Below are 57,251 nucleotides of genomic sequence, written 5' to 3'. Positions count from 1 at the left end.
ACAGGTACGGCTGGTGCCTTACTGGACGTCACGCACCTGCAGGCAGATTCCCGAACTTGCGCTACCTGGTCGATTAGCGGCCAACGCTTACGAACGACTGGATGGTAGCGGCTACTTCCGGGGCCTCGAAGGCGATGCCTTGCCGCCCGAACAGCGTTTGCTGGCGGCCGCGCTAGTGTGGCAGGCGTTACGTTGCGAACGGCCGTGGCGCCCGGCTTTCAGCGACAGTGATGCGGAGCGCCTGTTGCTCGACGAAGCCGCTCAGGGACGTTTTGACCTTCAAGCCTGCCAGGCGGTCATCGCGGCCGCGCGCGGCGAGAGCGCTGTAGCGCCGAAAGTGAACGGCAGTCTGCTGACTGATCGTGAGACACAAATCCTGAAGCGCATCAGCATGGGCGGGAGCAACAAAGAGGTGGCGCGTCAACTCGGCATCAGTCCGAGCACCGTGCGGACCCACGTCGAGAGCGTGTTCCGCAAACTGCAATGCACCACCCGTGCGGCCGCAACGCTCAAGGCATTGACGCTGGGGCTGATCTGAGTCTCACAGGGGAATTTGCGGCGTCGACAGGACTTGGCGCAGCCCCATGAACGAGCGGATCTGCCTGACGCCCGGCAGGTACAACAATTGGTCGGCATGCAGGCGGTTGAAACTCTGGCTGTCCTTGGTCCGCAACAACATGAAGTAGTCGAATTCGCCTGTCACCACGTGGCATTCCATGCAGCCCGAGACTTTTTGCGCGGCGGCTTCGAAGGCGGCAAACGATTCCGGGGTGGAGCGGTCCAGCACCACACCGATCAATACCACCATTCCCGCATCCAGTGCTTCGGTGTCGAGCAGGGCCACGATGGCCTTGATCAAGCCGGCCTGCTTGAGTCGGTCGACGCGACGCAGACAGGCAGGCGGACTCAATTTCACCTTTTCCGCCAACGCCACGTTGGAGATGGACGCGTCTCGCTGCAGCGCCTTCAGAATGGCACGGTCGGTTCGATCAAGCTGCAACGGCTCTGCAGCTTTTTCGTTTGCTTTAACATGGTTTTTTATTGCGTTCATATTGTTTTTTGCACAATAACGTTAGTGTTTTGTTTTTATGTACGGAATAAAGCATCTATTAATTGCTGTAATTTGCAACACAAATTTTCAGGTTTTTTCTTAAGATTGATTCATCGAAGCCTCCGTAAAAGAGCTTGGATATCACAACAATCAAGGAACAGCGCCATGAACCTGAATCGTTTTGAACGTTATCCGTTGACCTTCGGTCCATCCCCCATCACTCCCTTGAAACGCCTCAGCGAGCACCTGGGCGGCAAGGTGGAACTGTATGCCAAGCGTGAAGACTGCAATAGCGGCCTGGCCTTCGGCGGGAACAAAACGCGCAAGCTCGAATATCTGATTCCCGAGGCCATCGAGCAAGGCTGCGACACCTTGGTGTCCATCGGCGGTATCCAGTCGAACCAGACCCGCCAGGTCGCTGCGGTCGCCGCCCACTTGGGTATGAAGTGTGTGCTTGTGCAGGAAAACTGGGTGAACTACTCCGACGCTGTATATGACCGCGTCGGCAACATCGAGATGTCGCGGATCATGGGAGCGGATGTGCGGCTTGATGCTGCAGGTTTCGACATTGGAATTCGGCCGAGCTGGGAAAAGGCCATGAGCGATGTCGTGGAGCGCGGCGGCAAACCGTTTCCAATTCCGGCGGGCTGTTCCGAGCATCCCTATGGAGGGCTCGGGTTTGTCGGCTTCGCTGAGGAAGTGCGGCAGCAGGAAAAGGAGTTGGGCTTCAAGTTTGACTACATCGTGGTCTGCTCGGTGACCGGCAGTACCCAGGCCGGCATGGTCGTCGGTTTCGCGGCTGACGGTCGCTCGAAAAACGTGATCGGGGTCGATGCTTCGGCGAAACCGGAGCAAACCAAGGCGCAGATCCTGCGTATCGCTCGACATACCGCTGAACTGGTGGAGCTGGGGCGCGAAATCACTGAAGAGGATGTGGTGCTCGATACGCGTTTCGCCTATCCGGAATATGGCTTGCCCAACGAAGGGACGCTGGAAGCGATTCGCCTGTGCGGCAGTCTTGAGGGGGTGTTGACCGATCCGGTCTACGAGGGCAAATCCATGCACGGCATGATTGAAATGGTACGCCGCGGGGAATTCCCTGACGGCTCCAAAGTTCTTTATGCCCACCTGGGCGGCGCACCTGCGTTGAACGCCTACAGCTTCTTGTTTCGCAACGGCTGAGCTTGGCGCCGCCAGGAAAACGCAGGACTGGGTAGGAGCGGGCAAGCCCGCTTCTACAGTAATTGCGTCTTCCAGTCGTTCCCTTTGCCAACTCAAGTCCAACTCACGCGGGAGTACCGCCATGCATGCGATATCGCAGTTCGCCGTCTGGGTCAAAGAGCCTCTGGCGAATGCCGGGGTTGTCATCGTTACCAGTGCCGCGTTACCCAAATACGTGATTGACAAGCTGCATGTGGCGATCGACGACTGGGATCAGGTTGCCTATCTGGTCGTCAAGCAACCCAGGGAGTTGATGCTCGACTGGTTGCGTGTCGGGTTCAATTCAGTGGAGTCACCACAGGTCTCTAGTTGTCACGCCAGTGAACTGCTGCGTTCGGTATCCAAAGGCTGCTTTTTACTCGATGTTGACGTCAGCCCGATACCGGACCTTGCCTGGCTGGGGTCTGTCTGCGGCCATCCATTGCGTGTCGTGAATCCGGGAAATACAGGCCAGTCCACCGCTGCGATGGATAAACAGGTGGAGATGATTTTATCGATGACCCGGACCTTGGCGAAAAGCGTATTGCAAGAACGCTGCGTCATTTGACGAAGACAGCATCAATTCACCTGTTGAATCAACCACTCAAATAAGAAAGACAACGCCTGTGAGCCGAACTTCCGACTATCGCTTTAAATCCAGGAAGTGGGTGCGCGAGCCTTCCAGTTGTACGCGCGTCGTTGTTGTCGCGATAGGGCTCAGTAGTGACCACGTTGATCTGATACATCACGGTTTCAGTTGCTTCGACAACATCGCGCTGATGCATGTCGACGCAGCGGACGCCGGGTTTCTAGTCGGTCTGCAAGCCCCGGAGTGTGACTACTTCCTTGTAATCGCCGGGGAACTGGATAAGCGTTTTTTACATGATTTATCGATGCGCAAAACAAGCATCTACCAGATAGCAGAGGGCGCCCGAGCCGAACGTTCCGTCATTGACGCGGTGGAGCAAGTTAAACGCCTGGCGCGGGTGAGTTCTTCACAGCGCCTTGAAATTGACGCCCCCGGTTTTGCTTCGCTTGCATCGACCTGTTGAGCAGTGCCGCCGTTGATGCTTATTTCAATAACAACAAAGGAGCACCTTCAGATGAATAGCAACATGTGCGAGCGCTCGGCGCTGTGGCTGTGTATGGCATTGCCATTACCGGCGGCGGCACAGGCTGATTTGAGAATAGGGTGACCTGACTCGTTCCGACTATGTGATGTACCAGTGGAACAAGGACGGCAAGTATCAACAACTGCAACAGTGAATCGGGCAGCTGTGAAGACAGCGTTTTCCAAGGTTTTGATGCGTTCAATCAATTTGCTGGAGGTGGCTATGAATCCATCTGATCTTCAGGTCCAAAATCCGGGCCAAGTCGTTGAAGATACTCAAGAGGTCGCCGAATGGCGTGATGCCTTGCTTTCGGTAATTGCCCATGGTGGCAGTGTCCAAGCCAAAAAAATCCTCGACATGCTGGTGGCCGTGGCGGGCGCCTCGGACATTGGCTGGCAGCCCACCCACGGCACTCCCTACATCAATACCATCAGTGTCGAGCGTCAGCCGGTGTTTCCGGGAGACTTGGCCATCGAAGAGCGCCTCGCCTCGATCATGCGCTGGAATGCGTTGGCCATGGTAGCCAGGGCCAACCATGCCTATGGCGAATTGGGCGGGCACATCGCCAGTTACGCCAGCGCCGCTGATCTGTTCGAAGTGGGCTTCAACCACTTCTTCAAGGCGCGAACCGAAAGTAACGGCGGCGATCTGGTGTTCTATCAGCCGCATTCAGCACCGGGTGTCTATGCCCGGGCCTTTCTTGAGGGGCGTCTCGACGAGAAGGATCTGGAGCACTATCGGCAGGAGATTGGCGCTCGAGCCAATGGTGCGCGCGGCTTGTCGAGTTATCCGCATCCGTGGTTAATGCCAGACTTCTGGCAATTCCCGACCGGGTCCATGGGCATCGGTCCAATCAGTTCGATTTACCAGGCGCGATTCATGCGTTATCTGGACCATCGGGGTTTGCAAGATACCAAGGGCAGAACCGTTTGGGGCGTGTTCGGCGATGGGGAAATGGACGAGCCGGAAAGTATGTCGGCGCTGACTCTGGCCGCAAGGGAAGGGCTCGACAACCTGGTCTGGGTGGTCAATTGCAACCTGCAACGTCTGGACGGTCCGGTTCGTGGCAATGGCCGCATCATCGATGAGCTTGAAGCACTGTTCGGTGGGGCCGGCTGGAACGTCGTCAAACTGGTCTGGGGCTCCGATTGGGATGGCCTGTTTGCGCGGGATACCGATGGCGCTTTGGTTAATGCGTTGTCCAACACCGTCGATGGCCAGTTCCAGACCTTCGCGGCAAAAGACGGGCGTTTCAACCGAGATCATTTCTTCGGCCAGAACGAGGCTTTGGCTCATCTGGCCCAGGGTCTGACCGATGAGCAGATTGATCGCCTCAAACGCGGTGGTCACGACATGGTAAAGATCTTTGCCGCCTATCAAAACGCAATGCTCGAAGGCAAGAAGCCCACGGTTATTCTCGCGCAAACCAAGAAAGGCTTCGGCATGGGGGATGCCGGGCAGGGCAAGATGACCGTGCACCAGCAGAAGAAGCTCGACCGGGACGCGCTGATCGCGTTCCGCAATCGCTTCAACTTGCCGTTGACCGATGAGCAGGCTGAATCCCTGAGCTTCTTCAAGCCCGAGGAAGACAGCGCTGAAATGCGTTACCTGCATGAACGTCGTCGAGTGTTGGGCGGGTACATCCCTACGCGGCCTTCGACCTCCGTGTCATTGGCGGTGCCGGACATCCATAGCTATGCCGGGTTTGCGATCACTGCCGAAGACAAGGAAATGTCCACCACCATGGCCTTCGTGCGGATGCTCAGCGGGTTGCTGCGGGACAAGCAACTGGGGCCGCGCATCGTTCCGATCGTGGCCGATGAGGCGCGTACCTTTGGTATGGCCAGCCTGTTCAAGCAGATCGGCATTTACTCCAGCGTCGGCCAGCGTTATGAGCCGGAAGACATTGGTTCAATCCTCAGCTATCGCGAGGCTTTGGACGGTCAGATTCTAGAAGAGGGCATCAGCGAGGCCGGTGCGATCAGTTCCTGGGTGGCCGCCGCGACGAGTTATTCGGTACATGGCCTGCCCATGCTGCCGTTCTACATCTACTACTCGATGTTCGGCTTCCAGCGCATCGGCGACCTGATCTGGGCGGCGGCGGATCAACGCGCTCGCGGCTTCCTGCTCGGCGCCACCGCAGGACGCACGACCCTGGGCGGCGAAGGCCTGCAACACCAGGACGGCAACAGCCACTTGATGGCGTCGATGGTGCCCAACTGCCGCGCCTACGATCCGGCGTTCGCCGGTGAGTTCGCGGTGATTCTGGACCACGGCATGCGCCAGATGCTGGAGCACCAGGTGGACGAGTTCTACTACGTCACGTTGATGAATGAGAGCTACCCACAACCCAACCTTCCGGAAGGTGTCGAAGACGCGATCATCAAGGGTATGTATGCGTTTGAGTGCTATGAGGTGGAGCATGCCCGAGGTAGCGTCCAGTTATTGGGCTCCGGCACGATTCTGCGCGAAGTGATTGCCGCAGCCGAATTACTCGCCAGCGACTGGGACATCGACAGCCAAGTGTGGAGCGTCACCAGTTTCACCGAGCTGGCACGTGATGCCCGTGAAGTGGAACGCTGGAATCGTCTTCACCCCGATCAACCGGCGCGGCAGAGTCACGTGCACGCGTCGCTCAACGCTTCGATGCCGATCATTGCCTGTACCGATTACGTTCGCGCCTTGCCACAGTTGATCGGCAGCTATCTCGACGCCCGTTATACCGTGCTCGGCACCGACGGTTTCGGCCGCAGCGATACCCGCACCAGACTGCGGGCCTTCTTCGAAGTTGACCGCCATCAGATCGTTTTGAGCGCTCTGACTGCCTTGGTTCATGAGGGGCTTCTTGATGCGAGTGTCTGTGCCGAGGCCATCGCCAAGTACACCATCGATGTTGACAGCATGGCGCCTTGGGAAGCCTAGCGGCTGGCGTTGGATCGTATCGAATTTTGGGTCTTACAGGTCATGCCGGCTGGCACCGGCCTGACTACTTTTCAGGAAGTGTTTATGAATAACGTGCATGAAGTTCGTATGCCTGACATTGGCGATGCCAAGGATGTGGGGGTTATCGAAATCCAGGTCAAGGTGGGGGATGCGGTAGTCGAGGGACAAACCCTGATCATTGTCGAGACAGACAAGGCGTCCATGGAAATTCCATCGTCGCACACCGGTGTAGTGCAATCTCTGGTGGTCAAACTGGACGATAAAGTCAGTGAAGGCTCGCCGATTGCTTTGGTCGAGTGTGAACTGCAAGCATCGCAGCCAGCGCAAGTGCTGGTTCAGCCACAGCCAGTCGTTGAATCGACGGCAGAGCCCATTGCAATAGAGGTTGAGCCGATGCCGGTCGCTTCAATCGAGGCACCTGGTCTGCTGACAAACTTGCCTCTGGCATCGCCCTCGGTGCGCAAGTTTTCCCGAGAGCTGGGAATTTCGCTGCAAAGTATTCAAGGGACCGGGCTGCGTCATCGCATCACCAAAGATGACGTATTGGCCCATGTGAAAGGGGCTTTGAGCGCTCAGCCGCTGACGGCCACTTCCTCGGCGGCTCAACCCTTGGGCGGATTGCTGCCGTGGCCGGTGGTCGATTTTGCCAAGTACGGGCCAGTGGAAACCAAGGCATTGTCGCGGATCAAGAAAATCAGCGGCGCCAACCTGCATCGCAATTGGGTGTTGATCCCTCATGTCACTAATCATGATGATGCGGATATCACCCAACTCGAACAATTCCGCCTCCAAGTGAATAGGGAAAACGCAGAGAGAGGGGTGAAGGTCACGTTGCTGGCATTGTTGATGAAAGCCTGTGCGGCGGCGTTGAAAAAATTCCCGGAGTTCAATGCCAGTCTCAACGGTGACGAGTTGGTGATGAAGCGTTATGTTCATATTGGTTTTGCCGCCGATACCCCAGACGGTCTGGTGGTGCCCGTGATCCGGGATGTCGATCAGAAAGGCATTCTGACGATTGCCAAGGAAATGTCGGAGCTGGCTGCCAAGGCGCGTGCGGGCAAGTTGAGCGTGACCGATATGAGTGGCGGCTGTTTTTCGATTTCATCATTGGGCGGCATCGGTGGAACCTATTTCACACCCATCATCAATGCTCCCGAAGTCGCGATACTCGGCGTGGGTAAAAGTGTCGACAGACTTGCCCTTGAGGAGGGGCAGGTGGTGTTGCGCAGCATGCTGCCATTGAGTTTGAGTTGGGATCATCGCGTCATCGATGGTGCCGCGGCCGGGCGTTTCAATGCCTATCTGACGCATGTGCTGGCTGACTACCGTCGATTGGTTTTGTAGCGTGCAAGGTGACGGTTTTGTTGAAGGCTTTCTCGGTTTTTCCTTTGTCATTGTTTTGATTATTTACGCCTACTCCCACTAAGTAATCCCTTGATGGCGGGCGGCATGCTGCTGATTGGGTTTGTGAGTTGTTGTGCGCGGTGCTTTGCGTCGCCCATAAGAAACAGATTCACATTGTTTTAGTTGAAAGATCACTGCCACAACACGGGCACGAGAACCACGGACGATTGCCACCCAGGTGCCGACCATTTCAGGTCGAATAGCTCGCCACACCTCGTCCCGGTATTCATTGACACCAGCACCATGGGTTTCAAGTGATCGGTGAAGGGCACTGCAGCAAACTTTGCATCTGCTCTTTTCCCCGGTCTGCTCGCTACTTGTTCGCTGTCTCGCGCTCGGCCCGCGCTTCGTCCTGGAGCGCGTCCAGCGCTTCACGCAGGCGGTTGCTTTCACCGGTATCTAGATAGCGGCCCAGTCCCATAGAGTCGACCTTGAGCGCCTTGAGCGCCTTGAGCCTCTCCTAAGGGGAAGGTTCGATTCGAACCTGCCCTGGGACACCATATTCTGCAGCTCCCCGCCTGTTTCAACGCTTCCTTTTCACGACTTGTAGATAAAATTCGACAGATTCAGGTGCCCTGGATTTATCGAAGATATCAACCCTGTCTTCGCGACTTTCCCTCCTCCTCTCCCACGTAGTCTGAATCTCCCATTCCGTCTGGGAGTTTCCGCCGATGTGCGGCCTGCAGTGCTTGTTCATAGTTGGACCTATAGATCAGAAAATGGTCCAAGGTCGACCTTCGATGACTGGACCCCCGCTCAGGAGAAAGTCATGGCTATGCGCAAGAAAACCTCATCGCCAACGAATGACTTGGCCAGTAACGCCGGTGACCATCCTTCACCCGTCAACCACGACTGGACTTTTACCTACATACCGACCGTCACCACCAACCTTAAAGACTACGCACCGGGCAGCACTGCCATCATTACAGCCAGCGGTTTCGCTGCCGGCAGCACTGTGACGCTCGAAGTGGACCACGCCGTCGGTGCTGGCGCGGATGGCGTGTGGGGTACGTCCGACGATGTGCTCGATATCAACACCGGCGCGGGTCACGAGCCCTGGTCCGTGACCGATGGCGGTGCCGGCGATCTCGACGGCCAGGTTAACGGCAGCGTCACCACCTCCTGGTACGTGAATCCCGACGACTCGGCAGGCGCGACGTTTCTGCTCACCGCGGCCTCTGCAGGCGTCGATGGAGTCGTCGGCACCGGTGACGACGCCGTGGCGACAACTTCGTTTACGGACAGCGTTTTGGGCGTTGTGGCGACTGGCGAGGACGTGACACTGGACGAAACGGCCGGGTTGCAGAACGCCACTGCCACGCCAACCCCTGCGGGGGACGCTGACGACAACGACATTCTGGTGGCGTCCCTGCCTTCGACCTTCACTACCCGTTTAGCCGCACTTGGGGCGGGTACTGCCACGGGCGCGGCCTTGAGTGGCTATACCGGTGCCGCGGGCAACACGGGCAGCAATGCCTTCACCATCACCGCTGACCCCGGAGCAACCATTACCGATATCAGCTTCGTCGGCAGCTCCGGTGCACCGCTCAATGGCGTGGACAGCGGACTGGATACCCTCGATGGCACCAGCATCCTTCTCTATACGGATACGAACAACAACATCGTCGTGGGCCGAGCCGGAAGCGCAACTGGCGCGATCGTGTTCGCTGCCTATATAGAAGAAACCGGATCGCCGGTCACGGGCGGCAAGATCTGGACCGTGGAGTACCAACCACTCAAACATCCCGTCATGACGAATGCCGATGATTCGCTCAATCTGACGGATAAGGTTTTCATCGGGGCCAGCCAGGATATGGAATTCAGCCTGGCCAATGCGCCCTCCGGTCAGAACCTCTTTCTGATGTTCACCAAGGCGAACCCGAACGTTGTCGATGTCGGTGGTGTGTTGCGGATTACGGATCCCACCATCATCGCCACCGGCAAGAACCCCGCAGACCAGTCAAACGGTTTCAATATAACGACGGGCGACACGATCAATACCAGCCAGGCGGGGGGGCCTACCACCTTCGGTACCAACAATCAGATGATTGTGGAGCAAGAGGGCATCCGCTTTTCGTTCGTCACGGGTGCCAGGCAGAATGTGACCATTCCCAACCTGGACCAGAACGAAGCCGATCTTGAATCCAACGTCGACTTTACCGATGTCTTCAATGCGAAGTCGGCCAGTTTCGACATTGTGCAGTTGCAAAGCGGCAAGAGTGCCGTGGTAAGGGTCAGCGCATTCAGCACTGCTGCTGAGCCTGGCACGAATTTCATCAATGGATATGTGGGTGATACGTCGATTGCCATCACCAATGTTCGCGTCTTCAACAGTACCGGGCAGGTGATCGAGAATTCAAACGGCTCGGTGAATGATCCGGCCATCTCCATCAGCTTTGCAGCAGGGGTAGCAACAATCACCGGCGTTAAAGCCGGCTACCAGATTGAATACACCACGACGTCGGACCACAACCGCGTGCTCGTCGAGAACGGGGCGGCCGTCAATGCCAAGGGCAATGAGCACGCCGATTTTGATATCGGTGCTTTCACGCTGGTCCAGGCCTCTATTTCGAAAGCCGAAATCGGTTCCAAGATCATCTTCGACGACGATGGACCGAGCATCAGCACCACCGGCACTGAGCCAACGCTGACAGTGGACGAGACGCTACTGGCGACTGACGCCACTCAGAGTTTCGCCGCCAACTTCAACTCGGCGTTTGGCGCTGATGGTGCCGGCACCCTGACCTATGCGCTGGGCGTGGTGGCGGGAGCCTCCGGGTTGACGGACACGGCCTCGGGCGAGGCGGTGAACCTGTCACTCAACGGCACCGTAGTGGAAGGCCGCACGGCCACAGGCAACCAGCTGGTGTTCACCGTCAGTGTCGCCGCCAATGGCAGCGTCACGCTCGACCAACTGCGCGCCGTGGTGCATTCCGACCCAAGCAATCCGGATGATTCGACGAGCCTGACCTCGGACAACCTGGTGACGCTGACCGCGACCAAGACCGACGGGGATGGCGACAGCGCCCAGGCGACCCTCAATATCGGGCAGAACCTGGTGTTCAAGGACGACGGGCCGAGCATCAGCACCACCGGCACGGAGCCAACGCTGACAGTGGATGAGACGCTACTGACGACCGACGCCACCCAGAGCTATGCCGCCAACTTCAACTCGGCGTTTGGCGCCGATGGGGCGGGCACTCTGACCTATGCACTGGGCGTGGTGGCGGGAGCCTCCGGGTTGACGGACACGGCCTCGGGCGAGGCGGTGAACCTGTCGCTCAACGGCACCGTAGTGGAAGGTCGCACGGCCACGGGCAACCTGCTGGTGTTCACCGTCAGTGTCGCCGCCAATGGCAGCGTCACGCTTGACCAACTGCGCGCCGTGGTGCATTCCGACCCAAGCAATCCGGATGATTCGACGAGCCTGACTTCGGACAACCTGGTAACGCTGACCGCGACCAAGACCGACGGGGATGGCGACAGCGCCCAGGCGACCCTCAATATCGGGCAGAACCTGGTGTTCAAGGACGACGGGCCGAGCATCAGCACCACCGGCACGGAGCCAACGCTGACAGTGGATGAGACGCTACTGACGACCGACGCCACCCAGAGCTACAGCGCCCAGGCGACCCTCAATATCGGGCAGAACCTGGTGTTCAAGGACGACGGGCCGAGCATCAGCACCACCGGCACGGAGCCAACGCTGACAGTGGATGAGACGCTACTGACGACCGACGCCACCCAGAGCTATGCCGCCAACTTCAACTCGGCGTTTGGCGCCGATGGGGCGGGCACTCTGACCTATGCACTGGGCGTGGTGGCGGGAGCTTCCGGGTTGACGGACACGGCCTCGGGCCAGGCGGTGAACCTGTCGCTCAATGGCACTGTGGTCGAAGGGCGTACGGCCCTCAGCAATCTGCTGGTATTCACGGTCAGTGTCGCCGCCGATGGCAGCGTCACGCTTGACCAACTGCGCGCCGTGGTGCATCCCGACCCAACCAATCCGGATGATTCAACGACGTTGACTTCGGACAATCTGGTAACGCTGACCGCGACCAAGACCGACGGGGATGGCGACAGCGCCCAGGCGACCCTCAATATCGGGCAGAACCTGGTGTTCAAGGACGACGGGCCGAGCATCAGCACCACCGGCGCGGAGCCAACGCTGACGGTGGACGAGACGCTACTGGGGACCGACGCCACCCAAAGCTTTGCCGCCAACTTCAACTCGGCGTTTGGCGCTGATGGTGCCGGGACGCTGACCTATGCACTGGGCGTGGTGGCCGGAGCCTCCGGGCTGACAGACACGGCCTCGGGCCAGGCGGTGAACCTGTCGCTCAATGGCACTGTGGTCGAAGGGCGTACGGCCCTCAGCAACCTGCTGGTGTTCACCGTCAGTGTCGCCGCCGATGGCAGCGTCACGCTTGACCAACTGCGCGCCGTGGTACATCCCGACCCAACCAATCCCGATGATTCAACGACGTTGACTTCGGACAACCTGGTAACGCTGACCGCGACCAAGACCGACGGGGATGGCGACAGCGCCCAGGCGACCCTCAATATCGGGCAGAACCTGGTGTTCAAGGACGACGGGCCGAGCATCAGCACCACCGGCACGGAGCCAACGCTGACAGTGGACGAGACGCTACTGGCGACCGACGCGACCCAGAGCTATGCCGCCAACTTCAACTCGGCGTTTGGCGCCGATGGGGCGGGCACCCTGACCTATGCGCTGGGCGTGGTGGCGGGAGCTTCCGGGCTGACGGACACCGCTTCGGGCCAGGCGGTGAACCTGTCGCTCAATGGCACTGTGGTCGAAGGGCGTACGGCCCTCAGCAATCTGCTGGTATTCACGGTCAGTGTCGCCGCCGATGGCAGCGTCACGCTCGATCAGCTCCGCGCCGTGGTACATCCCGACCCAACCAATCCCGATGATTCAACGAGCCTGATCTCGGACAACCTGGTGACGCTGACCGCGACCAAGACCGACGGGGATGGCGACAGCGCCCAGGCGACCCTCAACATCGGGCAGAACCTGGTGTTCAAGGACGACGGGCCGAGCATCACCACCACCGGCACGGAGCCAACGCTGACAGTGGACGAGACGCTACTGACGACCGACGCCACCCAGAGCTTCGCCGCCAACTTCAACTCGGAATTTGGCGCCGATGGGGCGGGCACCCTGACCTATGCGCTGGGCGTGGTGGCGGGGGCTTCCGGGCTGACGGACACGGCCTCGGGCCAGGCGGTGAACCTGTCGCTCAATGGCACTGTGGTCGAAGGTCGCACGGCCACGAGCAACCTGCTGGTGTTCACGGTCAGTGTCGCCGCCAATGGCAGCGTCACGCTCGACCAACTGCGCGCCGTGGTGCATTCCGACCCAAACAATCCAGATGATTCGAGGACGTTGACCGCGGACAACCTGGTGACGCTGACGGCGATCAAGACCGACGGGGACGGCGACAGCGCCCAGGCGACGCTGAACATCGGGCAGAACCTGGTGTTCAAGGACGACGGGCCGGCACTCAGTTTCGGCAACCTGATCGGGACCGGCAGCGTCCTGGCGCAATCCGGGTTCTGGAATATGGCGACCGGAGCCGACGGGCTGGGTGCGGCCGGTCTGGATATCTCGTTGGTCAATAACCAGTTCACCCTCGTCAGACCAGACAACACGACCACGACCGGGACCGGCACGCTCACCGAGCTGGCGCAGTCACCGGATGTCAATGGCGCGTACCAGTTCGCGGGAACCTTGACCGGTGATTTCGACAACAACGTTGCAACGGCCAATACCACCGTCGACTACACGTTGACCGCCTATGCCGATGGTCGCTATGCACTGGATCTGGTGCAGGGCTTCAGTTCGACGATCGTGCTCAGCAGTGCCGACGGCTCGCTCGATGCCGGCGGCCCGGACTCGGTGCGCACATTGTTGATTCCTGAGACGAGTAACCCGGCTATTCCTTCGACATCCGAGGAGATCGTGTTCTTTTCCGCGAAGGCGCTTGCGTCGACCGCGGACATCCTGACCGGCATCGGGCTCGGAGCACCCGACCCCACCGAAGCCACGCTGCAAACCACCCCCCTGCCGTCCTACATAGACCCGGCGGCGATGAACGTCAGCACGTCCGGCATCGGCGTCGGCAACAACGTTTTCCAGGGAGATAACCTGGCGGCAATCAGCGCTGCCGATGAAAGTTTCGTCATCAATCCAGAGAGCCTTCTGGCGGGAATGAAGGTCTTCATCGACAACTCCGTGGCGGGCTACAACACGGCGACCGAGGACCTGTACTACAGGATCTACTACGCCGATGGCACGAATTCGAGCCTCGTCGAGGTGAACACCCTGACGCCGGAGGCTGGCGGGCAGGTGTCCTTCCTCGTGCAGAAGGAGGGCACGACACTGATCGACGCTGTCCAGCTGACGATGGGCCGGGGCGACGTCAAGATCCCGGTAATCCAGTTCATTCAGCAGAACGAGAGTCTGGCCAGCGATGTCCAGCTGGCGTTCAGCGCGACGCTGACGGACAAGGATGGGGACTCGGCGACGAGTACGTTTGCCGCCAACCTGTTCGCCAACGACCCGGCCAACGCCACCTTCGACTTCTCGCTGGTTGGCACCATCGGTCAGCAGGATGCGTTCAACATCGATCTGTCAGTCAATGAAAACCTGTACCAGGTCAGCGGCTTCGATGTGGGCTCGGGCGTGCAAGACAAACTGGTACTCAACGGTGACCCGAACGCTGTTGTTCAATCGATCAACAACACCGGCGCAGACAGCGTCGTGACGGTTGCCGAGACGGGCGGACAAACAACGACCATCACCTTGGTCGGGGTCGATGTTCAGAGTACCGACATCTTTTTTGGCAGCGCCTGAGGCTTTGCGCGCATGAACGGATGCGAGGGTGGCGCAGGAAACCACCCTCGCATTCTTTTTGCTGTTCTGATGCGAAATCCCCATGATCCCATGCGTTGCGAACTGCCGGGCAGCACAAGGCTTGAAGAGCGTGGAGGGTCGGTGCAGGTGGGCGAGGCAGGATTTACCGAAGTCGACATCAGTCTTGCGAGGGCACTCAGTCCCGGGCCAGCTACAAGGAGGGTGGAACAGTGACGGCCAGGCCCCTGAAAGTTAAGGGCAGACCGCTTTGTATCGACCTGAAATTCAATCCAGTTCCACCCAGGCGGACTCGGTCGGTGCTTCGTTGTTGAGCCCGTGCTTGAGCGCATACATCAGCAAGTCGATGCGGTTGATCAGATCAAGCTTTTGATAAATGTTGCTGAGGTGGTTGTGCACGGTGTGCTCGCTGATCCCCAGGCGCCCGGCGATGCTTACATATTTGGCGGACGGTTCGCCTACGATGGCGCGAATCAGCTCTCTCTCGCGCAGCGTCAACCGCGCCTGTTTTGCCCGCTCCAGATTGCATTTCATGGGGATATGTCCGTTCGCGGCATAGCCGCAAAGGCCACCGGCCCAGGCTCTATCCATTGCGCTGTCGCTATGGTGGACCTTGAGGATGGCCTGGATAATCGATTCCGTCGGGTCTTCCGCCAGCACGATGCCGCGAGCGCCAGCCTCTATCGCCTGGGCAGCGGGGACGACTTCGTACAGGCCCTTGAGCAGCAGCACTTTCATTTCGGCGCTACGGGTGAGTCCGGCGACGACATCCAGAGGATTGAGCGCATCCGGAAAGAAACTGAAAAAAATCACATCGGGCCGCAGCTGATCGGCAAGATCCAGTGCCTGGGTATAGGTGGTGGCCTGTCCTGTCACTTCCATCCGGGGCTTTCTGGCATTGATCAAGTCGTGAAGGCCCATGAGTACGAGGGGGCGACAATCGATCAGCATCACGCCAATCGGCTCTTTTGGGTCGGTCATCATCTTCCTGACCCCTTTGAAAAGCCCATGATGGCTTCCACCGGCAGGCGGCGCGAACGTTTCCAGAAGGCAGCCAAAGCCCGGGAGAACAGATAAATACGAGTAATTATCAGTGGTTTGCGCATGATGATTTGCTCCCTCCCGCCTCTCAACTGATTCTAGGTCAACCCGGAGCGCTACCGGCCCACCCGTCCGTCAGTCCTCGATCCAGGTCCAGTGCGGCCAGGCCTGTCCGATTCTCTCGAGAAGGGGGAGTAACCCTCGAAAATCAAGGTATTAGGCCCGCCATAGATGGCCAATTGCCAAGACCTGATCCACATCATGGTCGTCAATTAATCGACGAGTGGCGATAACTTAGGAGCGCTAATATCGGCCTGGTCAATTTATCGGCGAAATCTGCCTGGCCCGCCACTGGCAATTGCTGGAGTTCATGCATTGCTGGTGTTCATGTTTCAGCACTTTTTTGTGCGCGACGTCTCGTTTTCAGAAACGCCTTCACCTGTTCAGAGTGAGCGTTGGGGGAGGTTCTCAAGGGAATGCCATGGCTGGCCGATAACCCTGGCAGTTACGAGCTTCTTCATCTGTGGCGGTCAGTGCATGTGCTGATTGACGATGAGAAACTGTTTGATGGCTAAGGGCTACCAATTATCATCTGCGCGCCAAATCAAGGGCTGCGAAGCTGAGTCCGTCCGTGTATTTGCCTTTGGGTTCTTCTTCTTAAATTGCCTGGAAATCTTCGATGCTGTCGTATCACCAAAAGCGTTTTCTGATCGTCGATGATTTCTCGGACTTCCGCAGTTCGGTTCGCTCGATGCTGCGCGAGCTGGGTGTCAAGGAAGTGGACACTGCCGATACCGGCGAACAGGCGCTGAAAATGTGTTCGCAGAAGCAGTACGACTTCATCCTGCAGGACTTTCACCTGGGCGACGGCAAGAAGAACGGCCAGCAGGTGCTCGAAGACCTGATGGAAGAAAAGTTGATCAGCCATGAAGCGGTGTTCGTGATGGTCACCGCCGAAACCAGCCAGGCCATGGTGCTCAGTGCGTTGGAGCATGAGCCCGATGCCTACCTGACCAAGCCGTTCAACCGTTCCAGCCTGGCCCAGCGCCTGGAGCGCCTTGAGCAGCGCAAGACTTTGCTCAAGCCGATCCTGCAGGCCCTCGACCGGGGCAAGCCGATGGAGGTGCTCAACGCCTGCATCGCCTTGTGCAAGCAAGACATTCGTTACTCGCCGTTGTGCCTGCGCTATCGCGCCGATGCCTTGCGCGACCTCAATCAGAACGAAGCGCTGGAGCGGCTGTACGACGGCATCATCGCCGACCGTCCGTTGCCATGGGCGTTTGCCGGGCTGGGCAAGTTGCTGTTCAAGCGCGGTCAGGTCGCGCAGGCCAAAGGTATCTACGAAAAAGCCCTGAAAGTGTTCCCGATGATGCCGTCACTGTATGACGGCATGGCTGATGTGCTGGTCGCCGAAGGGGACACCAAGGGTGCGCAGCGCGTTCTCGAAGAAGCGATTCGCCTGTCGCCGCTGGCGGTGCGCCGGCAAGCGTTGCTGGGCAAGCTGGCTATGACCAACGAGGACTTCGATACCGCTTCCAGAGCCTATCGTCAGGCGGTAGCCCAAGGCGCGCAGTCACGTTTCAAGGACCCTGAAAGTAACCTCGGCCTGGCTCACGCCTTGATCAGCAAGGGCCGCGACAGGGGGCTGGATACCCGCACCCGGCTGGAAATCAATACCACGTTGAGCGCAGTGGCCAAGGACAACCCTGGCGACCCTGGCCTGCAAATTCGTGCGCGTTTGATGAAGGCCACCAGTCTGCTGATCAACGATGCGGAAACGGCCGACAAGCTCACCGAGCAGGCCCTGTTGCGCCTCGATGGCATGGAGCAATTCATGAGCGCCGAAGCTGCGTTGCTGGTGGCCAAGCAACTGAAAATGCTCGGGCAGTCCGAGGCCGGCACCGCGATGCTGAAAAACTGCGTGGAAATCTACGGCGACGATCCGGCGGTCATGAAGGACATCGCCAAGCAGACCGACGACCCGAGCATCCTCAATGCCGGCAACGCCGCCGCTGAACTCAACCGTCAGGGCGTGCGCGTCTACAAGACCGGCAATCTGGTGGAGGCCCGACAGGTCTTTCGCAAAGCCCTGGCGATGCAACCGAAGAACATCAGTATCGCCCTGAACCTGGCGCAGTCGCTGTTGCACGGCACCGATACCAGCGTTGCTTCGGCGGAGCTGGAGGAATGCCGGACCTGCCTGAAAATGGTCGGCCTGATGCCCGACTCCGACGCGCGGTTTCCACGTTACCAAAAGCTTAAAAGCAAGGCGTTTGGCCAATGAACGACAATGAACAGGCACTGGACTTCTCCACGGTGATCGCCTCCACCGTGCACGACATGAAGAACTCGCTGGCCATGCTGATGCAGGCCCACAGCCAGTGGCTGGCGCGATTGCCGGAATCGGCGCAGCAGACGCCGGAGCAGGGCGTGATCGACTTCGAGTTCGCCCACCTCAACGGCATGCTGGTGCAGTTGCTGGGGCTGTATAAGCTCGGCGTCAACCAGATGCCGTTGCAACCGGCCTACCATGAGCTGGACGACTTCATCGAAGCGCAACTGGCGTGTCATCAAGAGGTGTTCGCCAGCCGCGGCATCATGGCCACCTATGAAGTGGACCCGCTGAGCCCGCTGGGTTTCTTCGACCGCGAGTTGATTGCGTCGGTATTGGCCAACTGCATCAACAACGCCATTCGTTTTGCACGGCATGCCGTTCTGATCAGTGTCAGTGACGAAGCCGGGCAACTGGTGTTGACCATCAATGACGATGGCGAGGGGTATCCGGCGCAGATGATCGAGCGTCAGGCCGATTATGCCCAGGGCATCAATCAAAGCACCGGCAGCACCGGCCTGGGCCTGTATTTTGCGGGGCGAATTGCTGCACTGCATCAACGCAACGGCGTGGGCGGGCACACCGAAATCAGCAATGGCGGTCCGTTGGGCGGCGGGGTGTTTCGTCTTTGCCTGCCCTGACAGGCAGCATATTTATCGACGCTGCTTGAAATTCCGAACACGCGGAGCCTATTTTGTACGGTCGCCGTTCGCGGCCCGCACGATAACAAGGATAGCGTCATGACGACCGTTGGCCTGAGTTCACTCGCACAGCGATTGACGGGCATTGATGAAGTTGAATGTGTCACGCCGGATTTGAACGGCGTACCACGGGGCAAGGTGATGACCGCCGAGGGTTTTCTCGACGGTCGACGTTTGCAGTTGGCGCGGGGTGTGCTGCTGCAATGCATCATGGGCGGATACCCGCCAGCGCGTTTTTACGGCAGCGATGATGGCGACCTGGCGCTGATTCCGGACCCTGCACAAATCCACCGCTTGCCCTGGAGCAACCCGCCGCGGGCATTCGCCATTTGCGACGCGGACGAACTGGGCACTACCACCAGCTCCAATCTGTCGACCCGTGGCCAGCTCAAGGCAGTAATTGCCCGTTACGCGGCCCGCGGCCTGGCGCCCGTGGTGGCGACCGAGCTTGAGTTCTTCGTTTTTGCGCCTAACACCGACCCGACTCAGCCGTTCCAGCCGCCGGTGGGGCAGGATGGTCGCCGCGAGGACGGTCAGTCGGCGTTCAGCGTCAGTTCCAATAACGGCTTGCGGCCGTTCTTCAATGAAGTCTACGCGTGCATGGCGGCGCTGGGATTGCCCCGCGATACCTTCATGCACGAGATGGGCGTCAGCCAGTTCGAGATCAACCTGCTGCATGGCGATCCATTGCTGCTGGCCGACCAGACGTTCCTGTTCAAGCACCTGCTCAAGGAAGTTGCCCTCAAGCACGGCCTGAGCGTGGTTTGCATGGCCAAGCCGTTGGCGCATACGCCGGGCAGTTCGATGCATATTCACCAGAGCGTGGTCGAGATCGATTCGGGGCGTAACGTGTTCAGTGACGAGGCGGGGCAGGAGACGGCCACCTTCCGCCATTTCATTGCCGGTCAGCAAGTGTGCATGGCCGACTTCACCGCGTTGTTTGCGCCGAACGTGAACTCCTATCAGCGCTTGTGCCACCCTTACGCCTCGCCGAACAATGCCTGCTGGTCCCACGATAACCGGGCGGCCGGCCTGCGTATCCCGGCCAGTTTGCCGGTGGCCCGTCGGGTCGAGAACCGTTTGCCCGGGGCCGATGCCAACCCGTATCTGGCCATTGCCGCAAGCCTGGCGGCAGGGTTGCATGGCATCGAGAACGCATTGGAGCCGAGCGCACCGATCCAGGGTGAATTCGAAGTACCAGACAATCTTTCATTGCCGTGTACCTTGCATGCGGCACTTGAGCGTCTGAAACGTAGCCAGTTGGCCAAGGAACTGTTCGGCACGGAATTCATCGAAGGCTACATCGCTTCGAAGACCCTGGAGCTGAGCAGCTTCCATGATGAAATTACTCCCTGGGAACGACGTGTTTTAGCCGCCCAGGCCTGACGATCTGTCGACATCCGGCTATCGTTTAGCGATAGCCGATTCTCACTGCAAGGAGCCGCTCGGAACGCCGATGCGCCAAATCTGGAAATCCTTTCGAGCACTGTATTTCGCCTCGCTGATGATGTTGATCGGCTCGGGCCTGTTGAGTACTTACCTGGGCCTGCGCCTGGCGGCCGACAATGTCGACAGCCTGTGGGTCGGTGCGTTGATGGCCGCCAACTATTTCGGCCTGGTGCTGGGGGGCAAGATCGGTCACCGCTTGATTGCCCGGGTCGGGCATATCCGGGCCTACTCGGCCTGTGCCGGGATCGTCGGCGCGGCGGTGCTGGGCCATGGCCTGGTCGATTGGCTGCCGGCCTGGCTGTTCCTGCGGGTCATAGTGGGTCTGGGCATGATGTGCCAGTACATGGTGATCGAGAGCTGGCTCAATGAGCAGGCCGATGCCAATCAGCGCGGCATGGTGTTCAGCGGTTACATGATCGCTTCGTACCTGGGCCTGGTGCTGGGGCAGTTGATTCTGGTCATGCACCCGGCGCTGGGGCTGGAGCTGCTGATGCTGGTCGCCCTGTGTTTTGCCCTGTGTCTGGTGCCTGTGGCCCTGACCCGGCGGATTCACCCTGCACCCTTGCATCCTGCACCGATGGAGCCACGATTCTTTATCAAGCGTGTCCCGCAATCATTGAGTACGGTGCTCGGGGCGGGCCTGATTGTCGGTTCGTTCTACGGTCTGGCGCCGCTGTATGCCTCACAGCAAGGGTTGTCCACGGAGCAGGTCGGTCTGTTCATGGGTAGCTGCATTTTTGCCGGTCTGCTGGTGCAGTGGCCGTTGGGCTGGTTGTCCGACCGCTACGATCGGGCCGTGCTGATCCGCAGTTTCGCGTTCAGCCTGGCACTGGCTGCCCTGCCGCTGGCGATCATGCCGCAGGTGCCGCTGGAGGTATTGTTCATCGCCGGGTTCCTTTGCTCGCTGGTGCAGTTCTGCCTGTATCCGTTGGCGGTGGCGTTCTCCAATGACCATGTCGAAGGTGATCGCCGGGTGTCCCTGACGGCGATGTTGCTGGTCACCTATGGCGTGGGTGCGAGTATCGGACCACTGGTGGCAGGTGTGCTGATGAAGCTGTTTGGCAGCCAGATGCTCTATGCATTCTTCAGTTTCTTTTCGTTGGTGCTGGTGTGGCGGATTCGCCCGAAAGCGGTGACCAACCTGCATCAGGTCGACGACGCACCGCTGCATCACGTGGCCATGCCGGACAATATGACGAGTTCGCCACTGGTGGCTTGCCTCGACCCGCGTGTTGATGAGCAGGTGGTGCAGGATCAGATGCACACTCCTGTGAGTACCGGGCCAGAACCTGAAGCCGTCACCGAAACTGAAACCGATCAACCGCCGCAAGACCCTGATACAGGGCGGGACCCTAACTTCAGCGAGGCCAGGCCTTAAAGCCGGGGCACAAAAAACGGGCAGTCACCGCAAGGGACTGCCCGTTTTTTGTGGAGGTGTCTATCAGATGTCGTCTTTGTCGAAGCGGCGCGCTTCACGTTGCAGCTGGTAGACGAAGCGTTCGACCTGGCGCTGCACCAGTCCGCTCATGTTGTGGAAGCGAACGCCGGCGAAGGTGGTGGAGATCTTTTCTTCGAAGTGCAGATAACGCAACTCGACCGGAGCCGTCATCTTGCCAAAGGGCAGGTCGGCGTTGAAGCGGTCGTACACCTGACCCAGTTGCAGGCTGCCCGTGATGTCGCCGTCGAAACGCAGTTTGCAGCCGGTAGCGGAAATATCCAGCAGCTTGCCGCTGATGGGAGCCTTGAGCTTTTCGCCGTCGAGATTGACGTTGACCAGTTGCGCCAGCTTCAGTGCCGCGCGGAACGCATTGCGGCGCTGGTGGTACACCACTTCATCGGGCAGGGTGCCGCGATAGCAGCGGCTGCCACCGGATTCGTCGATCTTCAATTGGCCGTTGCTTTCCCAGGCAATGCGCACACCTTCGTGGAAGCCTTCGATCCTGAAAGGTTCGCCCGCCATCAGGTAGCGCTCGCCATCGCGAGGAATCATTTCGTCCAGGGCAATCATGTTGCTTTCACGGTCCAGGTCCACCAGATAGCTCTGGAAGCGCTGGCTGCGCTCGTGGAACGTGATGATCAGCGGGTCATGGCTTTCGAGCAGCTGGCGCAGATTGCTGGAGATTTCCAAGGGCGTGGAGAGCACCTTGGGTGGCTGCGGAGCATCATCCACGGATAAGGCATTGGACACGGTTAATCAATCTCCAGGCAAAATTTGACTACGGCTAGCCAGCATTTTGCCAGCATCTTTCGCGTCTTGGATAGAGCGGACACATCAAGCGGCCTAAGCCTGACTGAGCGGGCGCGGCTTAGCAAGCTTGGAGAATGTTCCGCTGGCATCGTAAAGCGCCGGAGTTTCACCACCGGTGAGGATTTTCAGCTGGGTGGCCGTAGCGGCCTGCTGAGTGAGGATCGACTGGCCGTTGTTGGCGTTGATGGCCTGGCACTGGGCCAGGAGATCGGTCAGCACGTCACTTTGCGCCAGCAACTGGTCGCCAATGCTTGACTGGCTGGCCAGTTGCTCCAGCCCGCCGCGGTTGGTCGGCAGGTTGAGGCTGGCGAGAATTTCACTGCGCTTGCGGCCATGCTGTTCGAGCAGGACGACCAATGCCTGTTTCTGCGCCAGGATGTCCTCGAGCAATGGCATGTCACGGCCATGCAAGGCGAGGGATTCGGTCTGCAATAATTCCAGCAGTTGTTGCGCTGGAGCAAAGTCGTCGGTGATCAGTTGCAGTAAATTGGTGTCGTGCATGGCTGGCCTTGGGTTTTAAGCGTCCAAAAGCCTGGCGCCGGCGTTGGCCTAGCGCTGGGCTTCGAAGTTGAGCAGTTTGCTGGCTACACGGTTGCTGTCGACTTTATAGCTGCCATCGGCAATCGCTGCTTTCAACTCGGCCACCCGGGCTTTGTCGACGGCAGGCTGATCGCGCAGCTTGTCATTGACCTTCTGCAACTGTTGAGCCTCATTGCTGAGATGTACCGATTCCCCGCTGTTGACGGTACCGGCCTGTTCGGCCGCGGATTCCAGCGGCGCGGTTTTGCCGGTTTCGGCGCTTTCCTTGCTGGCGCCGGTACGTGTACTGCCCGTAAGGGACGAGGAGCTGTTCAAACGGCTGAAATCGATGACCATGATAAAAAACCTCTGGGAATTTGGACGCTTGCCATGGTTTCGGCCATTCCCTGGAAAACTTTAGGCTCATTTATCAATGAGCCTCGCGCGCGTCAGCGCTTGCCCTGCATGGAACACAGTCTAGGGAACCGCCGCGGCAAGCGCCACATTCCGATGAGCAGAGCGCCTTACATGGACACCTCCACCTGCCCCGGCGCCATGACCTGCGCCTTGATGACCCGCTGGGAGTTGAGGTTCTTCACCCGGATCTGTTCGCTGAGGCTGCCGTTGGACAGGGCTTCGCCGGGCATGCGCACGCTGAGCGTACCGCTGCGGGCGGTAATCACCACCTGATCACCCTTGCGGATCACCTCGGCCTGTTCGATATGCACCAGGGTAATCACCTGGTCGGTGACCATTGGTCGGGTCAGTCGCTGCCCGATCGCCTGGTCGAGGGAGGTCAGGTAGCCCTGGCTTATCAGGCTGATATCGCGCTCGCGCAGCACCACATCCCCTGGCTCGACAATGGCGGCACGGCGCAGTGGTCGGGCGGTGGTCACGACATCGCGAAACAGGCGGATTTGAGCGGGTACGAAGACAGTCCAGGGGGAGGCGCCCTCGCAGCGGACCTTGACCGTGACCCGTCCCAGCGGCCTGGGACTCTCCAGCGTGGCTGTCAATTCCTTGTCGCACATGGGCATGTGCATGCGCGGGTCGAGCGGGTTGACCTGGATCTCGTAGCGACCTTCCGTTTGACTGGTCGCCAGATAGTCCTCTACGGTGAATTCAAGAAAGCCCTGAGTGACGCCGATAAGCATGTCAGGCAAGGTAACCGCGTCAGCAAGGGCAGGGCTGCCAGTGTTGAACAGGCAAACAGCCGCCAGCACGCCGAGCAATTTGCGGTAGGGTGTGATCAGGCGTCGAAATAATGTCGGTTCTGTGTTCATAACGATTAAAAAAGCAAGCGCCGTGCCGTTTAGTGATGAAGGCGCGTCGCAACAACACTTGGCGTTGGTGTAGGAGTCTGGGCATGGCTGGTGTAATGGATTCGGTAAACCAGCGCACGCAACTGGTGGGGCAGAATCGCCTTGAGCTGTTGTTGTTCCGTCTCGACGGCCAGCAGCTGTACGGGATCAACGTGTTCAAGGTTCGGGAGGTGCTGCAATGCCCCCAACTGACGTTGATGCCCAAGTCCAGTCCTGTCGTGTGCGGTGTGGCGAACATCCGGGGGGCGACCATTCCGATCCTTGATCTGGCGATGGCGACCGGCTCCGGTGCGTTGAAGGACAAGAACAATCCGTTCGTGATCATCACGGAGTACAACACCAAGACCCAGGGTTTCCTGGTGCGCTCGGTGGAGCGCATCGTCAACATGAACTGGGAGGAGATCCATCCGCCACCCAAGGGCACCGGGCGCGATCACTACCTGACGGCGGTGACGCGGGTCGACAATCAGTTGGTCGAAATCATCGATGTCGAGAAGGTGCTCGCGGAAGTGGCACCGACGCCGGAAGCGATTTCCGTCGGCGTGGTGGATGTTGAAACCCAGCACAAGGCGCTCTCGTTGCGCGTGCTGACGGTCGACGATTCCTCGGTGGCGCGCAAGCAGGTCACGCGTTGCCTGCAAACGGTCGGCGTCGAAGTGGTGGCGTTGAACGACGGTCGGCAAGCGCTGGACTACCTGCGCAAACTGGTCGATGAGGGCAAGAAGCCGGAAGAAGAGTTCCTGATGATGATCTCCGACATCGAGATGCCGGAGATGGACGGGTACACCCTGACGGCGGAAATCCGCAACGACCCGCGCATGCAAAAGCTTCATATCATCCTGCATACTTCGTTGTCGGGGGTATTCAATCAGGCGATGGTCAAGAAGGTCGGTGCCGATGACTTCCTGGCCAAATTCCGTCCTGATGACCTGGCATCCCGGGTAGTCGACCGGATCAAAGCAGCAGATATCAGCTAGGGGCCTGCGCCCCTGGCAGTCAACACGATTTAAGAGGCGGCATCATTGTCTACGGGTAATTTGGATTTCGAACAGTTCCGGGTATTCCTGGAAAAAGCCTGTGGCATTTTGCTCGGTGAAAACAAGCAGTACCTGGTCTCCAGCCGTCTCAACAAACTGATGGAACAGCAAGGCATCAAGTCTTTGGGGGAGTTGGTTCAGCGCATGCAGACCCAGCCGCGCAGCGGTTTGCGCGAACAGGTGGTGGATGCCATGACCACCAACGAAACCCTGTGGTTTCGTGACACCTACCCGTTTGAAGTCTTGAAGAACAAGGTCCTTCCCGAAGCGATCAAGGCCAGCCCTGGCCAGCGTCTGCGTATCTGGTCGGCGGCTTGCTCGTCGGGCCAGGAACCGTATTCGCTGTCGATGTCCATCGACGAGTTCGAACGGGTCAACATGGGCCAGTTGAGGATGGGCGTACAGATCGTTGCCACCGACCTGTCCGGCACCATGCTGAACAACTGCAAGACCGGCGAGTACGACAGCCTGGCCATCGGCCGCGGTCTGTCGCCCGAGCGCCTGCAGCGTTATTTCGACCCGAAAGGGCCGGGACGCTGGGCGATCAAGGCGCCGATCAAGAGCCGGGTGGAATTCCGTTCGTTCAACCTGCTGGACAGTTACGCGAGCCTCGGCAAGTTCGACATCGTGTTCTGCCGCAACGTGCTGATCTACTTCTCCGCCGAGGTGAAGAAGGACATCCTGTTGCGCATCCACAGCACGTTGAAGCCCGGTGGTTACCTCTTCCTCGGCGCTTCCGAAGCGTTGAACGGTTTGCCGGATCATTACCAGATGGTCCAGTGCAGTCCGGGGATCATTTACCAGGCGAAGTGAACGGTTGGCGGGAGTCCTCAAGGGCTCCCTTTTTTTGTCCGCAATATCTCTCCAACACACCACAAATCCCTTGTGGGAGCGGGCTTGCTCGCGAAAGCGTCTGGTCAGTCAGTATTTGTTTTTCTGACACACCGCTTTCGCGAGCAAGCCCGCTCCCACAGTTGTTAGGTGGTGCTCTCGAAAGTGGATCAAGCGGCAGAAAAGCGGCAGGCGGCGGAAAACCGTTGCCGCTTTTCTGGCATTGCCGCGTTGCCATGTCCGGCAAAGCCCCGGTTTCCGGGCTTTATTGAATTGGCATGGGGCTTGCTAAGTTGATCCTACGAAAAATCAGGTCACCCGAAGGTTTCCCGACATGAGCATCAGCTTCGATAAAGCGCTCGGTATCCACGAACAAGCCCTGGGCTTCCGCGCCCAGCGTGCCGAAGTCCTGGCCAATAACATCGCCAACGCCGATACCCCGAACTACAAGGCTCGGGACCTGGACTTCTCGAAAGTGCTCGCCGAGCAGAACGAGAAAGCCAAAAGCGGCACCTTCGCCTTGAACATGACCAACAACCGTCATATCGAAGCTGAAGGTCTGGGCAATGGCGACGAGTCGTTGCTGTATCGCACGCCGATGCAACCGTCGATCGACCAGAACACCGTGGACGCTCAGCTGGAACAGTCGAACTACGCGCAAAACGCGGTCAATTTCCAGGCCAGCTTCACCCTGCTCAATAGCAAATTCAAAGGGCTGGTATCAGCCCTGCGCGGAGAGTAAGTCATGTCTCTATCCAGTGTTTTCAACATTGCCGGTAGCGGCATGAGTGCGCAGACCACGCGTTTGAACACCGTCGCTTCGAACATCGCCAACGCCGAGACCGTCTCGTCGAGCATCGACCAGACCTACCGCGCGCGTCACCCGGTGTTCGCCACCATGTTCCAGGGCGGCCAGAGCGGCGGCAGCGACTCGCTGTTCCAGAGCCAGGACGCCGCCGGCCAAGGCGTGCAGGTGCTGGGTGTGGTTGAAGACCAGAGCAATCTCGAGGCGCGCTACGAGCCGAACCATCCGGCCGCCGATGCCAAGGGCTACGTCTACTACCCGAACGTCAACGTGGTTGAAGAAATGGCCGACATGATTTCCGCGAGCCGTTCGTTCCAGACCAACGCCGAAATGATGAACACCGCCAAAACCATGATGCAGAAAGTCCTGACTCTCGGTCAGTGATAAGGGGCGACTCAGATGAGTGTTACCGATTCCACCAGTGGTTTGAGCCTCAACGACATCCTGGCCAACTCTTCGATCAAGACCAACACCACGGCTGACGGCCTCGCCTCGGCAGCCGGCAGCGCCTCGGGCAACCAGGCCCTGGGCAAGGATGCGTTCCTGCAGTTGCTGGTGACCCAGTTGAAAAACCAGAACCCGCTGGAGCCTCAGGACAACGGTGCGTTCGTGGCCCAGTTGGCGCAGTTCAGCAGCCTGGAAGGCATCACCACGCTCAACGATACCGTGAGCGGCCTGGCCAGCAACTACAACTCGTCCCAGGCCTTGCAGGCGTCGTCGCTGGTCGGCCGTTCGGTCATTGCCCCGGGTGACAAGGCTGTGGTCGATACCACCAAGAGCCTCAGCGGCACGGTGGTGGTGCCGTCTTCGGTGGCGTCCGCCACCCTGAAGATCACCGATTCAACGGGCAAGACCGTGCGCACCATCGACCTCGGCTCGCAGAAGGCCGGCAACGCCAGCTTCATCTGGGACGGCAAGAACGATGCGGGTGAGACGGTACCTGCGGGCACCTACACCTTCGGCGCCACGACTACGATCGATGGCCAGTCCGTCGCGTTGATCACCAACCTGCCCGCGACCGTCAACAGCGTGACCATCAGCCAGACCGGCGGTGAGTTGATGCTCAATCTGGCCGGGCTGGGCAGCGTTGCCCTGTCCAAAGTACAAACCATTGGTATGTAAAGCCGACTAACCCGGCATAAAGGAGTGGATGATGTCTTTCAATATCGGCCTTAGCGGTCTCTTTGCAGCCAACAAACAACTGGACGTGACCGGCAACAACATCGCCAACGTCGCGACCACCGGTTTCAAATCGTCCCGTGCAGAATTCGAAGACGTGTACTCGGCGACTCGCCTGGGCACCGGCAGCAAGACCGTCGGCAACGGCGTGCGCCTGGCCAACGTTTCCCAGCAGTTCACCCAGGGTGACGTGAGCAACACCGGCAACGTGCTCGACATGGGTATCCAGGGCAACGGTTTCTTTGTCCTGAACAACAACGGTTCGCTGACCTACACCCGTGCCGGTACGTTCAAGACCGACAAGGATGGCTACGTCACCAACAGCGACGGTACTGCCCGCCTGCAAGGCTACGGTGTGGACTCCAGCGGCAAGATCGTCAATGGCGTGCTGACCGACTTGCGGATCGACACCTCCAACCTGGCGCCGAAGTCCACCAGCAACGTGTCGTCGACGATCAACCTGAATTCGACGTCGCCGGTGATCGACCAGACGGTTGCGGCCAACAAGTTCGATCCGTCCAAGACCGAGACCTTTACCAAGTCGTTCAGTACCCCGATCTTCGATACTCAGGGTAATCAGCACACCATGGATCAATACATGGTCAAGACTGGCGCGAACACCTGGGACACCTACACCCTGATCGATGGTCGCAACCCCGATGGCAGTGATCCCAAGGTTACCGCTCCGATTGCTTCGACCATGTCGTTCGATTCCACCGGCAAACTGACTTCGGTCAGCACACCCGTGACGCCGCCAACCACGCCACCGACTTCGGTGATCAGCAGTGACCTGAAGATCACCAACTGGACTCCGGGCAGTGTCACCAATGGCGTCTGGACAGCCAACGGCGCCGCAGCCGATCCGGCTGGTTTGACCATCGCCATGGCCAACACCACCCAGTTCAACGCCGACACTGCGCGCTCGATTCCATCGCAGAACGGTTATGCCACTGGCCAGATCACCAACCTGACCATCGACGGCAGCGGCGTGCTGCTGGCCAACTTCAGCAACAACCAGACCAAGCCGATCGGCCAGATTTCCCTGGCCAGCTTCACCAACGAGCAAGGCCTGCAGCCGGTAGGCGGCTCCAGCTGGAAAGAAACCTACACCTCGGGCATCCCGGGCTACGATGCGCCGCAGACTGGCACCCTGGGTTCGATCGTTTCCAATTCCCTGGAAGAGTCCAACGTCAACCTGACCAACGAACTGGTCGACCTGATCAAGGGACAGAGCAACTACCAGGCGAACGCCAAGACCATTTCTACCGAGAGCACCATCATGCAGACCATCATTCAGATGGCTTGATGCTGGGCCGCGCTGCATAAAAAGCCCCTCGAGAGAGGGGCTTTTTTGTGGCCTGAGGTTTTGTGTTGGAGGTGATGGCCTCTTCGCGGGCAAGCCCGCTCCCACAGTTGATCGTGTTTATCTGGAAAGACTCGGTCCCCTGTGGGAGCGGGCTTGCCCGCGAAAGCGTCAGATCAGTCACCGCTTTCCTTGAGGCAAAAGAAAACCCCCGACCCGCCAGAGGCAGATCGGGGGTTTCGAGTAAGCGCCTTGCGGCGCTTGTTGGCTCAGCTTATTGGCAAGCTTCGCAATCCGGCTCGTCGATGGCGCAAGCCTTCGGCACTGGAGCAGGGCCGGCAGGCGCTGCCAGGACCGAATCTTCACCGTGGTTGCCGCCGCTGGAAACAGCGTTCAGCTTGCCGGTGTTGATGGTCGACTTCTCGGTGCTGGTCGCGGCCAGGGCACGGAGGTAGTAAGTGGTTTTCAGGCCACGGTACCAGGCCATGCGGTAGGTCACGTCCAGCTTCTTGCCCGAGGCGCCGGCGATGTACAGGTTCAGCGACTGAGCCTGGTCGATCCACTTCTGACGACGGCTGGCAGCGTCGACGATCCACTTGGTGTCCACTTCGAAGGCGGTCGCGTAGAGCTCTTTGAGTTCTTGCGGGATGCGCTCGATCTGCTGCACCGAACCGTCGTAGTACTTCAGGTCGTTGATCATGACCGAGTCCCACAGACCGCGAGCCTTGAGGTCGCGAACCAGGTACGGGTTGATCACGGTGAATTCGCCCGACAGGTTCGATTTCACATACAGGTTCTGGTAGGTCGGTTCGATCGACTGCGATACGCCGGTGATGTTGGCGATGGTCGCGGTCGGTGCGATGGCCATGATATTGGAGTTACGAATGCCTTTCTGTACACGGGCGCGAACCGGTGCCCAGTCCAGGGTTTCGTTCAGGTCGACATCGATGTACTTCTGGCCACGGGCCTCGATCAGGATCTGTTGCGAATCCAGCGGCAGGATGCCTTTGGACCACAGCGAACCCTGGAACGTCTCGTACGAGCCGCGCTCGTCGGCCAGGTCGCAGGAAGCCTGGATCGCGTAGTAGCTGACCGCTTCCATCGACTTGTCGGCGAAATCGACGGCAGCGTCGGAGCCGTAAGGGATGTGCTGCAAGTACAAGGCGTCCTGGAAGCCCATGATGCCCAGGCCGACCGGACGGTGCTTGAAGTTGGAGTTCTTCGCTTGCGGCACCGAGTAGTAGTTGATGTCGATCACGTTATCGAGCATGCGCACGGCGGTGTTCACGGTGCGTTGCAGCTTGGCGGTGTCCAGCTTGCCGTCGACGATGTGGTTCGGCAGGTTGATCGAGCCCAGGTTGCAAACGGCGATCTCGTCCTTGTTGGTGTTCAAGGTGATCTCGGTGCACAGGTTCGAGCTGTGGACCACGCCGACGTGCTGCTGCGGGCTGCGCAGGTTGCACGGGTCCTTGAAGGTCAGCCACGGGTGGCCGGTTTCGAACAGCATGGACAGCATTTTGCGCCACAGGTCTTTGGCCTGGATGGTCTTGAACAGCTTGACCTTGCCCGGGTACTCGGTCAGGGCTTCGTAGTACTCGTAGCGCTCTTCGAAGGCCTTGCCGGTCAGGTCGTGCAGGTCCGGCACTTCGGATGGCGAGAACAGGGTCCACTTGCCGTCATCGAAGACACGCTTCATGAACAGGTCAGGGATCCAGTTGGCGGTGTTCATGTCGTGGGTACGACGGCGGTCATCACCGGTGTTCTTGCGCAGCTCGATGAACTCTTCGATGTCCATGTGCCAGGTTTCCAGGTAGGCACACACAGCGCCTTTGCGCTTGCCACCCTGGTTAACGGCAACGGCGGTGTCGTTCACTACTTTGAGGAATGGAACAACGCCCTGGGATTTGCCGTTGGTGCCCTTGATGTACGAACCGAGCGCACGAACCGGCGTCCAGTCGTTGCCCAGGCCGCCCGCGAATTTCGACAGCATGGCGTTGTCGTGGATCGCGTGGTAGATGCCCGACAGGTCATCCGGCACGGTGGTCAGGTAGCAGCTCGACAGCTGTGGACGCAGGGTACCGGCGTTGAACAGGGTCGGGGTCGAAGCCATGTAGTCGAAGGACGACAACAGGTTGTAGAACTCGATGGCACGGGCTTCGCGGTCTTTTTCTTCGATCGCCAGGCCCATGGCCACGCGCATGAAGAAGATCTGCGGCAGTTCGAAACGCACGCCATCCTTGTGGATGAAGTAACGGTCGTACAGGGTCTGCAGGCCCAGGTAGGTGAATTGCTGGTCGCGCTCGTGGTTGATCGCCTTGCCCAGTTTTTCCAGGTCGAAGGAGGCCAGCTCAGGGTTCAGCAGCTCGTACTCGATACCCTTGGCGATGTAGGCCGGCAGCGCCTTGGCGTACAGGTCGACCATCTCGTGGTGGGTGGCGCTTTCGGCGACGCCGAGGAAGCCCAGGCCTTCGGCACGCAGGGTGTCCATCAGCAGGCGGGCGGTCACGAACGAGTAGTTCGGCTCGCGTTCAACCAGGGTACGGGCAGTCATCACCAGGGCGGTGTTGACGTCGGTCAGGGCCACGCCGTCGTACAGGTTCTTCAGGGTTTCGCGCTGGATCAGGTCGCCGTCGACTTCTTCCAGGCCTTCGCACGCTTCGGTGACGATGGTGTTCAGGCGGCCCATGTCCAGCGGCGCCAGGCTGCCGTCGGCACGGGTGATGCGGATCGAGGGGTGCGCTTGTACCGGCTCTTCGGTGGTACGAACGGCACGTTCCTTGGAACGGGCATCACGGTAGATCACGTAGTCGCGAGCGACTTTCTGCTCGCCGGCACGCATCAGGGCCAGTTCGACCTGGTCCTGGATTTCTTCGATATGGATGGTGCCGCCCGATGGCATGCGACGCTTGAAGGTCGCGGTGACCTGTTCGGTCAGGCGGGCAACGGTGTCGTGGATTCGCGACGAGGCAGCAGCGGTGCCGCCTTCAACTGCGAGAAACGCTTTGGTGATGGCGACGGTGATTTTGTCATCGGTGTAGGGAACGACAGTGCCGTTACGCTTGATCACGCGCAGTTGGCCAGGCGCGGTGGCGGACAGATCCGAATTCGAATCAGCGGCCTGCGGCAAGGTGCCCTGCGGGTTCTCGCGAGTTGTGTCGGTTTGCATGGGGGAGTGTCTCCACATTCTCTATGTTTGTTTGGGCACCATCACGGTGCCCACCGTTCCGTCCTGAAGCACTACAACCGGCGAGCGCCGGGCATAACAACTTCGGGACAGTAGGAAGGGGGCTTTATGGGGCGCCGCTTCCATGCCGAAGTCTTTGGTCTCACGCCTTGGGCCTGAAACCTTGGTCCTTTGCAGGTGACAGTTGGGACTGCAACACCCGTACCGTTTTCACCACTCGGGGCCGAAACACAGTAGCCATCCGCATGCGCGGTTTGGTCTTTCGAAAATACGCTTGGTTCAACCGGACAGAGGCAATAAAAGCGCTTGAAATTGGTGTCTGGTTTGTGTTTGGTTTTTTGCGCAAAACCCTATATCTAGGGTTTTTTTAGCGCCGGGCTACAAGATAATGCGTTTTAGGGGGGGATTGCAACGTACTACCTGTGGATAAACCTGTGCGTAAATTGTGTGTGAAAGAGGGAACCAGCGTGTAGGCCGCGACGCTGCTGGACCGGACCTTTTTTCAGCGATTTTCTGCGATCGAAAACGGTCGGTCGGATTTTTAAGGGCGCGAACCCTATCACAAAAAACCGCGTTGTCCGAACGCATTTACCCGCTTGTGTTCTCGACGGGCGGCGTTTATACATTCGGCTCAGCGTGTATACATATTTGTCCCCCCGAATCATTACAAGAAAACGGGCGGATCCTTCCTTATTAGTGGTTTTGGCAAGCAGAGGTCATCCGTGGAGCAAGAAGCCTGGCAGGTATTGATTGTGGAGGACGACCAGCGACTGGCCGAACTGACCCGCGATTACCTGGAAGCCAATGGCCTGCGTGTGTCGATCGAAGGGGATGGCGCCCTCGCTGCGAACCGCATTATCAAGGAGCAACCGGACCTGGTGATCCTCGACCTGATGCTCCCCGGCGAAGATGGCCTGAGCATCTGCCGCAAGGTTCGCGCCCGTTATGACGGCCCGATCCTGATGCTCACCGCCCGCACCGATGATACCGACCAGATCCTCGGCCTGGACCTGGGGGCTGACGACTACGTCTGCAAACCGGTACGCCCGCGCCTGCTGCTGGCGCGCATCCAGGCCCTGCTGCGCCGTAGCGAAACGCCTGAAGTCGCCCCGGAAAAACAGCGGCGTCTGCAGTTCGGCCCGCTGATCGTCGACAACGCCTTGCGCGAAGCCTGGTTGCAGGGCAACGGCATCGAGCTGACCAGCGCCGAATTCGACTTGCTCTGGCTGTTGGTGGCCAATGCCGGGCGCATTCTCTCCCGGGAAGAGATCTTCACTGCGCTGCGAGGTATCGGTTATGACGGTCAGGACCGTTCCATCGATGTGCGCATCTCGCGCATCCGCCCCAAGATCGGCGATGACCCGGAGCATCCACGGCTGATCAAGACCGTGCGCAGCAAAGGCTATCTGTTCGTTCCCGAGGCTTGCGTAGATCAGACCCTGTGAACTCGATCTTCCTGCGTATCTATGGCGGCATGTGTGCCGCGCTGATTCTGGTGGCGGTGCTGGGTGTGCTGGCCTTGCACCTGCTCAATCAGGTGCGCAGCGAGCAATACCGCGAGCGCCTGGCGCATGGCACGTTTTCGCTGATGGCCGACAACCTGCAACCGATGAACCAGACCGAGCGCCATCGGGCCTTGCTGGTGTGGGAACGGTTGCTGGGCATTCCGCTGGCGTTGAAAACCTTTGCCGAGACTGACCTGGACCTTACCCAGCGCACTCGTGTGTTGCGCGGCCAGGCTTTGGTGGAGCAGACCGGCCCGCACGCGGCGAAGGTCTACAAGCTGGTCAGCGACAAGGAACAGTTGATGCTGACCGGCGAAGTGCAGCAGATCAGCGAGCAACTGGCCCGGGCGACCATCTACCTGTTGACCGATGAACTGGTGCGCACCCCCGTTGCCGATCAGCCCCTGCGTCTGGCGCAATTGAAGCAGGACAAGGGCTTTGGCTTCGACCTGCGCCTGGTCACGGTTGACGAGGCGGACATGGACGAAGACCAGAGCCGCCGGGTGTCCGAGGGCGACACCGTGATGGCGTTGGGCAAGGGAGGCGATTCGATCCGGGTGTTTGCCGGCATGGTCGGAACACCGTGGGTCCTGGAAATCGGCCCGTTGTATCAGATGAATCCTTATCCCCCGCAATGGCTGGTGCTGATCGCCGCGTTGGGCCTGACGCTGATCGGTTTGATCGTTTATCTGTTGGTGCGCCAGCTCGAGCGGCGTTTGCGTGGCCTGGAGGCCGCCGCTACGCGTATTGCCCAGGGCAGCCTGGAAACCCGCGTGCCAGCGCGCGGCGCGGACTCGGTGGGACGGCTGGCCTCGGCGTTCAACGGCATGGCCGAGCACTTGCAACAGTTGTTGGCGATCCAGCGCGAACTGGTGCGCGCGGTGTCCCACGAATTGCGCACGCCGGTGGCGCGCCTGCGCTTTGGCCTGGAGATGATCGGCTCGGCCACCACGCCGCAAGCCCTGGAAAAATACTGCCAGGGCATGGACAACGACATCGAGGATCTCGACCGGTTGGTGGACGAGATGCTGACTTACGCTCGCCTTGAACAGGGTTCTCCGGCACTGAACTTCCAGCGGATCGATCTGGATGCCTTGGTCAACCAGGTGATTGAGGAACTGGCGCCGTTGCGTGCCGACGTCACGGTACAGCGGGGTTTGTGCCTGTCGGCCGCTGATAACGACGATGCCTGGGTCGAGGCCGAACCACGTTATCTGCACCGGGCGATCCAGAACCTGGTGAGCAATGCCATGCGCCATGCCCAATCACGGGTGACCATCAGCTATCAGGTGGGGCAGCAACGCTGCCGGGTGGATATCGAGGATGACGGACCGGGGGTGCCGGAGTCGGCGTGGGAGAAGATCTTTACGCCGTTCCTGCGTCTGGACGACAGCCGCACCCGTGCGTCGGGCGGGCATGGGCTGGGGTTGTCGATCGTGCGGCGCATCATCCATTGGCATGACGGGCGTGCGTTGATCGGCAAGAGCAAGAGTCTGGGTGGGGCGTGTTTCAGCCTGAGCTGGCCGCGCAATCAGGAGAAGCGTTGAGATTTCCGTTGAATGTTCAACCGCTTTCGCGAGCAAGCCCGCTCCCACAGTTGACTTGTGTACGACACAAAACCTGTGGGAGCGGGCTTGCTCGCGAAGGGGCCCTGCCAAGCTCCGAAAACCCTCAGGCCTTGATACTGACCAGACTCAACAACTGCCCATCCTTGACCCCGAACTGCGCATCCAGCTCGGTGCCGTTGCGCCATTCGCGGGACAAGTCCGTGAGCAGTCGCAACCGCACCTCACCCGACTCACGCCACTCCAGCACTTCGGCGTGCTCGAAATAAAACCGTTGCTGAACGATCGGATAGAGTGCCTTGAACAGGCTTTCCTTGACCGAGAACGTCAGGGTCACCAGCAACGCCCGTTGCTCGCGAGGACCGAGCGCCATGCGCTGTAGCTCCGGCGGGTTGAGGATTTCCCCGGCCAGGCGTTCGGCGCGTTCGACATTGAGCAGGTTTTCCAGGTCCATGCCCAGGCCGCGCCAATGGCTTTTGTTCGCGACAATCGCCGCGGCCCGGCCCGTGCTGTGGGTGATCGAACCCGTGATATGAGCAGGCCAGACCGGTGCCCGGTCTTCACCAATGGCCGGAATGACGCTCAGACCTTCCAGGCGTTGTAACGCGGCCCGGGCACACACCCGCCCGGCGAGAAATTCCGCCTGCCGTTTGGCGACAGAGCGCTGAATGCTCGCCGGCACCTCCACTGCGCTGCGCTGAAAGTCATCGCTGGCCAGTCGGGCGCTATCGAAGTGAGTGCTCAACAGGACCGTATCGGGCAGCACGAACGGCAGCGGCCAGTGGTCATCGAGGGGGGTGCAGCAGACGGGCAGGGCGGGGGTTGAATTCATGTCAGGCATTTTGCCGGGTTGGCTTGGGACTGGGTAGTAGCCGATGGCGGCGATTTTAAGTGGATCGGTCTGCGGTTGTTTTTTCAGTAGTTCGAGCCCGGCCTGGAACCTTGCACTGGGATGGCAGCCTGGCTGAGCCCGCTCAAGGCCAGCAGAAGGGCAACGAAGAACATGCGCAGGGTCGGGTCTCCTGTTGAAACGTGTCGAAACATTCGGGAAAGGGCGGTTCAGCTCAGGTTCAGAGTGCGTTCAGGGGGAGTTCAGGGCGCGGTGCGTAACCTTGCCTCGTACCCCAAAAACAAACGGCACATGAGGAAACTCCCCAATGACTGCATTCAAAAAACTGCTTCTGGCATTCACGGTTCTGGGCGCAAGCACCGCAGCCTTCGCCTCCGACGACAACTTCGCCAGCCTTACTCTTGGACAGACCAGCGACAAGATCAAAAAATCCCACGCCCTGAACGACAGCCTCAATCACCCGAACGCCGATGGTGTGATCGGCAAGGACACCACCTGGGGTGTTCGTTTGGGCCAGCAGAATAGCCAGGGCCGTTACTACGCCACTTACGACAACGTGTCGGGCTCGCACAGCGGCATTAAACTGCGTCAGGAAAACCTCCTGGGCAGCTACGATCTGTTCTACCCGGTGGGCGGCAGCACCAAATTGTTCGGCGGCGCCACGGCGGGCCTGACCAAAATGACCCAGGAGTCGCCAGGCTTCAGCCGCGACAGCAATATTGGCTATGCCATCGGTGGCCAGGTGGGTGTGCTGCAACAGGTTTCGCAGAACACCTCGGTTGAACTGGGTTACCGTTACCTGCGCAGCAACGCCAGCACCGAGATGAGTGAGCGCGGTGGCAGCAAGCAGGGTTCGCTGGACCTGACCAGCAGCGCCCAGACTTACCTGTCCGCCAACTACGCTTTCTGACAAGCGTTTCGTGAACGGCCTGCGCCGGATCAGCCCGAGTGACTGATCCGGCGTTGCCCTGTTAGCCATTGAGGTGCGACGTTGTGCCTCTGGAGATGTTGATTTGCCCGGGAGAGCGTTATGAAACTGCTGGTCGTCGAAGATGAAGCGTTGCTGCGTCATCACCTGCAAACCCGCCTGACGGAGAGCGGCCATGTGGTCGAGTCCGTGGCCAACGCCGAGGAGGCGCTGTACCAGACCGCGCAGTTCAACTTTGACCTGGCGGTGATCGACCTCGGTCTGCCGGGCATGAGCGGGCTTGACCTGATCCGCCAGTTGCGTTCAGGTGGCAAGGTCTTCCCGATCCTGATCCTCACCGCGCGTGGCAACTGGCAGGACAAGGTTGAAGGCCTGGCCGCCGGCGCCGACGATTACGTGGTCAAGCCGTTTCAGTTCGAAGAGCTGGAAGCTCGTCTGAATGCCTTGCTGCGCCGCTCCAGCGGTTTCACCCAGTCGACCATCGTCGCCGGTCCCTTGCTGCTGGATCTCAACCGCAAGCAGGCGTCCCTCGACGAACAGCCGCTGGCACTGACCGCGTATGAGTACCGCATTCTCGAATACCTGATGCGCCACCATCAGCAAGTGGTGCCCAAGGACCGCTTGATGGAACAGCTCTACCCGGATGACGACGAGCGTGATCCGAATGTGATCGAGGTGCTGGTCGGCCGTCTGCGCCGAAAACTGGAGGGGCCGGGCGGATTCAAGCCGATCGACACCGTGCGCGGCCTGGGTTACCTGTTCAATGAGCGTTGCACTTGATCCGTTCGCTGCGCATTCGCTTGATGCTCGCCGCCACGCTGTTGGCGGTGTTGTTCATGCTGGCGTTGCTGCCGGCGATGCAGGGTGCCTTCAGCCTGGCGTTGCAGGACTCCATCGAGCAGCGTCTGGCATCGGACGTGACTACGTTGATCTCCGCCGCCCGGGTGGAGAACAACAGCCTGCAGATGCCGGCGCAATTGCCCGACGAACGCTTCAACCTCACCGATAGCCGGCTGCTCGGCTATATCTATGACCGTGAAGGGCGTCTGGTCTGGCGCTCAAAGGCGACCCGGGAAGAGCGCATCAATTACAAGCCACGCTATGACGGACGTGGTAACGAGTTTGCGCGCATCCGCGAAGCCAACGGCCAGGAGTTCTTCGTCTACGACGTCGAGGTCAAGTTGCTCGGCGGCAAAAGTGCAGCCTTCAGCATCGTGGCGTTGCAGCCGGTTCGCGAGTACGAACTAACCCTCGAGGGCCTGCGGGAAAATCTCTATCTGGGTTTTGGCGCGGCTCTGCTGGTGCTGTTGGCGTTGCTGTGGATCGGCCTGACCTGGGGCTTGCAGGCATTGCGGCGCTTGAGCCAGGAGCTGGACCAGATCGAAGGTGGCACCCGCGAAAGCCTCAGCGAGGAACATCCCCGGGAATTGCTGCGCCTGACCGGTTCCCTCAACCGCTTGCTGCATAGTGAACGTGAGCAGCGCAGTCGCTACCGTGATTCCCTCGACGACTTGGCCCATAGCCTGAAAACGCCCCTGGCGGTGTTGCAGGGCGTCAGTGAAGACATGGCCCAGCGTCCCGAGGATCGCGATCAGGCCTGGGTGCTGCAAACCCAGATCGAGCGCATGAGCCAGCAGATCAGCTACCAGTTGCAGCGCGCCAGTCTGCGCAAGAGCGGTCTGGTACGTCATCAGGTGCACTTGCACCCGGTGCTGAAAAGTCTGTGCGACACGCTGGACAAGGTCTATCGCGACAAGCGCGTGCACGTTGCGTTCGACCTGCCCGACCCGTGCCATGTACCGATCGAGCAGGGTGCTTTACTGGAAATGATGGGTAACTTGCTGGAAAACGCCTATCGCCTGTGCCTCGGCGAAATACGCATCAGCGTGCGTGAAACCCTCAGCGGCACCGAGTTGTGTGTCGAGGACGACGGCCCCGGCGTACCACAGGATCAGCGCGCACGGATTCTCGAGCGCGGCGAGCGGCTGGACCGTCAGCATCCGGGGCAGGGCATCGGCCTGGCGGTGGTCAAGGACATCATCGAGAGCTACAGCGCCCAGCTGACCCTGGGGGATTCACCGATGGGCGGGGCGGCGTTCCGGATTCATTTCCCGGTGGTTTGACCTGGCGTTTGATAGTGTTCTTTCGGGCCTCTTCGCGGGCAAGCCCGCTCCCACAGGGTTTTGAGTGAGTCAGATGATTTGTGAACAACTGCGGCCATTGTGGGGGCGGGCTTGCTCGCGAAGAGGCCAGTGAAGACAGCAAAAAAATCGGCCTTGAATTTCAGTGTTCCTGCGCCCGATAGGCCCCCGGTGTCAGCCCGGTCCACTTCTTGAACGCCCGGTGAAACGCCGACGGTTCGGAAAACCCCAGTTGCTCGGCGATCTGTTGCAACGACAGGTCAGCGCGGCTCAGGTGGTAAATCGCGATGTCCCGGCGCAACTGGTCCTTCAGTTCCTGAAAGCTCGAACCCTCTTCCCTCAAATGCCGGCGCAAGGTTTGCGGGCTGATGTGCAAGTGCGCGGCCACGGCTTCCAGGTCGGGCCAGCGTGAACTGTCGCGGCTGAGCAAGCGCCGCAAGCGGCTGCTCAAACTGTCGCCATCATCCGGGCGCGAGAGCAGGTCGGCGGGGGAGCGCTCGAGGAAATGCTTGAGGGTGCGCTCATCCTGCAACAGCGGCATGGCCAGGTAGCGGCTGTGAAACAACAGGCTGCTCTGGGGGCTGGAAAACTCAAGCGGGCAGGAAAACAGCAGGTCGTACTCGGCGCCGTGTTCCGGTCGGGAGTAGCTGAACGTGGCCTGTTCCAGGCGAATGCGCTGGCCGATCAGCCAGCTGCCGAAACGGTGCCAGATCACCAGCAGAGCCTCGGTCAGAAAGTGGTCCGGGTCCCAAAGCTGCGAGTCGTCCAGGCTCAGGCGGACCCATTCGTCCTCGTGAGTCAGGGTCAAGCGTGGAGCCCCGGGGAACAGGCTGTAAAACAATAAGCCGCGATTGAGTGCCTTATCCAGGCTGCGGCAGTGGATCACGGCATGGCACATCATCGCGAAGCTGCCCGGTCTGCTCGGGGCTTGCCCGAACCCCAGGTACTCGTCGTCCAGTGCCAGCCATAAGGCCTGAATCAGTTGGGTGAATTGCTCTGGAGCGATGCGCGCCCGGGGTTCATCAAGCAACTCGGGGCTGATCCCCAGTTGTTGTAGCAGGCCCGAATAATCGTAGCCGTGCCGACGCGCACCACCCAGGGCGGCGAGGGCGAAATGACTGGCGATGGTGCGTTCGCGCATGGCAGCAGGCCTGACCGTTGAACGACGGATGGTAGCTGTGCACTGCGGGCATGAACAGGGCGGATATCCGCCAAATTGCAGGACGACTTTTAGTGGAAGGGCGGAAATCCGCCACATGCATGTAACCGTTCGGTGGCAGGGACTTTGCTGCGACCCTGATATCAAAAGGCATGCAGGGATTTTACGGAAGGTGGCACGGGCCTTGCGATACAACGTCCAGAGGCCTGCCGTTGCGCAGCTCGAAAAAACAAATCCCTCCAGTGCAGGAGGGTTCGCAATTGCGGTGTTGCGGGCAACAGATGGATGTTGTCACCGGGCACCCTTGAGGAACTTTGCAATGACGACTCGTCAGCCACTGTACAAATCCCTGTATTTCCAGGTGATCGTTGCAATTGTCATCGGTATTGCCCTCGGTCACTACTATCCACAGCTCGGTGTGGCCGTTAAGCCACTGGGCGACGGGTTCATCAAGCTGATCAAAATGATCATCGCCCCGATCATCTTCTGTACCGTTGTCAGCGGCATCGCCGGCATGCAGAACATGAAGTCCGTCGGCAAGACCGGTGGTTATGCTCTGCTGTACTTCGAAATCGTGTCGACCATTGCCTTGCTGGTCGGTCTGGTCGTGGTCAACATTGTGCAGCCAGGTAATGGCATGCATATCGACGTCGCCACCCTCGATGCCTCCAAGGTTGCCGCTTATGTGGCGGCCGGTGCCGACCAAAGCGTCGTCGGCTTCCTGCTGAACGTGATCCCTAGCACCATCGTCGGCGCCTTCGCCACCGGCGACATCCTGCAAGTGTTGATGTTCTCGGTGATCTTCGGTTTCGCCCTGCATCGCCTTGGAGCCTACGGCAAGCCGCTGCTGGACCTCATCGATCGCTTCGCCCACGTGATGTTCAACATCATCAACATGATCATGAAGCTCGCGCCCATCGGTGCCTTTGGTGCCATGGCGTTCACTATCGGTGCCTACGGTGTCGGCTCGCTGGTGCAACTGGGTCAACTGATGGCGTGCTTCTACATCACTTGCCTGCTGTTCATCCTGATCGTGTTGGGCTCCATCGCCCGCATGCACGGCTTCAGCGTGTTGAAAATGATCCGCTACATCCGTGAGGAGCTGCTGATCGTGCTCGGTACTTCTTCTTCGGAATCGGTGCTGCCACGCATGCTGATCAAGATGGAGCGTCTGGGCGCACAGAAATCCGTAGTAGGCCTGGTGATCCCGACCGGTTACTCGTTCAACCTCGACGGTACTGCGATCTACCTGACCATGGCCGCGGTGTTCATTGCCCAGGCAACCGATACGCCCATGGACATCACGCACCAGATCACCCTGCTGGTGGTGTTGCTGCTGTCTTCCAAAGGCGCTGCGGGTGTGACCGGTAGCGGTTTCATCGTACTGGCTGCAACGCTGTCCGCCGTCGGCCACCTGCCGGTTGCCGGCCTGGCGCTGATCCTCGGTATCGACCGTTTCATGTCCGAAGCACGTGCCCTGACCAACCTGATCGGTAACGCCGTGGCGACCATCGTTGTGGCCAAGTGGGTCAAGGAACTGGACACTGACGTGCTGCAAGCCGAACTGGCTTCGGGTGGGCGCGGCATTGCCGACGAGCCTAAAGACGATGTTTTGGGGCACGACGAAGAGTTAGCCCCGGCTAACGCCAAGTAAGTCTTGTTGTAATGAAAAACCCGCTTCGGCGGGTTTTTTCATGCCTGGCGTTTGAGCGTAACGGTCATTGCAAGTGGCGCATAAGGTGATTGCTGCAATGTCGTTGGCTGCCTAGGCTGGAGGCTTCGTTGAAGGAGAACGTTCATGCTCGGTCCATTGGCATCACTCAAGGTTCTGGATTTCTCGACACTGCTGCCGGGGCCGTTCGCCTCGTTGCTGCTGGCGGACATGGGCGCCGAAGTGCTGCGCATCGAATCACCGACCCGCATGGATCTGCTGCGGGTGTTGCCGCCCCACGATCAAGGGGTGTCGGCCAGTCATGCCTATCTCAACCGCAACAAGCGCAGCCTTGCCCTGGACCTCAAACAGCCTGAGGCGCTGGATGTCATCAAGCAGCTGTTGCAGGACTACGACATCGTGCTGGAGCAATTCCGCCCCGGTGTCATGGAGCGACTGGGGCTGGGGTATGAGGCCCTGAAGGCGATCAACCCAAAACTGATTTATGTGTCGATCACCGGCTACGGCCAGACCGGCCCCTATAAGGACCGCGCCGGCCACGATATCAACTATCTGGCCTTGTCCGGGCTGGCGAGTTACACCGGCCGAACCGACAGTGGGCCACTGCCGTTGGGCATGCAGGTGGCGGATGTCGCCGGTGGTTCGCTGCACGGGGTGATTGGCTTGCTGGCGGCGGTCATCGCCCGGCAGCAAACCGGTCAGGGCCAGCACCTGGATGTCAGCATGACCGACTGCGCGTTCAGCCTGAATGCGCTGGCGGGTGCCGGATATCTGGCCTGTGGCGTCGAGCCGGGGCCGGAAAACCAGGTGCTCAATGGTGGCAGCTTTTACGATTACTACCGCTCCCGGGATGGGCGCTGGCTGTCGGTGGGCAGTCTGGAGCCGGTGTTCATGAAGCAGTTGTGCACGGCGTTGGGGCTGGAGGAACTGGCTGGCCTGGGCCTGTCACCGCAACCGGCGCATCAGAAAAAGCTAAAAGACGCGCTGAAGGTCGAATTCGAAAAGCATGACTTTGCCGAGTTGCGTGCGCTGTTCGCGGAACTGGATGCGTGCGTCGAACCGGTGTTGAGCCTGGGAGAAGCGCTGTGTCATCCACAGTTGCAGGCGCGGGAGTTGGTTGCCGAAGTGCCGCGGGGCGATGGCTCAACCCAGGCGCAGATGGCGTGCCCGTTGAAATTTTCGCAAGGCTTGCCTGAGCCGAAGCATATCGGCGCGGCGCTGGGGCAGCATACGGATCAGGTGTTGGGGGAGTTGGGGTTTGGTGTCGAGCGGATTGATCAATTGCGGCGAGCCAAGGTGATTCTCTAGGGCCTGTCAGGCCGCCTTCGCGAGCAGGCTCGCTCCCACACTGGGTTTGTGTCACGCCGCAGATCCCCTGTGGGAGCGAGCCTGCTCGCGATGGCGGCCGCACAAACACCGAAAATCCAACTACTCGACCCGCATCTCCCCACTGAACACCAAGGTGTTGCGACACCGCCGGCACAGATACCGCCGCCCTTGCCGCACCAGGCTGTGGCGTTGGGCCGAGAACGGGAAGTCGCTGTCGGCGCACGGGCATTTGTAGATGTAACGGGTCACGCTGCGGCGTTTGACGTCATAGGTGTGGCAGCGGTTGGGCGGCAGTTCGTATACGCCGCGCATGATCAATTGCCACTCTTCGCCATGGGGCTGGATGCGGTCGCCGAACAGCTGGTGGGCGATCAAGTGCGCGACTTCATGGGCCACGGTCTGCTTGAGGAAATCCTCGGTATTCTCCCGGTACAGCTGCGGGTTGAAGCGCAGCAGGTTCTCGTGCAAATGCGCGACACCGGCTTTTTGTCCGCGCAGTTTGAGGCTCACCACGGGGCGCTTGAAAGGTCGTTTGAAAAAGGATTCGGCTAGTTGGAAACAGTCTTCGACGCGGGAATTGAGTTGCTCGGGCATGCTTGATGGATCTCCAGAGCGCTCGAGTATGCCGCAACCCTCGGGCCGTGCGAATCACCAGGTTGCCGAATGGTCGTGGACTTTCTCCTTGCTGAAGAATGAAAAGGCCACCTCGCGGCGGCCTTTATCGGCATTTCCGATTTTCGGTGATGAGCGGCTAATTGGTGTAGACCGGCCCCACGCCGAGTCCCCAGACAATCACAGTGAACGCCATGATGGCGACCAGCACCACCAGGCCTACGGCGAGCACTGAACTTGAAAACAGGAAGCCCTCGTCAGATGGAATATTCATGAACGTCGGTAAGCCCACATACAGCAAGTACACCGTGTAGCAGATGGCTGCAGTGCCGACGATCATCCCCAGCCACAAGTGCGGGTACAAGGCCGCGAGGCCGCCGATGAACAAGGGTGTCGCGGTGTAGGTTGCAAATGCAATGCAGCGGGCCAGGCTTGGGTTGGCGTCATAGGTGCGGGCCATCCAGTGAATGAATGCGCCCATGACCGCGACACCGCCGAGCATCGCCAGGTACGACATGACCGTCATCCATATCGCGCTTTCTACGGTCAACATCACGGGAGGCCGATTGCCAATGACCCAGCCGACCTGCGTGGTGCCAATGAAGGCAGACACGGCGGGGATGGCCGCCAGGATCAGCGTATGGGTCAGGTACATGTGGCTGATGCTTTCCTCCTGGTCGCCACGGATTTCTTTCCATTCTTGGTCAGGGTGGGTGAAGAGCCCCACTACGTGATGGATCATGCCAGTCACTCCTCTTGTCTTTACCGTCGCCCCCCAGTGGAGCGCCTACGGGCCAATGCGGCCAAGCAAGTCACAGGTCTGAAATATGTAAGCGACCTTATGTCGCAGTATAGGGAGGAGTTTCCCCAGAGGGTGTAGGGGCTTTAGAGCAAATTGCGCTGTAAACCCGGTTGTTAATCGCTGCAGGGTCTGTAGTGAGCTAGAGATGTTGCCCCCTCGCCACAAGTGCAAAGAATTTGCGTAAAATGCCCGCCTTTCGTCACACCTCACGGATTTCGCGTCATGGGCACTCTCACGGTCAACCAGAACAAACTGCAAAAGCGCCTTCGCCGACAGGCCGGTGAGGCGGTTGCCGATTTCAACATGATTGAAGACGGCGACAAGGTCATGGTCTGCCTGTCCGGTGGCAAGGACAGCTACACCATGCTCGATGTGCTGATGCACTTGCAGAAGGTCGCGCCGATCAAGTTCGAGATCGTGGCCGTGAACATGGACCAGAAGCAGCCGGGCTTCCCGGAGCACGTGCTGCCGGCCTACCTGAAAGAACTGGGTATCGAGTACCACATCGTCGAGAAAGACACCTATTCGGTGGTCAAGGAGCTGATTCCGGAAGGCAAGACCACGTGCTCGCTGTGCTCGCGCCTGCGTCGCGGCACGCTCTACACCTTCGCCGATGAAATTGGCGCGACCAAGATGGCCCTGGGTCACCACCGCGACGACATCGTCGAAACGTTCTTCCTGAACATGTTCTTCAACGGTTCGCTCAAGGCCATGCCGCCGAAACTGCGCGCCGACGATGGTCGTAACGTGGTGATCCGCCCGCTGGCCTACTGCAACGAAAAAGACATCCAGGCCTACTCGGACTTCAAGCAATTCCCGATCATTCCGTGCAACCTCTGTGGTTCCCAGGAAAACCTGCAGCGCCAGGTGGTCAAGGAAATGCTGCAGGACTGGGAACGCAAGACCCCGGGCCGTACCGAGAGCATTTTCCGCAGCCTGCAGAACGTGATCCCGTCGCAACTGGCGGACCGCAACCTGTTTGACTTCACCAGCCTCAAGATCGACGAAAGCGCCGCATCGCGCTTCGTCAACGTGGTCAACCTCTGATTAAAACTGTGGGAGCGGGCTTGCTCGCGAATGCGTAGTGTCAGTCGACATCAATGTTGAATGACGCACCGCCTTCGCGAGCAAGCCCGCTCCCACATTTGTTTTTCGTTTCAATCCTCAGGAGAGGGCATGCGCGATTACAAGTGGCTCAATGAATACTGTCTGAACCGCTTCGGTTCGGCGGCTGAACTGGAAGCCCATCTGCCCGTTCCCAAGACTCCCGCGCAACTGCGCAAGATCAGCGACGATCGCTACCTCTCGATGATGGCGCTACGGGTATTTCGCGCCGGACTCAAGCACAGCCTGGTGGATGCCAAGTGGCCAGCCTTCGAAGAGGTGTTCTTCAGGTTCGACCCGGAAAAAGTCGTGCTGATGAGCGCTGAGCACCTTGAGCGGCTGATGCAGGACACACGGATCATCCGTCACCTGGGCAAGCTCAAGAGTGTGCCGCGCAATGCGCAATTCATACTGGACGTGACCCATGAAAAGGGCAGCTTCGGCGAACTGATCGCCGACTGGCCGGTGACCGATATCGTCGGGCTCTGGACCTTCCTGAAAAAACGCGGACATCAGTTGGGTGGCCTGTCAGCCCCGCGCTTCCTGCGGATGATCGGCAAGGACACCTTTGTGCCGAGCTACGACGTGGTCGCGGCGCTGAATGCGCAAGACATCATCGACAAGGTGCCGAACAGTCTGCGCGACCTGGCGTTGGTGCAGGACGTGTTCAACCAGTGGCATGAGGAAAGTGGCGGGCGGCCGATGAGCCAGATTTCGATGATGCTGGCGTACACCGTCAATCATTGATGGGTGGGGTGGCCAAAAAGATCGCAGCCTTCGGCAGCTCTTACAGGTTTACACATTCCCCTGTAGGAGCTGCCGAAGGCTGCGATCTTTTCTGTCAGGCGACGGACGTCTCGCCCTCGCCAGCCAGCTTGCGGTTCAACTGATAACGCCAGCGCACATACAGCAGTGCCGAGCAAAACACCGCCAGGCTTGCGCCCATCTCCAGCAAGCCGAAGATTTGCCGATTCGGGTCATAAGCGGCCAATGCGCCCTTGATGAAATACAGGTTCACCACAAAGCACATCCATGAATGCCCGCGAGGACTGCCGATGATCATGCCCGGCGCCAGTATCAGCAGTGGCACCAGTTCGATCAGCAGAATCACCCATGGCCGGGCGCCATGCAGGTCGGCGATCAGCAGGTAGTAGACGCACAGCAGGCCCACCAGCCCCGAAAAGCACAGCAGGCTGATGACACGCATCGCCCGCACCCGAGGCTCGAGCCAGTCAATGGCGGGGAGAATCTTCGGCTTCCTGGCCATTTCAGCTCTCCAGTTTCTGTGCAGTCTTGGCCAGGCGCATGCCCAGCGCGCGGCACAGCGCCACTTCATGGCTATCCAGGCCGCTTTTGCCATCGGCACCGGCGTGGTGGCTGGCGCCGTAGGGTGTGCCGCCGCCCTGGGTTTCCAGCAGTGCCGATTCGCTGTAAGGCAGGCCGGTGATCAGCATGCCGTGGTGCAACAACGGCAACATCATCGACAGCAGGGTCGTCTCCTGGCCGCCGTGCAGGCTCGCGGTGGAGGTGAATACGCCGGCCGGTTTACCCACCAGGGCGCCGGTCAGCCACAGGTTGCTGGTGCCGTCGAGGAAGTATTTGAGCGGTGCGGCCATATTGCCGAAGCGGGTCGGGCTGCCGAGTGCCAGGCCGGCGCAGTTCTTCAGGTCGTCGAGGCTGGCATACAGCGCGCCTTCGTCGGGAATCTGCGGCGCAACGGCTTCGCACTCGGTGGAAATCGCCGGCACCGTGCGCAGGCGGGCCTCAAGCCCGGCCTGTTCGACGCCACGGGCTATCTGCCGGGCCATTTCGTTGGTCGAGCCGCTGCGGCTGTAGTACAGAACCAGAATGTACGGTGCACTCATGGCAACAGTTCCAGGATCTGCTCCGGTGGGCGACCGATGACGGCTTTGTCACCGACTTCGAGAATCGGTCGCTCCATCAGTTTCGGGTGGGCGGCGATGGCGCTAATCAATTGTGCTTCGCTCAGGCTGCTGTCGGCCAGATTGAGAGTTTTGTACTCGTCCTCGCCGGTGCGCAGCAGTTGCCGAGCGCTGATCCCCAGCTTGCCCAGCAGGCGCTGGATTTGCGTGGCGTCCAGCGGAGTGTCCAGGTAACGCACCACGGTCGGGGTCAGGCCACGGGCTTCTAGCAGTTCCAGCGCACCGCGGGATTTCGAGCAGCGCGGGTTGTGATAAAGCGTCAGATCGGTCATGAGCGGGTCGCATCTTGCGTAAGGTGGCGGCTATTCTAACTGTGCAGCACGCAATCCAGAACCGTGAGAGGCGATGGGTCGCAGGCGCATTCAATTTTTGACAAGGAACACGACATGACAAGGCGACTGGCAGCAGCATTGGCGATCATCGGAGCGTTGATGCTGGGGGGCTGCGGGAATGACTATGGCATCGACCAGGACGGCCACAAGATCGCCGCCGACCGACTGGACGGCAAATGGCTGGTACTCAACTACTGGGCAGAATGGTGCGGACCCTGCCGTACCGAAATCCCGGAGTTGAACACCCTGGCCGAGCAACTCAAGGACAAGAAAATCGGTGTGTTCGGGGTTAACTTCGACAACGTCCAGGGTCAGGAACTGAAGGACGCGAGCGAGAAACTGGGGATCAAGTTCACGGTGTTGGCCCAGGACCCTGCCGAATTGTTCGAATTGCCGCGCAGCGAGGCATTGCCGGTGACGTACATCATCGATAACAAGGGCAAGGTGCGTGAGCAGTTGATGGGTGAACAGACGGCGGCGGGGGTGATGGCGAAGCTTGAGGCGTTGCAGGCGAAGAATTGATCAGAGGATTGTATTTACTTCTGGCGAGCTGGCTTTTTGTGGCGAGGGGGCTTTTCGGAACGCCGCACCGCCCCGTTGGGCTGCGAAGCAGCCCTAAACCCGGTCACTTCATTTCGTCAGGCTCACCGTGCGTGTCGGTTTTACGACTGCTACGCAGCCGAACGGGGGCAAGCCCCCTCGCCACAAAGCCCCCTCACCACAGGTGTCACCAGGATGCAGAAGAGGAGGCGATCAACCTTCCTCAAGCCACCAACGCAGCGGCTTGCCTTCGGCTGGCCAGAAGCGGATCTGCTCGATCGGGGAGACGTCCCAGCGCTGGACGTTTTCCAGGGCCTGCAGGAAGCGTTTTTCTTGCTCCATCAGCGCCGGCGCGCACAGTTTGCGGGTGCTGCCGATTTTGCCGAAGGTCAGTTTGTCGCCATCCAGGGTGTACGGCGCGAACCAGTGGTTGCAGCCGCCATTGCCGTAGGCCCGGCCATCTTCACCGAGCGTGATGGTCAGGTGGCTGTAGTCCATCAGCGGCCGCTCGCCGATCCACTCCAGGATGTAGCTGCGATTGTGTTCAAGCTGCACCGGCTCGGCGGCGCAGCCCAGCAGGCTGGCACCGGCCATCGCGCTCAGAGCGAGGCGTTTCATCACGCAGGCTCCTGGCATTTCGGGCACAGGTGTTTCTCGCCGACGGTAGTCCAGCCCAGCTCGGCAATTCTCGCGGTGGCGGCAGGTTTTTCAGCCTTGTTGCCCAGCTTGGCGTCGACGGCGAACTCGAAGCTCAGCGCTTTGGCGCAGCTGTCGCAGTTCACTTGCCAGGTATGGATCGCCAGTTCGCCGAACACCGGACCGCTGGCCACCGCGACCCATTGGCCGGGCGGATTGATCAGGTGGCGAACCGTTTCGACGGTCAGGCGCATGGACAAGTCCTTGGCGCCCTTGAGGGTCACGACCAGCACGTCGTTGTTGCGAATCGAGCCACCGTTGCCGGTGACCTGATAACGCCCCGGCACCAGGGCGCGGCATTCGGTGAGGGTGTGTTGCGGGTTCATCAGGCTGTAGCGGAAATCGTGTTCGACCATGGGTCCTCCAAATATGCGCGATATGCTAGCACGGGCTTGCATGCCGCATCGCGCAGGCCGATGACCTTCGATCCGTTTCAGTCGCCCGTGACCAGGTTTTCCGGCGTGCCCGCCACCCAGGCGGCGATGTTGCGCAACGTGGTGGCGGCAATCGCGTCCAGCGCTTCGTGGGTCAGAAAGGCCTGGTGCGCGGTGACGATCACGTTAGGAAAGGTCAGCAGCCTGGCCAGCACATCGTCTTGCAACGGCAGGTCGGAACGGTCCTCGAAGAACAATTGCGCCTCCTCCTCATACACGTCCAGCCCCAGATAGCCGAGGCGACCGTCTTTCAACGCGTCGATCAGCGCCGGGGTGTCCACCAGGCCGCCTCGTCCGGTATTGATCAGCATCGCGCCCGGTTGCATGTGCGCCAGTGATTCGCGGTTGATCAAGTGCTTGCTCTGCTCGTTGAGCGGGCAGTGCAGGCTGATGATCTGCGATTCGGCCAGCAGTCGCGGCAGGCTCAGGTAGCGCGCGCCCAAGGCTTCGACCTGCGGGTTGGGGTAGGGGTCATAGGCCAGTAACCGGCAGCCAAAACCGTTCATGATTTTGGCGAAGGTGGCGCCGATCTGCCCAGTGCCGACCACGCCGACCGTCTTGCCCACCAGGTCGAAACCGGTCAGCCCTTGCAGCCTGAAATCCCCATCGCGGGTGCGGTTGCAGGCGCGGGGCAAGCGGCGGTTGAGTGCGAGGATCAATGCCACTGCGTGTTCGGCCACGGCGTGGGGCGAATAGGCCGGGACGCGCACGATGGCCAGTCCCAGACGTTTTGCCGTTGGCAAGTCGACGTGGTTGTAACCCGCCGAGCGCAGGGCGATCAGGCGAGTGCCTCCAGCGGCCAGGCGCTCGAGCACTGCCGCGCCGAGGTCATCATTGATGAACGCGCAGACCGCTTCATACCCTTGGGCGAGCGCTACCGTGTCGAGGCTCAGGCGCGCAGGCTGAAATTGCAGCTCGATGCCGGCCGGTTGCCCGGCCGCGCGAAAGCTGTCGATGTCGTAGTTCTGGCTGCTGAAAAGAATCGTACGCATGATTTCCTCTTTGCCTCGTTCCTGTAGGCGCTGGCTTGCCGGCGATGAGGGGATCAAACTCTACGTTGCCCTTGAGGCCGCCATCGCTGGCAAGCCAGCTCCCACAGAGCTTACGCTGATACTTGATTCCCACGATTGCGCTGCATCAAGCGTTCATTCGCGCGTGGGCTGCCAGGCGATTGATCGCCCGGTCGAGTTCATCGAGTGCCACGCTGGCTTTCGGGTCCTGTTGCTTGAGCAGGGTTTCGCTGCGTTGGCAGGCCGCACGCAATTGCGGTACGCCGCAATAACGCGTCGCACCATGCAGCCGATGGACCCGTTCGATCAGGGCGTTGTGATCATCGCTCTGCTGAGCCAGACGGATGGCTTCGCGGTCAGCCTCCAGAGAGGCGAGCAGCATCGCCAGCATGTCTGCGGCCAGATCAGCCTTGCCCGCGGCCAGGCGCAATCCTTCCTCGTGGTCGAGCACCAACAGGTCATGGGCGCCGCCGTGCCCGTCGCCGGAGCGCTCCGGGCTGTGATTGCGCAATGCCAGGCCACTCCACTTCAGTACCACCTGGGCCAGTTGTCGTTCGCTGATCGGTTTGGTCAGGTAGTCGTCCATGCCACTTTGCAACAGTGCGCGTTTTTCGTTGGCCATGGCGTGGGCGGTTAGGGCCACGATCGGCAACGGCGTGCAATGCCGTTCGCTTTCCCACTGGCGAATCGCCTCGGTGCTCTGGCGACCGTCCATGCCGGGCATCTGCACGTCCATCAATACCAGATCGAATGTCTCGTTCTGTACCGCCTTGACGGCGGCATAACCGCTTTCCACCGCAAGCACCTTGGCGCCCATGTCTTCGAGCAGGGTCTGCACCAGCATCAGGTTGGCCGGATTGTCATCGACGCACAGCACCTTCGGTGCACGGCTGGACACCGGTTCGCCCGGCTCGCTGCGCATCGGGCGCGGGCTGACCAGGTCAGACAGGGAGCGTCGCAGCTTGCGGGTACAGGCCGGTTTCGCCTGGAGCTGGCTGTGGGGGTTGGGCACGGAAAGGTGGAACAGCGTCTGTTCCGTGGTCGGGCACAGCACCAGCACTTTGCAGCCAAGATGCTCGAGGTCCCAGATGTGCTGGTTGAGGCGTTCCGGCGGCATGTCGTTGCTGGTGATGCCGAGCACGGCGAGGTCGATCGCCTGATCGGTCTGGTGGGCGGCGGTGACGCCATTGGTCAGGCTTTCCAGGGTATTGAACGGCGTGGTGCTCAGGCCACAGTCTTCCAGTTGATGCTGCAACGCCTGCCGGGCCAGTTCGTGGTTTTCCAGCACCGCCACCCGGCGCCCGAGCAAGGGCGCGGCGGGCAGGTCTTCGGCATCGTCGCGGGCTTTCGGCAGGCTCAGGCTGATCCAGAATTCCGATCCTTCCCCGGGCGTGCTGTCGACGCCGATCTCGCCGCCCATCTGTTCGATCAGGCGCTTGGAAATCACCAGGCCCAGGCCCGTACCGCCGGGTTGCCGCGACAGCGAATTGTCGGCCTGGCTGAAGGCCTGGAACAGGGCGCGCACGTCCTGGTTGGACAGACCGATGCCGGTGTCCTGGATGCTGATGCGCAGTTGCACGCTGTCTTCGTGCTCTTCTTCGAGCATGGCGCGGGCGACGATGGTGCCTTCGCGGGTGAACTTGATTGCGTTGCTCACCAGGTTCGTCAGGATCTGCTTGAGCCGCAGCGGGTCGCCGACCAGGGACAGCGGCGTGTCCCGGTACACCAGGCTCACCAGTTCCAGCTGCTTGGCGTGGGCGGCGGGGGCGAGGATGGTCAGGGTGTCTTGCAGCAGGTCGCGCAGGTTGAACGGAATATGGTCGAGCACCAGCTTGCCGGCCTCGATTTTCGAGAAGTCGAGAATCTCGTTGATGATGCCCAGCAGGCTGTCGGCGGATTTTTCGATGGTCCCCAGGTAGTCGAGCTGGCGTGGGGTGAGCTCGCTTTTTTGCAACAGGTGGGTGAAGCCGAGAATTCCGTTGAGCGGCGTGCGGATTTCATGACTCATGTTGGCCAGGAATTCGGACTTGATCCGGCTCGCTTCCAGGGCTTCCTTGCGCGCCAGGTCCAGTTCGATGTTCTGGATCTCGATGGTTTCCAGATTCTGGCGCACGTCTTCGGTGGCTTGGTCGATGCTGTGCTGCAATTCTTCCTGGGCGTTTTGCAGGGTGCCGGCCATGCGATTGATGCCGGAGGCCAGTTCGTCCAGCTCCTGGCTGCCGAGGGGCGGCAAGCGGGTTTCCAGATGGCCGTCCTTGAGTTGGGCTACGGCCTGCTTGATCTGGCTCAGCGGCCGGTTGATCGTGCGACCCATGCGCAGGGCCAGCAGTGCCGCACCTGTCAGTCCGGCTGCGATGAGCATCAGGCTGGCGAACAGGCTGCGATAACCGCGCAACAGCATGCTGTTATGGGACAGCTCCAGTTCGACCCAGCCCAGCAGGCGGTCGGCTTCTTCGGATATCACGTCTCCGGCCAGGTTGCGGTGTTTGCCGAACACCGGCAGCAGATAGCGGGTCGCATCGTTGCCACTGCGGCGCAGCATCTGCATGCCACTGCCGGAAGGCACCTGGTTGAGCATGGTCGGGCCGGCGTGGGCCAGCAACGTGCGGTCGGGAGCCAGGAAGGTCACGGCCCGTACGTCGGTTTGTTCCAGGGCCTGGGTGGCGATGCGTTCAAGCAGTTCGTTGTCCTGATGGCCCATGGCTGGCGCCGCCAGGGGAGCCAACTGCTCGGCGATCATCTCGCCGCGCTGCATGAGTTGGGTTTGCAGGTCAGCCTGTTGCATCCAGGTAAAATATCCCCCCAGCACCAACGCCATCAGGCTGGTTGGCAACAGGGTCAGCAACAGCACGCGGCCTTTGATTCCCAGTTTCTTGAGCACGCATCTCTCCTGCATCCCGCTATTCATAGACCTGCACATATATCCGTCATGCAGCACTTGCGCAGTGTAGCGATTTGCTCGCGGGCAATCTTCGTAAAAAATGCTGCTGCCATTCGTCGGCCCGCGCAGGTCATTGGCGATACAGCCAAGCGGCGGGTTGCCCCTGGCGAGGCAATCTTGAATAATCACTCAACTGAGAATTATTTGCAGATAGTCATGACTCCCATCACTGCCGGCCTCCCCCGAATCCTGTCCATCGAAGACGACCTTGTGCTCGGTGCCTACGTTCATGAGCATCTGGACCGCAGCGGCTTCCAGGTGACCTGGTGCCAGAACGGCCAGGAAGGCCTGGACATGGCCCGGCGGCAACCTTTCGACGTGGTGCTGATGGATATTCTTCTGCCGGGCTTGGACGGTCTGGCGGTGCTGACCCAATTGCGCCAGAGCCATACCACCCCGGTGTTGCTGATGTCGGCCCTCGGTGCCGAGGCCGACCGCATCAGCGGCTTTCGCCTGGGGGCCGACGATTACCTGCCAAAGCCCTTCAGCATGGTGGAGTTGCGGGTGCGCATCGAAGCCATTCTGCGGCGGGTGGCCCTCGACCGCCGCCCGGTCCCCGCAGTGCCATCCCCTTCGATGGACAGCCTGCGTTTCGACGATGAAAGCTTCGAGGTGTTTTATGGCGAACAGGCCGGCGGGCTGACCCGCAGCGAGTACCGATTGCTGGAGACACTGCACCGCAACGCCGACGAAGTCTTGAGCAAAGCCTTCCTTTATCAGCAGGTGCTGCAGCGCGGTTACGCGGCCCATGACCGCAGCCTGGACATGCACATCAGCCAGATCCGCCGCAAGCTCAAGGCCATTGGCTACACCGAGCGCGAAGTGCGCACCGTCTGGGGCAAGGGTTACATCCTGAGCGCCACCGATGAAATGTAACTTGCCGGGCAGGCATTCGCTGTTCTGGAAACTGGCCTGTCTATTGGTGGCGTTCTGTCTGCTGATGATCTGGTTGAGTTGGTCCTGGGGCCGTTACATGGAACAGCGCAACCAGTTCCTCTCCGATGAGGCCCGCGGCACCCTGACGCGCTACGCTGCCGAGGCCGAGCAGGCATGGCAGCAGCGCCAGAGCGCCGGTGTCGATGACTGGCTGCAGAGCATGCATCAGCGGGAAAAAGGCTGGGTCGGTGTCATCGACGGTGATTTGCAGTCCTTGAGCAATCAGTCGTTGACGGACAAGGAAGTCGAACGCCTGACTTTTTTACGCGGCCTCGATTGGCCCATCCACAAGAAAGGCCGGCCGTGGATGCGCATACCGTTTCCCGGTGACTCGTCCGCCGGCAGCCTGGTGATCGAGTTGCCCGAACGCTTTCTGCCTGGGCAATACCGGGTGTTCTGGCGGGTGATCACCAACGGCGTGATTCCGGGGCTGTTCACTTTGCTGCTGTGCGTCGGGCTCTACCGTTTGCTGGTGGTGCCACTCAACCACTTGCGTGAGCAGGCCAATGCCTGGCGTGCCGATCAACTGAACGTACGGCTCTCGAGCCGGACCACCAAACGTTCGGATGAACTGGGTGAGCTGGGCAGGGCGTTCGATCACATGTCTGAACGCCTGCAAAGTACCGTGGCCTTGCAGCAGCAACTGCTGCGCGACCTGTCCCACGAATTGCGCACGCCCCTGAGCCGCTTGCGGGTGGCCAGTGAAAGTGAGCAGGGGCTGGAGCTATTGCGCGAACGCATCGGCCGGGAGGTCGATGGCATGCAGCGCCTGGTGGAAGACACGCTGCAGCTGGCCTGGCTGGACACCGAGCGCACCCGCTTGCCCGACGAAGCGATCCAGATCCAGGCGCTGTGGGAGATGCTCACGGAGAATGCCTGCTATGAAAGCGGTTGGCCTGATACCCGGCTGCAATGCACGGTGGATGAATCCTGCTGGGTGCGCGGTCATCTCAACACCCTGGCTCAAGCGCTGGAAAATATGCTGCGCAATGCCATTCGCCATTCACCCACTGACGGCATTGTCCGGCTGGCCGGGCGGCGCGATGGTGACTATTGGCATCTGTGGTTGGAGGATCAGGGTGGTGGCGTGGCTGAAGCCGATCTAGAGCGGATCTTCCTGCCATTTACCCGCCTCGATGGGGCGCGGCCGGGGGATGGCGGGTTTGGGTTGGGATTGAGTATTGCAAGGAATGCGGTGCGGCGTCAGGGCGGGAAACTTTGGGCGCAGAACACCGAGTGCGGATTACAGATGAATATACGGTTGTTGGCTAATAAATCGCCAGTTTAATGTGGTGAAAGCCGGATTGGGCTGCATTCATACAACTAGTTCGGATACGTCCTACGCAGCAAGTAATGCTTGGTGTATGAAAGTTCTGAAATGAGAAAAAGGGGCTCAAGCCTTCAATTTGACGGGCGATATCTACCTTGCAGATAAACATCAAGGAGGAGCGTCAATGAATGTCTCAATAAGAACACCCGTCCTGTCAATGCAAGCCGATGCCTATGCCATAAAAAACCCTTACGAAACAAAAAATGCTTACACAATAACCAATGCAATCGATGCTGCTGATGTATTGAGTTTGAAAAGCGAGTCTGCAATAGGCGCGCTGAAAGATATGATAAGGGGTTGCGATTTTACGTCGATCAGTACCAATGAGTTGGCAAGGGTTGGGTCAAAGCTTAGTGAGCTTGATCTGATAGATGAGCATGTGGCGTGTGCTTTTATATCGGGAGGTATGGCGTTTGATAAAAATGGTCACTCGACTGAAAGAGATGTTAAATATAACGCAATTGCCATGTTCAATCAGATGCTGGGTGATAACAAGGCCTATGCTCGCGCATGGCCTATGTATGCTCATCAGGACTCATTCAAGATCGTGACGAGGATGCTGCTGGGCGCAAACCAGGTGATAAACGCGCTCTCCTATTTTGCGAATTCAGATAGAAATGATCTGTCGCTCAGTATTCATACTTGACTAAGCCGGTGCCCGAAAAATTGCTGAAGGACACCGGCAGTCTATTGCTCGTCGAGCGTAGCGTGTGGTTCCAGAATATTGTCTTTCTACGTTAAGTTTGTTGGCGTGGCGCACTCTGTAAGTACCCAGGGGGCCAAGTACTGAAGCAGTATTGCCGGTGCCGCCGGCGACTTGGGTCCAAGTCGACCCAATTAATCGGTCAATGTATAGGTTGGGA

Annotated in this window: 49 protein-coding genes and 1 pseudogene (1 of these 50 running past the window's edge); 30 read left to right on the top strand and 20 right to left on the bottom strand. The window is 59.6% G+C overall.

The features are described 5' to 3' along the window. Positions 1-538, top strand: the 3' portion of a protein-coding gene (locus tag PPUTUW4_RS21090) for an HD domain-containing phosphohydrolase (RefSeq protein ID WP_015096489.1). It extends 899 nt beyond the left edge of the window; the window shows 538 of its 1,437 coding nt (coding positions 900-1,437); its start codon lies off the left edge, out of view; the stop codon is at positions 536-538. 3 nt (positions 539-541) lie between these two features. On the opposite strand, the gene PPUTUW4_RS21085 is transcribed toward PPUTUW4_RS21090, so the two are convergent. Further along, complete coding sequence (locus tag PPUTUW4_RS21085; RefSeq protein ID WP_015096488.1) at positions 542-1,051, bottom strand: Lrp/AsnC family transcriptional regulator; 510 nt, start codon at positions 1,049-1,051, stop codon at positions 542-544. Positions 1,052-1,216: 165 nt separating this feature from the next. Here PPUTUW4_RS21085 and PPUTUW4_RS21080 point away from each other — a divergent pair, with 165 nt between their 5' ends. From PPUTUW4_RS21080 to PPUTUW4_RS27645, 6 genes are all read left to right on the top strand, one after another. Then, complete coding sequence (locus PPUTUW4_RS21080) at positions 1,217-2,233, top strand: 1-aminocyclopropane-1-carboxylate deaminase (protein ID WP_015096487.1); 1,017 nt, start codon at positions 1,217-1,219, stop codon at positions 2,231-2,233. A gap of 121 nt (positions 2,234-2,354) precedes the next feature. Further along, a complete protein-coding gene (locus PPUTUW4_RS21075; protein WP_015096486.1) occupies positions 2,355-2,819 on the top strand; it encodes a hypothetical protein in 465 nt (154 codons plus the stop codon). 58 nt (positions 2,820-2,877) lie between these two features. Beyond that, positions 2,878-3,303: a hypothetical protein gene (locus PPUTUW4_RS21070; RefSeq protein WP_177325103.1), complete on the top strand. Its 426-nt coding sequence runs from the start codon at positions 2,878-2,880 to the stop codon at positions 3,301-3,303. 282 nt (positions 3,304-3,585) lie between these two features. Further along, positions 3,586-6,285, top strand: a complete 2,700-nt coding sequence (gene mdeB / locus PPUTUW4_RS21065; RefSeq protein ID WP_015096484.1) for an alpha-ketoglutarate dehydrogenase — start codon at positions 3,586-3,588, stop codon at positions 6,283-6,285. 84 nt (positions 6,286-6,369) lie between these two features. Beyond that, a complete protein-coding gene (locus PPUTUW4_RS21060; RefSeq protein WP_015096483.1) occupies positions 6,370-7,650 on the top strand; it encodes a dihydrolipoyllysine-residue acetyltransferase in 1,281 nt (426 codons plus the stop codon). 829 nt (positions 7,651-8,479) lie between these two features. After that, positions 8,480-14,590, top strand: coding sequence for a DUF5801 repeats-in-toxin domain-containing protein (locus tag PPUTUW4_RS27645; protein ID WP_015096482.1), 6,111 nt, complete (start codon positions 8,480-8,482; stop codon positions 14,588-14,590). 285 nt (positions 14,591-14,875) lie between these two features. Here the strand turns inward: PPUTUW4_RS27645 and PPUTUW4_RS21045 are convergent, their stop codons facing one another. Both PPUTUW4_RS21045 and PPUTUW4_RS30525 read right to left on the bottom strand, forming a co-directional pair. After that, positions 14,876-15,589, bottom strand: a complete 714-nt coding sequence (locus PPUTUW4_RS21045) for a response regulator transcription factor (protein ID WP_041474940.1) — start codon at positions 15,587-15,589, stop codon at positions 14,876-14,878. Further along, positions 15,589-15,714, bottom strand: a complete 126-nt coding sequence (locus PPUTUW4_RS30525) for a hypothetical protein (RefSeq protein WP_265102313.1) — start codon at positions 15,712-15,714, stop codon at positions 15,589-15,591. Before PPUTUW4_RS30525 ends, PPUTUW4_RS21045 begins: the two co-directional genes overlap by 1 nt. Positions 15,715-16,328: 614 nt before the next feature. Here PPUTUW4_RS30525 and PPUTUW4_RS21040 point away from each other — a divergent pair. From PPUTUW4_RS21040 to PPUTUW4_RS21025, 4 genes are all read left to right on the top strand, one after another. Beyond that, positions 16,329-17,933 (top strand): tetratricopeptide repeat-containing response regulator, encoded by a 1,605-nt coding sequence (locus PPUTUW4_RS21040; RefSeq protein WP_015096480.1) that lies wholly within the window; start codon positions 16,329-16,331, stop codon positions 17,931-17,933. After that, positions 17,930-18,622 (top strand): HAMP domain-containing sensor histidine kinase, encoded by a 693-nt coding sequence (locus PPUTUW4_RS21035; RefSeq protein ID WP_015096479.1) that lies wholly within the window; start codon positions 17,930-17,932, stop codon positions 18,620-18,622. Before PPUTUW4_RS21040 ends, PPUTUW4_RS21035 begins: the two co-directional genes overlap by 4 nt. Before the next feature lie 201 nt (positions 18,623-18,823). Further along, complete coding sequence (locus PPUTUW4_RS21030) at positions 18,824-20,068, top strand: glutamine synthetase family protein (protein ID WP_177325120.1); 1,245 nt, start codon at positions 18,824-18,826, stop codon at positions 20,066-20,068. Between the two features lie 70 nt (positions 20,069-20,138). Next, positions 20,139-21,509 carry an MFS transporter gene (locus tag PPUTUW4_RS21025; RefSeq protein ID WP_015096477.1) on the top strand — a complete coding sequence of 457 codons (1,371 nt, stop codon included), beginning with the start codon at positions 20,139-20,141 and terminating at the stop codon, positions 21,507-21,509. Between the two features lie 63 nt (positions 21,510-21,572). On the opposite strand, the gene PPUTUW4_RS21020 is transcribed toward PPUTUW4_RS21025, so the two are convergent. From PPUTUW4_RS21020 to flgA, 4 genes are all read right to left on the bottom strand, one after another. After that, positions 21,573-22,319: a flagellar brake protein gene (locus tag PPUTUW4_RS21020; RefSeq protein WP_015096476.1), complete on the bottom strand. Its 747-nt coding sequence runs from the start codon at positions 22,317-22,319 to the stop codon at positions 21,573-21,575. 93 nt (positions 22,320-22,412) lie between these two features. After that, positions 22,413-22,880, bottom strand: coding sequence for a flagellar protein FlgN (locus PPUTUW4_RS21015; protein WP_015096475.1), 468 nt, complete (start codon positions 22,878-22,880; stop codon positions 22,413-22,415). Positions 22,881-22,928: 48 nt separating this feature from the next. After that, the gene (gene flgM / locus PPUTUW4_RS21010; RefSeq protein WP_015096474.1) at positions 22,929-23,255 is read right to left on the bottom strand and encodes a flagellar biosynthesis anti-sigma factor FlgM; all 327 of its coding nucleotides are present in this window, start codon (positions 23,253-23,255) and stop codon (positions 22,929-22,931) included. 167 nt (positions 23,256-23,422) lie between these two features. Continuing rightward, a complete protein-coding gene (gene flgA, locus PPUTUW4_RS21005; protein ID WP_015096473.1) occupies positions 23,423-24,181 on the bottom strand; it encodes a flagellar basal body P-ring formation chaperone FlgA in 759 nt (252 codons plus the stop codon). Between the two features lie 83 nt (positions 24,182-24,264). On the opposite strand from flgA, the gene PPUTUW4_RS21000 reads away from it, so the two are divergent. The 6 genes from PPUTUW4_RS21000 (at position 24,265) to flgE (ending at position 29,378) form a co-directional block, all read left to right on the top strand. Beyond that, complete coding sequence (locus PPUTUW4_RS21000) at positions 24,265-25,197, top strand: chemotaxis protein CheV (RefSeq protein ID WP_015096472.1); 933 nt, start codon at positions 24,265-24,267, stop codon at positions 25,195-25,197. 45 nt (positions 25,198-25,242) lie between these two features. After that, positions 25,243-26,070: a protein-glutamate O-methyltransferase CheR gene (gene cheR / locus PPUTUW4_RS20995; protein ID WP_007980127.1), complete on the top strand. Its 828-nt coding sequence runs from the start codon at positions 25,243-25,245 to the stop codon at positions 26,068-26,070. A 352-nt stretch (positions 26,071-26,422) separates the two neighbouring features. Next, positions 26,423-26,830 carry a flagellar basal body rod protein FlgB gene (flgB, locus tag PPUTUW4_RS20990; RefSeq protein ID WP_015096471.1) on the top strand — a complete coding sequence of 136 codons (408 nt, stop codon included), beginning with the start codon at positions 26,423-26,425 and terminating at the stop codon, positions 26,828-26,830. 3 nt (positions 26,831-26,833) lie between these two features. Then, positions 26,834-27,277, top strand: a complete 444-nt coding sequence (flgC, locus tag PPUTUW4_RS20985; RefSeq protein ID WP_007980123.1) for a flagellar basal body rod protein FlgC — start codon at positions 26,834-26,836, stop codon at positions 27,275-27,277. A 15-nt stretch (positions 27,278-27,292) separates the two neighbouring features. Continuing rightward, complete coding sequence (gene flgD / locus PPUTUW4_RS20980; RefSeq protein ID WP_015096470.1) at positions 27,293-28,015, top strand: flagellar hook assembly protein FlgD; 723 nt, start codon at positions 27,293-27,295, stop codon at positions 28,013-28,015. 31 nt (positions 28,016-28,046) lie between these two features. Then, positions 28,047-29,378, top strand: a complete 1,332-nt coding sequence (flgE, locus tag PPUTUW4_RS20975) for a flagellar hook protein FlgE (RefSeq protein ID WP_015096469.1) — start codon at positions 28,047-28,049, stop codon at positions 29,376-29,378. A gap of 271 nt (positions 29,379-29,649) precedes the next feature. Here flgE and PPUTUW4_RS20970 read toward each other — a convergent pair whose 3' ends face one another. Then, positions 29,650-32,541, bottom strand: coding sequence for a ribonucleoside-diphosphate reductase subunit alpha (locus tag PPUTUW4_RS20970; protein ID WP_015096468.1), 2,892 nt, complete (start codon positions 32,539-32,541; stop codon positions 29,650-29,652). 740 nt (positions 32,542-33,281) lie between these two features. On the opposite strand from PPUTUW4_RS20970, the gene PPUTUW4_RS20965 reads away from it, so the two are divergent. Continuing rightward, positions 33,282-34,004 (top strand): winged helix-turn-helix domain-containing protein, encoded by a 723-nt coding sequence (locus tag PPUTUW4_RS20965; protein ID WP_007980115.1) that lies wholly within the window; start codon positions 33,282-33,284, stop codon positions 34,002-34,004. Further along, a complete protein-coding gene (locus PPUTUW4_RS20960) occupies positions 34,001-35,611 on the top strand; it encodes an ATP-binding protein (protein WP_015096467.1) in 1,611 nt (536 codons plus the stop codon). Before PPUTUW4_RS20965 ends, PPUTUW4_RS20960 begins: the two co-directional genes overlap by 4 nt. Before the next feature lie 124 nt (positions 35,612-35,735). On the opposite strand, the gene PPUTUW4_RS20955 is transcribed toward PPUTUW4_RS20960, so the two are convergent. Further along, positions 35,736-36,461, bottom strand: coding sequence for a 4'-phosphopantetheinyl transferase superfamily protein (locus tag PPUTUW4_RS20955; protein WP_227698103.1), 726 nt, complete (start codon positions 36,459-36,461; stop codon positions 35,736-35,738). A gap of 36 nt (positions 36,462-36,497) precedes the next feature. Next, a pseudogene (locus PPUTUW4_RS30395) lies at positions 36,498-36,575 on the bottom strand (hypothetical protein); the annotation flags it as partial. 211 nt (positions 36,576-36,786) lie between these two features. Between PPUTUW4_RS30395 and PPUTUW4_RS20950 the strand changes: the two are divergent. The 3 genes from PPUTUW4_RS20950 to PPUTUW4_RS20940 all read left to right on the top strand — a co-directional run bounded on the left by PPUTUW4_RS20950 (position 36,787) and on the right by PPUTUW4_RS20940 (position 39,530). After that, complete coding sequence (locus PPUTUW4_RS20950) at positions 36,787-37,389, top strand: outer membrane protein H1 (RefSeq protein ID WP_015096465.1); 603 nt, start codon at positions 36,787-36,789, stop codon at positions 37,387-37,389. 120 nt (positions 37,390-37,509) lie between these two features. Beyond that, positions 37,510-38,187 (top strand): response regulator transcription factor, encoded by a 678-nt coding sequence (locus tag PPUTUW4_RS20945; protein ID WP_015096464.1) that lies wholly within the window; start codon positions 37,510-37,512, stop codon positions 38,185-38,187. Beyond that, the gene (locus PPUTUW4_RS20940; protein ID WP_015096463.1) at positions 38,184-39,530 is read left to right on the top strand and encodes an ATP-binding protein; all 1,347 of its coding nucleotides are present in this window, start codon (positions 38,184-38,186) and stop codon (positions 39,528-39,530) included. The genes PPUTUW4_RS20945 and PPUTUW4_RS20940 overlap by 4 nt, the downstream gene beginning before the upstream one ends. Before the next feature lie 160 nt (positions 39,531-39,690). Here PPUTUW4_RS20940 and PPUTUW4_RS20935 read toward each other — a convergent pair whose 3' ends face one another. Continuing rightward, positions 39,691-40,689, bottom strand: coding sequence for an AraC family transcriptional regulator (locus tag PPUTUW4_RS20935; protein WP_015096462.1), 999 nt, complete (start codon positions 40,687-40,689; stop codon positions 39,691-39,693). Between the two features lie 337 nt (positions 40,690-41,026). Between PPUTUW4_RS20935 and PPUTUW4_RS20930 the strand changes: the two genes are divergently transcribed. Next, positions 41,027-42,361, top strand: a complete 1,335-nt coding sequence (locus tag PPUTUW4_RS20930; protein WP_015096461.1) for a dicarboxylate/amino acid:cation symporter — start codon at positions 41,027-41,029, stop codon at positions 42,359-42,361. A 144-nt stretch (positions 42,362-42,505) separates the two neighbouring features. Then, positions 42,506-43,687, top strand: a complete 1,182-nt coding sequence (locus tag PPUTUW4_RS20925) for a CaiB/BaiF CoA-transferase family protein (protein WP_015096460.1) — start codon at positions 42,506-42,508, stop codon at positions 43,685-43,687. Positions 43,688-43,807: 120 nt separating this feature from the next. Here the strand turns inward: PPUTUW4_RS20925 and PPUTUW4_RS20920 are convergent, their stop codons facing one another. Both PPUTUW4_RS20920 and PPUTUW4_RS20915 read right to left on the bottom strand, forming a co-directional pair. Next, positions 43,808-44,302 (bottom strand): SprT family zinc-dependent metalloprotease, encoded by a 495-nt coding sequence (locus PPUTUW4_RS20920; protein ID WP_007980095.1) that lies wholly within the window; start codon positions 44,300-44,302, stop codon positions 43,808-43,810. Between the two features lie 157 nt (positions 44,303-44,459). Next, positions 44,460-45,062 carry a Yip1 family protein gene (locus PPUTUW4_RS20915; RefSeq protein WP_015096459.1) on the bottom strand — a complete coding sequence of 201 codons (603 nt, stop codon included), beginning with the start codon at positions 45,060-45,062 and terminating at the stop codon, positions 44,460-44,462. Positions 45,063-45,344: 282 nt separating this feature from the next. On the opposite strand from PPUTUW4_RS20915, the gene ttcA reads away from it, so the two are divergent. After that, complete coding sequence (gene ttcA / locus PPUTUW4_RS20910) at positions 45,345-46,169, top strand: tRNA 2-thiocytidine(32) synthetase TtcA (RefSeq protein WP_015096458.1); 825 nt, start codon at positions 45,345-45,347, stop codon at positions 46,167-46,169. Between the two features lie 129 nt (positions 46,170-46,298). Further along, complete coding sequence (locus PPUTUW4_RS20905; RefSeq protein ID WP_015096457.1) at positions 46,299-46,973, top strand: DNA-3-methyladenine glycosylase I; 675 nt, start codon at positions 46,299-46,301, stop codon at positions 46,971-46,973. Positions 46,974-47,067: 94 nt separating this feature from the next. Here the strand turns inward: PPUTUW4_RS20905 and PPUTUW4_RS20900 are convergent, their stop codons facing one another. The 3 genes from PPUTUW4_RS20900 to arsC are packed head-to-tail and all read right to left on the bottom strand — an operon-like array spanning position 47,068 to position 48,441. After that, a complete protein-coding gene (locus PPUTUW4_RS20900) occupies positions 47,068-47,493 on the bottom strand; it encodes a DUF2069 domain-containing protein (RefSeq protein WP_015096456.1) in 426 nt (141 codons plus the stop codon). A 1-nt stretch (position 47,494) separates the two neighbouring features. Then, complete coding sequence (gene wrbA, locus PPUTUW4_RS20895; protein ID WP_015096455.1) at positions 47,495-48,091, bottom strand: NAD(P)H:quinone oxidoreductase; 597 nt, start codon at positions 48,089-48,091, stop codon at positions 47,495-47,497. Continuing rightward, on the bottom strand, positions 48,088-48,441 hold the full coding sequence (arsC, locus tag PPUTUW4_RS20890) for an arsenate reductase (glutaredoxin) (RefSeq protein WP_015096454.1): 354 nt from the start codon (positions 48,439-48,441) through the stop codon (positions 48,088-48,090). Before arsC ends, wrbA begins: the two co-directional genes overlap by 4 nt. A gap of 114 nt (positions 48,442-48,555) precedes the next feature. On the opposite strand from arsC, the gene PPUTUW4_RS20885 reads away from it, so the two are divergent. Beyond that, entirely contained in the window at positions 48,556-49,023 is a 468-nt protein-coding gene (locus PPUTUW4_RS20885; RefSeq protein WP_015096453.1) for a TlpA disulfide reductase family protein, read from the top strand. Positions 49,024-49,254: 231 nt separating this feature from the next. On the opposite strand, the gene PPUTUW4_RS20880 is transcribed toward PPUTUW4_RS20885, so the two are convergent. From PPUTUW4_RS20880 to PPUTUW4_RS20865, 4 genes are all read right to left on the bottom strand, one after another. Then, entirely contained in the window at positions 49,255-49,659 is a 405-nt protein-coding gene (locus tag PPUTUW4_RS20880; RefSeq protein ID WP_015096452.1) for an META domain-containing protein, read from the bottom strand. After that, the gene (locus PPUTUW4_RS20875; RefSeq protein WP_015096451.1) at positions 49,659-50,093 is read right to left on the bottom strand and encodes a hypothetical protein; all 435 of its coding nucleotides are present in this window, start codon (positions 50,091-50,093) and stop codon (positions 49,659-49,661) included. The genes PPUTUW4_RS20880 and PPUTUW4_RS20875 overlap by 1 nt, the downstream gene beginning before the upstream one ends. A 77-nt stretch (positions 50,094-50,170) precedes the next feature. After that, positions 50,171-51,163: a 2-hydroxyacid dehydrogenase gene (locus PPUTUW4_RS20870; RefSeq protein WP_015096450.1), complete on the bottom strand. Its 993-nt coding sequence runs from the start codon at positions 51,161-51,163 to the stop codon at positions 50,171-50,173. 145 nt (positions 51,164-51,308) lie between these two features. Beyond that, on the bottom strand, positions 51,309-54,062 hold the full coding sequence (locus PPUTUW4_RS20865; RefSeq protein ID WP_015096449.1) for a response regulator: 2,754 nt from the start codon (positions 54,060-54,062) through the stop codon (positions 51,309-51,311). 216 nt (positions 54,063-54,278) lie between these two features. Between PPUTUW4_RS20865 and PPUTUW4_RS20860 the strand changes: the two genes are divergently transcribed. From PPUTUW4_RS20860 to PPUTUW4_RS20850, 3 genes are all read left to right on the top strand, one after another. Then, on the top strand, positions 54,279-54,998 hold the full coding sequence (locus PPUTUW4_RS20860) for a response regulator transcription factor (RefSeq protein WP_015096448.1): 720 nt from the start codon (positions 54,279-54,281) through the stop codon (positions 54,996-54,998). After that, positions 54,988-56,346, top strand: a complete 1,359-nt coding sequence (locus tag PPUTUW4_RS20855) for a sensor histidine kinase (RefSeq protein WP_041474939.1) — start codon at positions 54,988-54,990, stop codon at positions 56,344-56,346. The genes PPUTUW4_RS20860 and PPUTUW4_RS20855 overlap by 11 nt, the downstream gene beginning before the upstream one ends. Before the next feature lie 166 nt (positions 56,347-56,512). Further along, positions 56,513-57,034, top strand: a complete 522-nt coding sequence (locus PPUTUW4_RS20850; RefSeq protein WP_015096446.1) for a hypothetical protein — start codon at positions 56,513-56,515, stop codon at positions 57,032-57,034. Positions 57,035-57,251 lie beyond the last annotated feature (217 nt).

It is taken from the genome of Pseudomonas sp. UW4 (assembly GCF_000316175.1).
Classification (GTDB): Bacteria; Pseudomonadota; Gammaproteobacteria; order Pseudomonadales; family Pseudomonadaceae; genus Aquipseudomonas; species Aquipseudomonas laurylsulfatiphila.
The sequence above is the reverse complement of the archived record's forward strand: the minus strand, read 5'-3'. Positions and strand labels throughout refer to the sequence as shown.

What these genes read in the sequence shown, in the direction of transcription:
- PPUTUW4_RS30525 (WP_265102313.1), bottom strand. Translation starts at nt 15,714, where the DNA reads ATGCGCAAACCACTGATAATTACTCGTATTTATCTGTTCTCCCGGGCT.
- flgC (WP_007980123.1), top strand. Translation starts at nt 26,834, where the DNA reads ATGTCTCTATCCAGTGTTTTCAACATTGCCGGTAGCGGCATGAGTGCG.
- flgA (WP_015096473.1), bottom strand. Translation starts at nt 24,181, where the DNA reads ATGAACACAGAACCGACATTATTTCGACGCCTGATCACACCCTACCGC.
- PPUTUW4_RS20870 (WP_015096450.1), bottom strand. Translation starts at nt 51,163, where the DNA reads ATGCGTACGATTCTTTTCAGCAGCCAGAACTACGACATCGACAGCTTT.
- PPUTUW4_RS20875 (WP_015096451.1), bottom strand. Translation starts at nt 50,093, where the DNA reads ATGGTCGAACACGATTTCCGCTACAGCCTGATGAACCCGCAACACACC.
- PPUTUW4_RS20905 (WP_015096457.1), top strand. Translation starts at nt 46,299, where the DNA reads ATGCGCGATTACAAGTGGCTCAATGAATACTGTCTGAACCGCTTCGGT.
- PPUTUW4_RS20950 (WP_015096465.1), top strand. Translation starts at nt 36,787, where the DNA reads ATGACTGCATTCAAAAAACTGCTTCTGGCATTCACGGTTCTGGGCGCA.
- flgD (WP_015096470.1), top strand. Translation starts at nt 27,293, where the DNA reads ATGAGTGTTACCGATTCCACCAGTGGTTTGAGCCTCAACGACATCCTG.
- PPUTUW4_RS20970 (WP_015096468.1), bottom strand. Translation starts at nt 32,541, where the DNA reads ATGCAAACCGACACAACTCGCGAGAACCCGCAGGGCACCTTGCCGCAG.
- flgE (WP_015096469.1), top strand. Translation starts at nt 28,047, where the DNA reads ATGTCTTTCAATATCGGCCTTAGCGGTCTCTTTGCAGCCAACAAACAA.
- PPUTUW4_RS20915 (WP_015096459.1), bottom strand. Translation starts at nt 45,062, where the DNA reads ATGATCCATCACGTAGTGGGGCTCTTCACCCACCCTGACCAAGAATGG.
- PPUTUW4_RS21030 (WP_177325120.1), top strand. Translation starts at nt 18,824, where the DNA reads ATGACCGCCGAGGGTTTTCTCGACGGTCGACGTTTGCAGTTGGCGCGG.
- PPUTUW4_RS20945 (WP_015096464.1), top strand. Translation starts at nt 37,510, where the DNA reads ATGAAACTGCTGGTCGTCGAAGATGAAGCGTTGCTGCGTCATCACCTG.
- flgM (WP_015096474.1), bottom strand. Translation starts at nt 23,255, where the DNA reads ATGGTCATCGATTTCAGCCGTTTGAACAGCTCCTCGTCCCTTACGGGC.
- PPUTUW4_RS20880 (WP_015096452.1), bottom strand. Translation starts at nt 49,659, where the DNA reads ATGAAACGCCTCGCTCTGAGCGCGATGGCCGGTGCCAGCCTGCTGGGC.
- PPUTUW4_RS21040 (WP_015096480.1), top strand. Translation starts at nt 16,329, where the DNA reads ATGCTGTCGTATCACCAAAAGCGTTTTCTGATCGTCGATGATTTCTCG.
- PPUTUW4_RS21085 (WP_015096488.1), bottom strand. Translation starts at nt 1,051, where the DNA reads ATGAACGCAATAAAAAACCATGTTAAAGCAAACGAAAAAGCTGCAGAG.
- arsC (WP_015096454.1), bottom strand. Translation starts at nt 48,441, where the DNA reads ATGACCGATCTGACGCTTTATCACAACCCGCGCTGCTCGAAATCCCGC.
- flgB (WP_015096471.1), top strand. Translation starts at nt 26,423, where the DNA reads ATGAGCATCAGCTTCGATAAAGCGCTCGGTATCCACGAACAAGCCCTG.
- PPUTUW4_RS21075 (WP_015096486.1), top strand. Translation starts at nt 2,355, where the DNA reads ATGCATGCGATATCGCAGTTCGCCGTCTGGGTCAAAGAGCCTCTGGCG.
- PPUTUW4_RS21015 (WP_015096475.1), bottom strand. Translation starts at nt 22,880, where the DNA reads ATGCACGACACCAATTTACTGCAACTGATCACCGACGACTTTGCTCCA.
- PPUTUW4_RS21000 (WP_015096472.1), top strand. Translation starts at nt 24,265, where the DNA reads ATGGCTGGTGTAATGGATTCGGTAAACCAGCGCACGCAACTGGTGGGG.
- PPUTUW4_RS20855 (WP_041474939.1), top strand. Translation starts at nt 54,988, where the DNA reads ATGAAATGTAACTTGCCGGGCAGGCATTCGCTGTTCTGGAAACTGGCC.
- PPUTUW4_RS21025 (WP_015096477.1), top strand. Translation starts at nt 20,139, where the DNA reads ATGCGCCAAATCTGGAAATCCTTTCGAGCACTGTATTTCGCCTCGCTG.
- PPUTUW4_RS20935 (WP_015096462.1), bottom strand. Translation starts at nt 40,689, where the DNA reads ATGCGCGAACGCACCATCGCCAGTCATTTCGCCCTCGCCGCCCTGGGT.
- PPUTUW4_RS20955 (WP_227698103.1), bottom strand. Translation starts at nt 36,461, where the DNA reads ATGAATTCAACCCCCGCCCTGCCCGTCTGCTGCACCCCCCTCGATGAC.
- PPUTUW4_RS20860 (WP_015096448.1), top strand. Translation starts at nt 54,279, where the DNA reads ATGACTCCCATCACTGCCGGCCTCCCCCGAATCCTGTCCATCGAAGAC.
- PPUTUW4_RS20885 (WP_015096453.1), top strand. Translation starts at nt 48,556, where the DNA reads ATGACAAGGCGACTGGCAGCAGCATTGGCGATCATCGGAGCGTTGATG.
- PPUTUW4_RS20920 (WP_007980095.1), bottom strand. Translation starts at nt 44,302, where the DNA reads ATGCCCGAGCAACTCAATTCCCGCGTCGAAGACTGTTTCCAACTAGCC.
- mdeB (WP_015096484.1), top strand. Translation starts at nt 3,586, where the DNA reads ATGAATCCATCTGATCTTCAGGTCCAAAATCCGGGCCAAGTCGTTGAA.
- PPUTUW4_RS21045 (WP_041474940.1), bottom strand. Translation starts at nt 15,589, where the DNA reads ATGACCGACCCAAAAGAGCCGATTGGCGTGATGCTGATCGATTGTCGC.
- wrbA (WP_015096455.1), bottom strand. Translation starts at nt 48,091, where the DNA reads ATGAGTGCACCGTACATTCTGGTTCTGTACTACAGCCGCAGCGGCTCG.
- PPUTUW4_RS20900 (WP_015096456.1), bottom strand. Translation starts at nt 47,493, where the DNA reads ATGGCCAGGAAGCCGAAGATTCTCCCCGCCATTGACTGGCTCGAGCCT.
- PPUTUW4_RS21035 (WP_015096479.1), top strand. Translation starts at nt 17,930, where the DNA reads ATGAACGACAATGAACAGGCACTGGACTTCTCCACGGTGATCGCCTCC.
- PPUTUW4_RS21060 (WP_015096483.1), top strand. Translation starts at nt 6,370, where the DNA reads ATGAATAACGTGCATGAAGTTCGTATGCCTGACATTGGCGATGCCAAG.
- PPUTUW4_RS21080 (WP_015096487.1), top strand. Translation starts at nt 1,217, where the DNA reads ATGAACCTGAATCGTTTTGAACGTTATCCGTTGACCTTCGGTCCATCC.
- ttcA (WP_015096458.1), top strand. Translation starts at nt 45,345, where the DNA reads ATGGGCACTCTCACGGTCAACCAGAACAAACTGCAAAAGCGCCTTCGC.
- PPUTUW4_RS20850 (WP_015096446.1), top strand. Translation starts at nt 56,513, where the DNA reads ATGAATGTCTCAATAAGAACACCCGTCCTGTCAATGCAAGCCGATGCC.
- PPUTUW4_RS20925 (WP_015096460.1), top strand. Translation starts at nt 42,506, where the DNA reads ATGCTCGGTCCATTGGCATCACTCAAGGTTCTGGATTTCTCGACACTG.
- PPUTUW4_RS27645 (WP_015096482.1), top strand. Translation starts at nt 8,480, where the DNA reads ATGGCTATGCGCAAGAAAACCTCATCGCCAACGAATGACTTGGCCAGT.
- PPUTUW4_RS20930 (WP_015096461.1), top strand. Translation starts at nt 41,027, where the DNA reads ATGACGACTCGTCAGCCACTGTACAAATCCCTGTATTTCCAGGTGATC.